The sequence below is a fragment of the Luteimonas abyssi genome, from assembly GCF_001482195.1.
Taxonomy (GTDB): Bacteria; Pseudomonadota; Gammaproteobacteria; order Xanthomonadales; family Xanthomonadaceae; genus Luteimonas; species Luteimonas abyssi.
The window spans coordinates 2849376-2907046 of record NZ_KQ759763.1; the positions used below are offsets into that span (position 1 = coordinate 2849376).

A 57671-nucleotide genomic window follows, 5' to 3' on the forward strand; every position below is an offset into this window, starting at 1 on the left:
GTGGTGGCCGCGGCCACGTCGGCGGTCTGGTACAGGTAGATACCGGCGGCGAGACCGAAGATCGACTGCAGCAGGTACTTCCAGCGCGACTTCAGACCATTGGGATCGCGCTTGACGATCTTGATCCAGTCGTCGTACCAGCCGATCGCACCGAAGGCGATCATCACCGCCAGCACCACCCACACGTACTTGTTGCGCAGGTCGCCCCAGAGCAGCACCGAGGCCAGTACCGTGAGCAGGATCAGCGCCCCGCCCATGGTCGGGGTGCCGGCCTTGGAGAAATGCGTCTGCGGTCCGTCCTGGCGGATCGGCTGCCCGCCCTTGTACTGGGCGAGCCGGCGGATCAGCGCCGGGCCCCACCACAGCGACAGCAGCAGCGCCGTCAGCGCGGCGAGGATGCCGCGGAACGTCAGGTAGTTGAACAGGCCGAAGAAATCCTCGAGCCCTTGCAGCCAGCGCGCCAGCTCAAGCAGCATCCGCGGTGTCCTCCGGTGTAATCAGCAATGCGGACACGACCCGCTCCATCGCGCTCGAGCGCGATCCCTTGATCAGCAGGCTGAGCGACGCGCCCTCGCCTGCGGCTTCCTCCGCACGTACGTCGGCACGCAGCGCTTCTATCAACTCGGCCTGCGCCGGGTGGTGGCGGGCGCCTTCGCCGAATGCGTCGACCATGTCGACGCTCAACGGGCCGACGGCATACAGCCGCTCGATGCCCGCCTGCCGGGCGCGGCGACCGATCTCGGTGTGCAGCGCCCGCGCATCGGCGCCCAGTTCGTTCATGTCGCCCAGCACCAGCCAACGGCGTCCGGCGACGGCGCCGAGGGTGTCGATGGCCGCGACCATGGAACCGGGATTGGCGTTGTAGCTGTCGTCGATGAGCAGCCCACCACCGGGCAGCCGATGACGCGCCTGGCGGCCGGCGACGGCGGCGGTGGTCGCCAGCGCCGCCGCGATGGTCGCCGCATCGGCACCCAGCGCCCATCCGATCGTGGCGGCCGCGAGCGCATTGGAGACGTTGTGGCGGCCGGCCAGGGGCAGGTCCACCTGGACTTCGGCGTCGGGCAAGGCCAGCGTGAACCGCGTGCCCGCGCCATCGGCGTGCAGGCCGTGCGCACGCACATCCGCCGCAGCTTCGATGCCGAAGCGCAGCAGGCGACGCCCGTGCGCGCGTTCGGCGAAGTAAGGCGCGAACGCGTCGTCGGCGTTGATCACCGCGATACCGCCCGGCGGCAGCGCCTCGTAGATCGCGCCCTTGGTTTCGGCGACGCCGAACAGGCTGCCCATGCGCTCCAGGTGCGCGGGCGCCACGTTGTTGACCAGCGCCACCTGCGGCCGGGCGATGGCGGTCAGCCAGGCGATGTCGCCCGGCTTGCCCGCCCCCATCTCGTAGATCGAGAAACGGGCATCGTCCGGGGCGCCGAGCACCGACAGCGGCAGCCCGATCTCGTTGTTGCGGTTGCCGGGGTTGGCGTAGGTCGCGCCCAGCCGCGACAGGATCGCGCGCACCAGTTCCTTGACGCTGGTCTTGCCATTGCTGCCGGTGATACCGACCACTGTCGCCGCGCGCTCGCGCTGCACGGCGCCCGCCCAGGCCGCCAGTGCGGTCTGGGTGTCGGCGACCACGATCTGTGGAATGGCGACATCGGCCGGGCGCGACACCAGCGCGGCGCTCGCGCCCTGTTCGGCGGCAGAGGCGATGTGCTCGTTGCCGTCGAAACGTTCGCCCTTGAGCGCGACGAACAGCGATGTCCGGCCGTCGTCCGCGACGAACGCACGGGTGTCGGTCTCGACCGCGTCGATGCGCGGGTCGTTCGCGGCGTCCGGGTCGGACGCGTGCAGGCGCCCCTGCGTCAGCCGGGCGATCCGCGACAACGGCATCGGCACGATGGACAGGCTCATGCATCCGCTCCCAGCGCGCGCGCGGCGATCACGCTGTCGTCGAACGGGTGGCGGACGCCGTTGACCTCCTGGTAGGGCTCGTGCCCCTTGCCGGCGATCAACACGATGTCGCCGGGACCGGCCTCGCCGATCGCCCGTGCGATGGCCCGCGCACGATCGCGCTCGACCGTCGCCGCCGATGGCGACGACAGGCCGGCGAGGATGTCGGCCACGACCGCATCGCCGTCCTCGCGGCGCGGATTGTCGTCGGTGACGATCACCGCATCGGCGAGGCGCTCGGCGATCGCCGCCATCTGCGGGCGCTTGCCGCGATCGCGCTCGCCACCGCAGCCGAACACGCACACCAGCCGGCCGCGTACGTGGTCCCGCAGGCTCGACAGCGCCTGCTCCAGGGCGTCCGGGGTATGCGCGTAATCGACCACCACCGTCGGCTGGCCGCGGCCACCGAGGCGATTCATCCGGCCGGCCACCGGCTGCAGCCGCGACAACACGTCGGCGATCGTCGCCGGCGCTTCGCCCAGGGCGTGCAGCACTCCGGCCACCAGCAGCAGGTTGTCCACATTGAAGCGACCCAGCAACGGCGAACGCACCGCGTGCACGACATCGCCGAGACGCAGCCTGAAGCCGATGCCGGCGCCGTCCAGGGTCACGCCGTCGGCATGCACCACGGCGGCGGTTTCGCCGCGCGCGCTGACCCCGACCGGACGCGGGCCGTCGAGCGCCGCCAGCAGGCGGCGTCCCTGGGCATCGTCGAGATTGATCACCGCGGCATCCAGCGCCGGCCATGCGAAAAGCCGGGCCTTCGCCGCACCGTAGGCGCCCATGTCGCCGTGGTAGTCCAGATGGTCGCGGGTGAGGTTGGTGAACGCGGCGACCCGGAAATGCACGCCGTCCACGCGGCCCTGATCGAGCGCGTGCGAACTGACCTCCATGGCCACCGCCTGTGCGCCGGCATCGCGCAGATCGGCCAGCAGCGCGTGCAACTGGCTGACCTGCGGCGTGGTGAAGCCGGTCGGCACCACCGCACCGTGCAGGCCGGCACCCAGGGTGCCGATGCTGCCGGCGCGCTGGCCGCGCAGCGTCCAGGCCTGGGCCAGCAACTGCACGGTCGAGGTCTTGCCGTTGGTGCCGGTGACGCCGACGGTGGTCATCGCCTGCGACGGCATGCCATGGAAGCGATCGGCCATGCCGCCGATGCGGCGACGCAGGCCCGGAACCGCGATCGCGCCCGCGGGCACCGCCACGTCGGCCGGTGCCGGCGGTTCGTAGACGATCGCCGACGCACCGGCATCCAGCGCGCGCTGGGCGAAGCGCAGCCCGTGCGTACCGAAGCCCGGGATCGCCAGGAACGCGTCGTCGCGGACCACTTCGCGGCTGTCCTGCACGAGGCCGCCGACGACCAGGTCGCTCGGGACGCCCTCGACATCCGGCAGCAGCTCGGCCAAGGCCATGCGCGTCATCGGCCGGCTCCGGTCAGGGCCACGGGCGCAGCAGAGGATGCGGGCGTGCCAGCGGCCGCCGGGGTCGTCCGCGACGCGGGCGCGGCCGCTGTCGCTGTCGCTGTCGCTGCAGGACGCGCGGGCGCCTGACGGCCCGCGGTCGCACGGCGACGCCGCTCGGCATCGGCCTGTGCGGCCAGCCAGGTCTCGATGTCGTCCGGCGGCACGTCCATCAGGCGCAAGGTGCCTTCCATGGTGCCGCGGAACATCGGCGCGGCGACGTAGCCGCCGCCGTAGGTGGAGGGACCGCGGGTGGTGTCGGGATCGTCGATGACGATGACCATCGCGAAGCGCGGATTGTCCACCGGCACCAGACCGGCGAAGAACGCGACGTAGCGGCGGGCATAGCTGCCGCCGCTGGCCTTGCGCGCGGTGCCGGTCTTGCCGGCGACGTGATAGCCGAGCACCGCGGCGCGGGTGGCGGTGCCGCCCGGCTCGGTGACGGTCTGCATCATCCGCATCACTTCGCCGGCGATCCGCGGGTCGAGCACCTCGCGCGGCGCGTTGTGCTGGCCCTTGACGAAGGTCGGCGAGATCAGCTTGCCGCCGTTGCCCAGCGCCGCGTACGCCGCCGCGATCTGCAGCGGCGTCACCGACATGCTGTAGCCGTAGGACATCGTCTGCTTCATCGTCCCGTCCCAGCTCGACGGCGCGCGCAGGAAGCCCGCGGCCTCGCCGGGGAATCCGCTGCCGGTGCTGCGGCCGAATCCGAAGCGGTGCAGCAGCTGGTAGAACTGGTCGTCGGACAGCATGTGCACGATCTTCGACACGCCGACGTTCGAGCTCTTGGTGATCACGCCGGTGACGTCGAGCGTGCCGTAGTTGCGGAAATCGGTGGTGCGGAAGCGGCCGTTCGGCATCCAGCCCGGACTGGTGTTGATCAACGTCTCGGGACGGATGACGCCGGCTTCCAGGCCGGCAGCCACGGTCAGGGGCTTGATCGTGGAACCGGGTTCGATGAGGTCGGTCACCGCGCGGTTGCGGCGAGCCTCGCGGTCGGTGCCGCCGAGCACGTGCGGGTTGTACGTGGGCAGGTTCGCCATCGCCAGGATCTCGCCGGTGGCGACATCCAGGATCACCGCCGAGCCGGCGCTGGCCTTGTGCTCGATCAACGTATTGCGCAGCTCGCGGTGTACCAGGTACTGGATGCGCCTGTCGATCGACAGGGTCAGGTCCTTGCCCGGCTGCGCCGCACGCACCAGGTCGACGCTTTCGACGATGCGGCCGCGGCGGTCGCGGATCACGCGCTCGGCGCCGGCGTGGCCGCGCAGCCAGTCGTCGTAGGCGAGCTCGATGCCCTCCTGGCCGCGGTCGTCGATGTTGGTGAAGCCCAGCACGTGGGCCAACGCCTCGCCCTGCGGGTAGAAGCGGCGGAACTCGCGCTGACTGAACACCCCGGGCACGCGCAGTGCCAGCACCTTCTCGGCGTTGGCGGGATGGATGCGGCGCTGGCCGGGCAGGTACATGAACTCGCGTTCGGCGCGCTGGGCGACCGCCCGCGCGAGCGCGTCGGCGTCCTGCCCGATCGCTTCGGCCAGTTCGGGGATGCGCTCCGGGTGCTTGGACAGCTCCTGCGGATTCGCCCACAGCGAGGCGACCGGCGTGGAGATCGCCAGCGGTTCGCCGTTGCGGTCGGTGATCATCCCGCGCGAGGTGGCGATGGGCAGTTCGCGCAGGAAGCGCGAGTCCGCCTTCTGCTGGTAGAAGGCGTTGTCGATCAGCTGCAGGTCGACCGCTCGGCCGATCAGGATCAACGCCATCAGGCCGAGCCCGCCGCCGACCAGCATCAGTCGCCCGCGCAGATTGAACTGCGCGCGGCCGCGGGGCCGTTTGGCGTTGCCGCCGGGGATGCGCCCGAACTTCATGGCCGGATCACCACGATGTCGGCGGTCTCGGGCGACTTCATCTCCAGCCGCTGGCGCGCGACTTGGTCGATGCGGTTGCTCTCCGCCCAGGTCGCCTGCTCCAGCTGCAGTCGGCCGAAATCGATGTTCAGCTCGTCGCGCGCGGTCTCCAGCCGGGTCAGCTGGGCGAACAGCTGCCGGTGCTGGTGGCGCGCGTGCACCACTGCGATCGCGGTGATCACGCAAGCCAGCAACACGATCGCCAGCAGGGTGCGGGTGATCATGGCGCGGCCTCCAGCTTCTGCGCCACGCGCAGGACCGCGCTGCGGGCGCGCGGGTTGACCGCGAGCTCGGCGGCATCGGCGCGGATCGCACCGCCGACACCGCGCAACACGGGGACGAACGGCACCGCCTCGGGCAGGCGGCGGTTGCCGGCCGGCGCCTTGGCGTGGCGGGCGATGAACTGCTTGGCGATACGGTCTTCCAGCGAATGGAAGCTGATCACCGCAAGACGGCCGCCCGGGCGCAAGGTGCGCAAGGCGGCATCGAGCCCGGCCTCGAGATCGGCCAGCTCGCGGTTGATGTGGATGCGGATGGCCTGGAAGCTGCGCGTGGCCGGGTGGATGCGATCAGCGCCGCGCGGCATCACCGAAGCGATCAGCTCGGCCAACTGCGCGGTTCGCTGCAGCGGCGCCTCGGCACGGCGGGCGACGATGGCCCGGGCGATGCGGCGGCTGTGCCGCTCCTCGCCATAGGTCCACAACACGTCGGCGATCTCGTCGGCTTCGGCGCGCGCCAGCCACGCGGCCGCGCTTTCGCCGGTGTCGGGATCCATGCGCATGTCGAGCGGGCCGTCCTTGCCGAACGAGAACCCGCGTTCGGCCACGTCGAGCTGCGGCGAGGACACGCCCAGGTCGAGCAGAATCCCGTCGAGACCGTCCCGGGTCGCGTCCCAGTCGGCGAGGGTCGCGAAACTGCCGCGGTGGATCGCCACGCGCGGGTCCGCGCCGAACCGATGTTCGGCCACTGCGATCGCCTCGGGATCCTTGTCCATCAGCAGCAGCCGCCCCTTGTCGCCCAGACGCTCCAGCACCCGCCGCGCATGGCCGCCACGTCCGAACGTGCCGTCCAGGTATGCGCCGCCCTCCGTCACCTGCAGCCCTTCCATGACCTGCTCGACCATGACCGGAAGGTGGCCGGACGACGCGTCCGCGCCACCGGCCGTCACAGCTTCAACTCGAGCATTTGCGCGCTCAGATCCTCGTCGGTCACGACCTGACGGATCTGCGCGTGATGCGCCTGCTCGCTCCAGAGTTCGAATTTGTCGCCCATGCCCAGCAGCACGGCCTTGCGCTCGATGCCGACCGCCGCACGGTGGCTGGGCGGTACGCCGATGCGGGCGCTGCCGTCGAGCTCCACCTGGGCGGCCGAGCCGACCAGGCAGCGCTGCATGCGCCGGTGTGCGGACAACGAGCCGGGCAGCTTGTTGACCGCGTCGCGCACGCGCTCCCATTCGCCTTCGGGGTACAGGAACAGACACCCGGCCTCGAACGGGTTGTAGGTGATCACCAGGCGGTTTCCGCACACACGCGCGACGAGATCCCGATAGGCGGTGGGAATCGCCAGTCGGCCCTTGTCGTCGATAGTGATGGCGGTCTCGCCCTGGAACACTGGTGTCTGCCCGGTATGCCCGTCTGCGGCGGGCTTCGCTGCCATGGAAAACCACAAAATTCCCGGTTTCCCCACGCAGCGCCACCTTAGGACTGGGTCCAGGGGTTGTCAACAAGCGCTCGAACAAATTTTCACTAGTCGCGTCAATGACTTGCAGAGAAGTTCACATACTTGTTCAAGCTTTATCCACAAGCGACTGTTTCGTCTCAAATTTTGAGATCGTTCACTAAATTCAGGGTGTTGGCGGCCATGTGAAGGACGCCCTGCACCGGATGCCTCGGAGCCGCGACGCCCGGCTCCGGTGCGCGACTGCGGCGCAATGTGACGCATCCGGGCGCACGCCAGTGACCGGGCGACGGCCGGCATGGCGGCCCCTGCCGAGGATTCGCAATCCGGCCGAGACGTGGCCCGAGGTGCGCCGAACGTGCCGCCATAGAGGCGGCACCCCATATCGCCTGCCGCACCCGACGCAACGAAATGTCCTTGCTGCGCTCTCGGACAGTCGGATCATTGCCCGCTCGAGACATTCCTTGTCCAGGTGACGGTAATGGCGGCCAATCGAGACAGGGCCCAGGTCGCCGGGCTCGGCAGCAATATGAACGGCCGCTGCGAGGCCAACGCCTTGGCCGGCGCCGATGCCCTACTCCCGAGTGCGACCCTCACCCCACCCCCTCGCTCAGCGCCCCGGCCCTCGCCTTGCGGCTCGGGCGTTCTCCGGCACGCGAGCCGGTGGCTCGCAAACGTGCCGCCTCACCCCGCAGGCGGGAGAGGGGCGAAGGTGCCAGGTAGACGCCGCTCCGTTCGAAGGTGCGGGTCATGAGGGCGGGATCGGGGTGGGTCGGAATCCCCGGCGGGCAGTACCGCGACGGGATGCTCCCTCACCCCAACCCCTCTCCCGCGAGCGGGAGAGGGGCGATGGTGCCGGGCAGGCGTCGCTCCGTTTGGAGGCGCGGGTCACGAGGGCGGGGTCGGGGTCTCGCCTTCGGTTTTTTAGGGGGCGGAGTCGGCCGATAAGCCGGGTTCTGTCGTGGACAGTCATTCCTCTAGGCGCCGTGTCACCACGACGCTCAAGCAACCTACCCGGACCCGACGCGGGCCGCGCCATGAGGTCCCTATTTGGTCTTGCTCCCGGTGGGGTTTGCCGTGCCGGTCCGTTACCGGACTCGCGGTGCGCTCTTACCGCACCATTTCACCCTTGCCTGATCCGACCCCGGAGGGCCGGCCATCGGCGGTATCTTTCTGTTGCACTTTCCGTCGGCTCGCGCCGCCCAGGCGTTACCTGGCACCGTGCCCTGTGGAGCCCGGACTTTCCTCGGCGCCGGACCACCGAAGTGGTACCGACGACGCGACTGTCTGGCCGACTCCGCCGCGCGCATTCTCTCACGCCCCCGGCGGCTGCGCGCGCGAGCGATGTCGACATGGCGCCCCCGGGCGCTGGCGACCGGGTGGTGGCCTCGCACCCGCCACCACGATCGGGCGCGTCCCCCTCCGGGACGCCGGCGTCGCGTCGCACGACCGTGACTGCGGCACCGGTCTCGATGTGGCGCGAGGCGAGCGGCTGGCACGCCGGCCGCTCCCCCTCGCGGATCGCGACCTGATGGGCGGCATTGCTCAGCCGTCCGAGGTGCCGGTTCCGTAGAGGGCCTTGCGTGGCGCACCGGTGATCTCGGCGGCCAGCTTGGCGGCCGCCGATGGCGCCAGGTGCGCCGACAGGAGGCCGTAGACCCGGCGCCCCTCGGCGAGCTGGGCGTCGTCATCGTGGCCCGCACCCTGCACGACCAGCACGAACTCGCCCTTGCGCTGGTTCGGATCGGCCTCGACCTGCGCGTGCAGGTCGACCAGGCTGCCGTCGAGCACGGTTTCGAACAGTTTGGTCAGTTCGCGCGCGAGCACGGCCGGACGCGCGTCGCCGAACGCCGCGCGCAGATCGGCCAAGGTGTCGACGATCCGGTGCGAGGCCTCGTAGAACACGAGCGTGCGCGGCTCCCCGGCCAGCCGGGCCAGCGCGTCCCGGCGCGCGCCGGGCTTGGCCGGCAAGAAACCTTCGAAGGCGAAGCGGTCGCTGGGCAGGCCAGCCACGCTGAGCGCGGTGATCACCGCGCTCGGCCCCGGCACCGGACTCACCCGTACCCCGGCCGCGCGCGCGGCGCGCACCAGCCGGAACCCGGGATCGCTGACCAGCGGAGTGCCCGCATCGCTGACCAGCGCCAGCGAGTCGCCGCCCAGCAGGCGCGCCACGATCCGCTCGGACAGGACATCCTCGTTGTGCTCGTGCAGGGCCAGGGCTGGCGTGCCGATGCCGAAATGCCCCAGCAGCGCCCGGGTATGCCGGGTGTCTTCGGCGCAGATCGCGTCCACGGACCGCAGCACGTCCTGCGCGCGCGGGGAGAGATCGGCCAGATTGCCGATCGGCGTGGCGACGACATGCAGCACCCCCGCCCCGACCGGGCGGGGGCCGGCGGCGCGGGCGGCGGACGAGGCGGACGGCGACGTGGACAATCGTGTCTCCACACAGGGGGGCGGTAGAATCCTAGCCGCTTCTCCGCACCGGACCGGATTTCCATGCGCACTCTGGCACGTCGCTTCTCCTACCCGCCCGCCCGCTCGTTGGCGGCGCTGCTCCTGACCGCCGTGTTCCTCGCCGGTTGCGCCACGGTGAGTGTGGCCCCCACGGGCCCGGCCGCGACGCCGGAGCCCGCCCATCCGGAACTCGCTGCGGCCGCCGATCTGGTGCGCCAGCAGGCGACGCTGACCGGGGTCGAGCGTGCCGACGGCGCACGCGAGATCGAACGCCTGTTGTCGTCCGTGCCCGACCAGACCCTCACCGAATACGCCGCCGCGTTGCCCGAAGGCGACCCGATGTACAGCTATGCCGGCCGCGTGCTGCTCGCGCGCGGGCTGCCGCTGCCGCGCCCGTTCGACCTCGGCGCGCTGTGGGCGGTGCATGCGGGCAACCGTGCGCCCGCCGACCGCGACGGCTACCGCCCGCCGCTGCGCCTGGGCGTACTGCTGCCGCTGTCGGGCAATCTCGCCACCGCCGCCGCCCCGGTGCGCGACGGTCTGCTGGCCGGCTACTACGGCGAACGCCGCGAACGGCCCGAGGTGGTGTTCTACGACACCGCGACCGGCGGCGCCAACACCGCCTACGACCGTGCCGTGTCCGAGGGCGCCGATTACATCCTCGGTCCGCTCGGCCGCGACGAGGTGGCCGGCCTGCTGGCACGCCCCGACCAGTTGCGGGTGCCGGTGCTGGCGCTCAATCGTGCCGGCGACGGCGCCCCGGTCGGCAGTTTCAGCTTCGCGCTGGCGCCCGAGGACGATGGCACTGCCGCGGCCGACTACCTGCTCGAACGCAACGTGCGCCAGGTGCTAGTGCTCAATGGCGGCGACGACAATGCGCGCCGCAGCGTCGATGCCTTCCGTCGCCAGCTCGAGGCCGGCGGCGGCGCGGTCAGCGACATGCTGGTGGTCACCGGCGACACGCCGCCCGACATGACCGACGCCTTCCGCAACGCGATGCTCAAGGAGGACGGCGCGCAGGCGGTGTTCATCGCGCTGCGCGGCCAGCAGGCGCGCGCGATCGCGCCGCAGCTCGTGGCCGCCGGCTACACCACGCGCCCGCGCGTGGGCACCTCGCAGCTGTCGATCGGCGGCGGGCGCGGCGAGCAGGACGCCGCCCTCGACGGCATCGTGTTTCCGTCCGAGCGCTGGACCTCGTCCGGCGTGGCCGGGCTGCCGATGGCGTCCAGCGTCGCGTCGAACCTGCCCACCGCGCGCGGCGGCGCGGCGCGCCTGTTCGCATTCGGCTACGACGCCTGGCTGCTGACCGCCTTCATGGAGCGACTGGTCACCGGCGCCGATGCCGAACTGCGCGGCGCCACCGGCCTGCTGCGCATCGACGGCGAAGGCAACATCGTGCGCACGCCGGCATGGGCGACCTTCAGCGGCGGCCACGTGGTGCCGCTCGGCGGCGGCTGAGGCCACGCCCCATCACCCCGCGCCCGGGAGGCGCGCGCCCGCACAGGATGTGCGGGCAAGCAGGCAAGGACGCCGGACATGACCTCGTTCGTCTCGACCGCCACATGCCGTCGTCGGCGTACGCCCCGCGTCGCACCGACGAGGCCGGCCCTGCCGCCCGGCCGGCAGGCCGGACGCGATGCGCGCGGCGCGACGAATCCACGCCCTCGGCGCGGACCTTCGCCGCCCGCGCGAGGACGCCGGGCGGCCGAAGCCGACGTCACCGCGACGGTGCGCCCGTGAGCCGTCGCCGTGGCGCCGAGATCGAGTCCGCCGCGCAGGCGCTGCTCGAGCGCGAGGGACTGCGTCCGGTGGCGCGCAACGCCGGCTTTCGCGTGGGCGAGCTGGATCTGGTCATGCGCGATCGCGACGGCAGCCTGGTGTTCGTCGAGGTGCGCTACCGCCGCAGCACCGGCTTCGGCGCCGGCGGCGAGTCCATCGACGCCCGGAAACGACGCCGGCTGGTCCGCGCCGCACAGCTGTTCCTGCTCGCCCATCCGGGCTGGGCGCAAGCGCCGTGCCGCTTCGACGTGGTCGAGGCCACCGGCGAGCCGCCTCGGCTGCGCTGGCTACGCGACGCGTTCCGCGCCGACGACTGACGCCGGGCAGGCCGGTCCGGCACCCGATCGCGCCGGGCGCACCGGGCGCATCATCCGCACGCGGCTCTTCGCGCGCGACCCGTGCGAACGTACCGGTGACGCACACCCCGCGACGCCGACATCGCGGTCGCATTCCTGGACGACGTGCGCGACGTCCGCACGGCCGCGGAGGGACACGCTACCCTCTCTTCGTCACCTCTGCCGCGGGCCTCGCCTTGTCCTCCACGCCGAACACCCCTGAGCCCGGCCTGCTGCGCGCGGTCGGTCGCTGGCAGATCCTGGGATTGTCGATCAACGATGTGGTCGGCAGCGGCATCTACCTCCTGCCGGCCGTGGCGTTCGGGTTGCTCGGGCCGTTCTCGGTCTGGGCCATCCTGCTGGCCGGCGGCCTGGTGAGCCTGCTGGTGCTCTGCTATGCGAAGGCGGCCAGCTACTTCGAGCGACAGGGCGGCAGCTATCTCTATGCGCGCGAAGCGTTCGGCCCGTTCGTCGGCTTCCAGGTCGGCTGGACGATCTGGCTGACGCGCATCAGCGTGGCCGCTTCGTTGTCCAACGGCCTGGCCGACGCCGTGGCCCGGTTCTGGCCCGCCGCCCTCGACGGCGCGGGGCGCACCGTGGTCGTGGTCGGCTCGTTGCTGCTGCTGGTCACGATCAACGTGGTCGGCGTGCGCTGGGCGGCGCGTGCGGCCACCGTGTTCGTGATCGGCAAGTTGCTGCCCCTGCTGCTGTTCGTCTTCATCGGCCTGTTCCACGTCGACTGGGGGCTGGCCTTCGGCGGGCCGCCGGCCGGCCTGACCGCGACCGCCGCCACGGACGCGGCGCTGTTGCTGCTGTTCGCCTACGCGGGGTTCGAGAATCTCCCGGCCGCAGCCGGCGAGTACCGCGATCCCAGGCGCAACGTGCCGTTCGCGTTGCTGACGATGATCGCCTGCGTCACGCTGCTTTACGCGGCGGTGCAACTGGTCGCGCAGGGCACGCTGCCCGCGCTGGCCGACGCGGCCACGCCGCTGGCCGACGCGGGCGCGGGATTCGGCGGCGAAGCGCTGGCGCTCGCGCTGACGGTGGGCGCGGCCCTGTCGATCCTGGGCACCAACAACAACACCATGCTGCTCGGTCCACGCTTCGTGCACGCGCTGGCCAGCGACGGCTACGGTCCGTCGGCGCTGGCGCGCATCCATCCGCGCTTCCGCACCCCGGCCGTGGCGGTGATCGTGCAGGGGGCCCTGGCCCTGGCACTCGCGCTGACCGGCTCGTTCGTGCAACTCGCCCTGCTGTCGATGGTGACGCGCCTGCTCGGCTACATCGCCACGGCCGGCAGCGTCCTGGTGCTGCAACGACGCCACGGCGACGCCCCGGGCAGCCTGCGCCTGCCGGGCGGTCCGCTGATTCCGGTGGCGGCGCTGCTGTTGTCGCTGTGGCTGCTGTTGAGCGCGAGCGCCGCCAACCTGGTGGCGGTGGCGGTGGCCCTGGGGGTGGGTGCGCTGGTGTACCGCTTCCCGCGCCGCGACGCGCCCGGCACGCGGACGTAGACTGCGGCGATGGACACGACGCACTTCGACGCCATCGGCCTGGACGACCTGCGCGCTGGCGGCGGCCTCAAATGGGTCGCGTTTCCGGACTGCATCGGCGCGTTCGTGGCGGAGATGGATTTCGGTCTCGCGCCGCCTATCGCCGCCGCGCTGCACGAGACGATCGCCGGCGGCAGAACCGGTTACCTCTCCGCTTCGCTGACCGACGCCATGGCCGAGGCCTGCGCCGGCTGGCATGCCGACCGCTACGGCTGGGCGCCCGCACCCGAGCGCATCCATCCGCTGCCCGACATCCTCACCGGGCTGGAACTCGCGCTGAGGCACCTGCTGCCCGAACGCACACCGGTGGTCGTGCCGTCGCCCAACTACATGCCGTTCGTGCCGTTGCTGCGCCTGCTCGGCCACGAGGTCATCGAAGTGCCGATGCGCGACGCGGAGGGCACCTGGACGTTCGACGAGCCCGCCCTCGATGCCGCCTTCGCGCGCGGTGCGGGCCTGGCGATCCTGTGCAATCCGCACAACCCGCTCGGTCGCGTCTACACCCGTGCGGAGCTGGCGCGTTTCAGCGCGATCGCCGCCCGCCACGGCGCGCGCGTGTTCGCCGACGAGATCCACGGCCCGCTGGTCTACGGCCCGCATCGCCACGTGCCCTACGCCTCGCTCGGGCCGGAAGCGGCCGCCCAGGCGATCACCGCCACTTCGGCGTCCAAGGGCTGGAACCTGCCCGGCCTGAAGTGCGCGCAGCTCATCCTCAGCAACGACGAGGACCAGGCACGCTGGCGCCGCATGGCACCGCTGGCTGGGCACGCCACCGCCACGCCCGGGGTGATCGCCAACACCGTCGCCTACCGCGAAGGCCGCGACTGGCTGGACGCGGTACTGGCGTATCTGGACGGCAACCGCGCGTTGGTGGCCGAGCGCGTGCGCACCGACATGCCCGGCGTCGGCTTCCGCGCGCCGGAAGGCACCTACCTGGCCTGGCTGGATTGCCGCGGACTCGCGCCCGCGGACGCCCCGTCGCCGGCGCGCCGCTTCCGCGCCAGCGGCGTGGCGCTCACCGACGGTGCGGATTGCGGCGCCGGTGGCGAAGGCTTCGTCCGACTCAACTTCGCGATGCCGCGCCCGATCCTGTCCGAAGCGCTGTCACGCATGGCCGACGCCGTACGCCAGGCGGCACCGTAGGCGCAGCACTGCGCGGCCCCGCCTGGGAACAGCGCATCCGTACCCGGCCCGGGCCGCGGCGCCCGAGGCCCGGAGATCGCGCAGTTGCGCGGCCCTCGCATCGCATTCGCGACATCCGCGAACACGTGTTCCCGGTGCGTGCCCAGAGCGTACCCGCTGCAAGCCCGCGGATGCGTTCTCAGGCATGGACCGATCCGGCACGCGCGATCAGAAATGCGCGTAGCCGCGGCGCGGGGGATGCCAGACCTCGCCGGCGCCGGTCCGGCAGACGCTGTCGCGTCCGGCGACGATGCCACCGATGCGGGTGACCGCGACCCCGGCTGCCGCAGCCGCGGCCCGGACAAGGGCCTCGCGCGCGGCCGGCGCGGTGAAACACAGTTCGTAATCGTCGCCGCCGGACGACTGCAGCGCGCGGCGCGCGTCCACGTCGGCGACCGCCGCGTGCAGTGCGGCGGATGCGGGCAGTGCATCGACATCGATCTCGGCGCCCACCCCACTGGCGTCGAGGACATGGCCGAGATCGGCCAGCAGGCCGTCCGACACGTCGATGCAGGCGTGGGCCAGGCCGACCAGTGCCTGCCCGAGCGCGAGCCGCGGCGACGGGCGGTCCATGCGCCCGCGCAGTGCCGCAGGCATCGTCTCGCCGCGCGACCGCAGCGCCAGCGCCGCGGCGGCGTCGCCCAGCGTGCCGCTGACCCAGATCGAGTCGCCGGGGCGTGCCGCATCCCGGCGCAGCGCCCCGCCCGGCGCGACGTGGCCCAGCGCGGTCACGCACACCGACAGCGGACCGCGGGTGGTATCGCCGCCGACCAGCGTCACCCCGTGTTCGGCCGCCAGCGCCAGCAGGCCGTCCACCAGCGCGTCCGCGAGCCCCGCCTCGTCCCGGGGCAGCGACAGCGACAGGGTGCACCACGCCGGCACCGCGCCCATCGCGGCCAGATCGGACAGGTTCACCGCCAGCGCCTTCCAGCCGATGGCCTCGGCCGCGGTGTCTTCCGGGAAATGCACGCCGGTATTGAGCGTGTCCGTGCACACCACCAGCTGACGCCCGTGCGGGACCGCCAGCACCGCGGCATCGTCGCCGATCCCCAGGACCACGTCGGCCCGGCGCGGCGCGCGCGCCCGGATGCGCGCGATCAGATCGAACTCACCGGACATGGCGGACCGCGCCCTCCCCGAAGGTTTCCCACGCTGCCCGCAAGACCGCGCAGGCGCAGACATCGCGGTGAACGGCGACGCCGGAGGCGAGGCCCACGACTCAGCCGCGCGCGGCGCGCACCTCGACCGCACGCCACTCGGCGGCCGCACGATCGAGCACGCCGTTGACGTAGGTATGCCCGTGCTCGGAGCCGAAGCGCTTGACCGTCTTCAGCGCCTCGTCGATCACCACGCGATACGGCACGTCGATGCGGTGCTGGAGTTCGTAGGCGGCGATGCGCAGCATCGCGCGTTCGATCTGGTCGACCTCCTCGATGGTGCGGTCCAGATACGGCTGCAGCGACGCATCGAGTTCGGCGCGGTGGGCGAGCACGCCGCGCACGAGATCCTCGAAGTACTCCAGGTCGGCGACCTCGTGGGCCTGCTCGTGGGCGAACTGCGCGATCACCGTGCGCACCTCGCCACCGCTCACCTGCCAGGCGTAGACCGCCTGCAGCGCGCGACGGCGCGCACGCGTGCGCAGCACCGGATCGACACCCGGACGCGGACCGCGGCTCATGCCAGCTTCTCCACCAGATCGGTCATCTCGATCGCCACCAGCGCACACTCCTCGCCCTTGTTGCCGTGGCTGCCGCCGGCGCGGCGCTCGGCATCCTCGACGTCGTCGACGGCGAGCACGCCGTTGACCACCGACAGGCCGAATTCCAGTTGCACCTGCATGAGCGCCTCGGCGCAGTTGTCGGCGACGTGCTCGTAGTGGCGGGTGTCGCCACGGATGACGCAGCCCAGCGCGACCAGCGCGGCATGCCCACCCTGCGATGCGAGGCGCGCGGCGACCACGGGGATCTCCCAGGCGCCCGGCACACGGATCACGTCCACCGCATCGTCGCCCACGCCGTTGTCGGCGAAGGCCTTGCGCGCACCGGCGACCAGCGTATCGGTGATGCGCGGGTTCCAGCGGCTGGCGATGATCGCGAAGCGCGCGCCGTCGGCGGGGCGCAGATCGCCTTCGAAATGACTCATGACGTTCGTGACTCCGGTGAAGGGGCGCAGTTTAACCCGCGCTGGCGCGGCCGGCCGAAACGACCGCCGTCGGCTCCACGGTGTCGACCACTTCCAGGCCGAACCCGGACAGGCCGACCTGACGACGGGGCGTGCCCAGCACACGCAGCTGCCCGAGTCCGAGGTCGGCCAGGATCTGCGCGCCGGCGCCGTTGCGCCGCCACTGGCCGACGTCCTTGTCCTTGCCGGCGGGCCTCGCCTCGACCTCGGAACACAGCCGCGCCAGCAGCGCGTCGGAGTCGCGCGGTGCGGACAGCACCACCAGGACACCCTCGCCGGCATCGGCGATCGCCTTCAGGGCATCGGTGGTCGCGACGCCGAAATCCTCGCGGCGCCAGCGCAGCAGGTCAGACAGCGGGTTCTCGACGTGCACGCGCACCAGCGTCGGCCGCGCAGCCTCCGGCGTGCCGCGGACCAGGGCGAAATGCAGCTCGTGCGCGATGCGGTCGCGGTAGGTCACCAGGCGGAACGGGCCGGCGTCGGTGTCGATGTCGCGTTCGTCGACGCGTTCGACGGTGTGCTCGGTGGCCAGGCGATAGGCGATGAGGTCGGCGATCGAGCCGATCTTCAATCCATGCTCGCGCGCGAACGTTTCCAACTGCGGGCGACGCGCCATGGTGCCATCGGCGTTGAGCACCTCGACCAGCACACCGGCAGGCTCGAGCCCCGCCAGTTCGGCGAGATCGGCCGTGGCCTCGGTGTGGCCGGCCCGGGTCAGCACACCACCGGCCTGGGCGATGAGCGGAAAGATGTGGCCGGGCCGGCTGAGGTCCGACGGCTTGGCGTCCGGGCGCACCGCGGTGCGGATGGTGTGGGCGCGATCAGCCGCGGAGATGCCGGTGGTCACGCCCTCGGCCGCCTCGATGCTGACGGTGAAGTTGGTCTGGAACTGGGCGGTGTTGGCCTGGACCATCGGCGCCAGCCCCAACTGCTGGCTGCGCGCCGGCGAGATCGACAGGCACACCAGACCGCGGCCGTGGGTGACCATGAAGTTGATGTCGGAGGCCTTGACCAGTTCGGCGGCCATGACCAGGTCGCCTTCGTTCTCGCGATCCTCGTCGTCGACGATGACGACCATGCGGCCGGCGCGGATCTCTTCGAGCAGTTCGGGAATGGAAGCGAAGGACATCGGTCTGGTTCTCTTGGCTGGAGCGGAGCGCGGCCCGACGCGCGGGCGACGCCGATCGAAAGTGTCGCGTGCGGCCCGCAGGGCTGCTGGGGTGCCGACGGTCTCGGCGGCTAGGCGGCAGGAGGCCCGGCGCGGTCGGCGAGCAGGCGCTCGACGTAACGCGCGACCAGGTCGACCTCCAGATTCACCGCATCGCCGACGCCGGTCGCGGCGAACGCGGTGTGGGCGACGGTGTGCGGAATCAGCGCGACCTCGAAGCCGTCCGCGTCCACCGCATTGACGGTGAGGCTGACGCCATCGACGCAGATCGAGCCCTTCTTCGCCACGTAGCGCAGCAATGCCGGCGCCGCCGAGAAGCGCCAGCGTTGCGCGCGCGCGTCCGGCACGATGGCCTCGACGCGGCCCAGGCCGTCCACGTGCCCGCTGACCAGATGCCCGCCGAGCCGGTCGTCGGCGCGCAGCGCGCGCTCCAGGTTGACCGGCGCGCCGTCGGCCAGCGCGCCCAGCGTGGTCAGGGCCAGGGTTTCGGTGGAGGCGTCGGCGTGGAACCGCTCCGCATCGAACGCGATCACGGTCAGGCACACGCCGTTGACCGCGATGCTCTCGCCGAGCTGCGGCGCCTCGAACGGCAGGCTGCCGGTGGCGATCTCCAGCCGCAGATCGCCGTCGCGGGGCATCCGGCCGGCCAGGCGGCCGACGCCGGTGACGATGCCGGTGAACATCAGCCGGCCTCCATCGGAATGACGGACGGTGCGGGCTGGACGGGGCGCGAAGCTGCGGACATGGCGTTTTCCGTTCGACGAAAAACGTCCCGGGCACGACGGGCACGCGGCATACGCCGCGGAAACCGTCTTCTTTCATCCGGACTGTGACCGTCGGCTCCGGCATTCGACCGGATCTGCTGACCTCCCGCGGCAGGCACCGCCGGAGCGCTCGCGGGCTCGTGCCGGAACCGCTGGCACCTACCGCCGGTGGGGAATTTCGCCCCGCCCTGAAGACGTCTTGGTTGTGGGCGCCGCCGGCGGACCGGCGGCGGGGTGACGGCGCGATTCTACCACCGGCGCCCGTCATGGCCGGCCCGCCACTCCAAGGACTCAGCGTCCTGTGGACGGCCCGCGGTACCGGGCTCGGCAACGACCGACCAGACCGGCCGAGGCTCCAGGGTCATCCTCACATCGTCCCCCAGCACGCGCAGATCGCGGATCCGCAAGCGGTAGCGATCGGCCATCGCCTGCAGGCCCAACCCGTCGAACAGGGGTCGCGCAGCCTCGCCCAGCAGGACCGGCGCGAGATAGAGCATGCATTCGTCGACCAGCCCAGCGTTGAGCAGGGCGCCGCACAGCGACGCGCCAGCCTCCACGTGCACGTCGTTGATCTGCAGGTCCGCCAGCACCCCCATCACCGCGTGCAGGTCGAGGCGCCCGTCGCGGAGCGGCACGGCCGCGTGGGCGATCTCGAGGTCGCGCGGGACGCGGGCGTCCGGACCATGCAGGTAGAGCGTGGGCGCATCGCCCTCGCGCACCCGCCCGCGATGGGTGGTCGCCAGCCCGGCATCGAGCACCACCCGCAACGGCGGAACGAAGGCGTCGTCGGTGTCCAGGCGCACGGTCAGGGCCGGATCGTCGGCGAGGACCGTCCCGCTGGCGGTGAGGATGGCGCCGGCGCGGGCCCGCCAGCGATGCACGTCTGCGCGCGACGCCTCGCCGCTGATCCATTTCGAATCGCCGTCTGCCGCGGCGGTGCGTCCGTCCAGGCTCGCGGCGAGCTTCACCCGCACCCACGGACGCCCGCGCTCGACCCGCGACAGGAAGCCGCGGTTCAACGCACGCGCCTCGGCCTCCAGAAGGCCCCACGCCACGTCGATCCCGGCCGCGCGCAGGCGCTCGAACCCGCGTCCGTCGACCTGAGGGAACGGATCGCGCATCGCCGCCACGACCCGGGCCACGCCGGCCGCGACCAGCGCATCGGCGCACGGCGGTGTGCTGCCGGTGTGCGCACAGGGCTCGAGCGTCACGTAGGCCGTGGCGCCGCGCGCCCGCTCGCCGGCGGACTGCAGCGCGAACACCTCGGCATGCGGGCCACCCTTGCGCTGGTGCCAGCCCTCGCCCACCACCTCGTCGCCGCGCGCGATCACGCAGCCGACCATCGGATTGGGCCTGGTGGTGAACGCCGCACGCTCGGCCAGCCGCAGCGCGCGCGCCATCATCGCGTGGTCGGTGGCGGTGAACGTCCCCGCAGCCGCAGCACTCACCGCTTGCGGCCCTTGCCCTTGCCGCCCTTGTCGAACGGCACCACCTCCCCGGACAGCAGGGGCAACTGGCCCTCGCCGGGCAGATCGCGCTCGAGCCGGTCGAGCTCCTCGCGGAAATCGGCCACATCCTCGAAAGCGCGGTAGACCGAGGCGAACCGGACATAGGCGACGTGGTCGAGCTTGCGCAATTCGGCCATCACGAACTCGCCGATGCGGATCGAAGGCAGCTCGCGCTCGCCGCTCATCCGCACCGACTGGACCACCGCGCGCACCGCGGCCTCGATCGCCTCTTCGGACACCGAGCGCTTCTGCAGCGCGCGGTCGAAGCCGAGGCGCAGCTTCTTCGCGTCGAACTGCTCGCGCCGACCATCGGACTTGATGATCGCCGGCAGTTTCAGTTCGATGGTTTCGAGCGTGGAAAAGCGGTCCCCGCAGGCTTCGCACTCACGGCGACGGCGGATCGTCACGCCGTCCTCGGACACGCGCGAATCGATCACGCGGGTGTCGGTGTGTTGGCAGAAGGGGCAATGCATCGGGGATGCGCGACGACGTGTGTGAAGTTACCGCAGTGTACGGCGACGATAGGCCGCGGTCACGGGACCGGCCGGCGCGAGGGATGCCCGGCTTCGGCTGGGTGGGCCGCGCATGCCGGCGACCTCATCCACCCTGTTCACCGGGGCTCGTCATGAGGCGAGCCGGGGCCGGCACGGCCTGCGCGCGACAGCCGCGGCAGACGGCAACGGCCGTGGCGCGCTGCGTCCGGCTGCGCGCGGACGCACGCGCCGGCCGCAGCCTGCCCTCAGCCGTACACCGGATACTTGCGGCACTGCACGGTGACCGCCTCGCGCACGCGCTCGATCACGGCGGCGTCTTCCGGCGCATCGAGCACGTCGCAGATCCAGCCGGCGAGCTCGGCGCAGTCGGCCTCGGTGTAGCCGCGGGTCGTGACCGCCGGGGTGCCGATGCGCAGGCCCGACGTGACGAAAGGCTTCTGCGGGTCGTTGGGCACCGCGTTCTTGTTCACGGTGATGTGCGCCCGGCCCAGGGCCTCCTCGGCCGCCTTGCCGGTGACGCCCTTTCCGATCATGTCGACCAGCATCAGGTGGTTCTCGGTACCGCCGGAGACGATCCGGTAGCCGCGGTCGACGATCACCTTCGCCATCGCCTGCGCGTTCTTCACCACCTGCTGCTGGTAGGTCTTGAACGCCGGCTCCAGCGCTTCCTTGAACGCCACCGCCTTCGCCGCGATGACATGCATCAGCGGACCGCCCTGAATGCCGGGGAAGACGACCGACTGCAGCTTCTTGACGAGGTCGTCGTAGTGCTCGCCTGCACCTTCGCGGCTGGCGACGATGATGCCGCCGCGCGGACCGCGCAAGGTCTTGTGGGTGGTGGAGGTGACCACGTGCGCATGCGGCAGCGGGTTCGGGTAGACGCCCGCGGCGACCAAGCCGGCTACGTGCGCCATGTCGACGAACAGCAGCGCGCCGACCTTGTCGGCGATGGCGCGGAAGCGCGCCCAGTCGACCACCTGCGAGTAGGCCGAGAACCCGGCCACCACCAGCTTCGGCTTGTGTTCGACGGCCAGCCGCTCGACGGCGTCGTAGTCGATCAGGCCCTGGTCGTTCACCCCGTACTGCGCGGCGTCGAACAGTTTGCCCGACGCGTTGACCTTGGCGCCGTGGGTGAGATGGCCGCCGTGGGCCAGACTCATACCGAGGATCTTGTCGCCGGGCTGCAGCAGCGCCAGATACACCGCCTGGTTGGCCTGCGAACCGGAGTGCGGCTGCACATTGCCGTAGTCGGCGCCGTAGAGCTGCTTGAGGCGGTCGATCGCGAGTTGCTCGGCCACATCGACGAATTCGCAGCCGCCGTAGTAGCGCTTGCCGGGATAGCCCTCGGCGTACTTGTTGGTCAGCTGGCTGCCCTGCGCCTCCATGACCCGCGGGCTGGCGTAGTTCTCGGAGGCGATCAGCTCGACGTGGTCCTCCTGGCGCTGCGCTTCCGCGGCGATGGCCTGGGCCAGTTCGGGATCGTAGGTTTCGATACGGGCGTCGCGCGGAAACATCGGCTCTCCAGGAAACGTCAGGGGCAGCTCGCGATTGTAGCGCCCGACCGTCGCCGGCCGCCGCCGGCGGCGTGCCGCCCCGCCCGGCCCGGCCTGAACGGCGCCGCGGCAGGGTCGGACGCCCCGGCCGCGGGCGCTATAATGGGCGCTTCCCGTCATCCCCCCGCAGCGCCGTCCCCGCGACCGGCGCTGCCGTCCGCGCACGGAGACCGCATGTCCTCGCAATACATCTACACCATGAACCGCGTGTCCAAGGTGGTGCCGCCGAAGCGGCAGATCATCAAGGACATTTCGCTGTCGTTCTTCCCCGGCGCCAAGATCGGCCTGCTGGGCCTCAACGGTGCCGGTAAGTCCACGGTGCTCAGGATCATGGCCGGCGTGGACCAGGACTTCGAGGGCGAGGCGCGCCCGCAGCCGGGCATCAAGGTCGGTTACCTGCAGCAGGAGCCGCAGCTCGACCCCGAGCACACCGTGCGCGAGGCCGTCGAGGAAGGCGTAGGCGAAGTGCTGCAGGCGCAGAAGCGGCTGGACGAGGTCTACACGGCCTACGCCGAGGAAGGCGCCGACTTCGACGCCCTGGCCAAGGAGCAGGAGCGCCTGGAGGCGATCCTCGCCGCCGGCGACGCCCACACCCTGGAGAACCAGCTCGAAGTGGCCGCCGACGCGCTGCGCCTGCCGCCGTGGGACGCCAAGATCGGCCCGTTGTCGGGCGGCGAGAAGCGCCGCGTGGCGCTGTGCCGGCTGCTGCTGCAGAAGCCCGACATGCTGTTGCTCGACGAGCCCACCAACCATCTCGACGCCGAATCCGTGGAGTGGCTGGAGCAGTTCCTGGCCCGCTACACCGGCACCGTGGTCGCGGTGACGCATGACCGTTACTTCCTCGACAACGCCGCCGAGTGGATCCTCGAGCTCGACCGCGGCCGCGGCATCCCGTGGAAGGGCAACTACACCGAGTGGCTGGTGCAGAAGGAAGACCGCCTCAAGCAGGAAGACAACCAGGAGAAGGCCCGCCAGAAGGCGATCCAGAAGGAACTGGAGTGGTCGCGGCAGAATGCCAAGGGCGGCCGCTCGAAGGGCAAGGCACGCCTGGCCCGGCTGGAAGAGCTGCAGTCGCAGGACTACCAGAAGCGCAACGAGACCAACGAGATCTTCATCCCGCCGGGCGAGCGCCTGGGCCAGAAGGTCATCGAGTTCAAGAACGTCACCAAGCGCTTCGGCGAGCGGCTGCTGATCGACGATCTCAGCTTCGTGGTGCCGCCGGGCGCCATCGTCGGCATCATCGGCCCCAACGGTGCCGGCAAGTCCACGCTGTTCAAGATGATCACCGGCCGCGAGACGCCGGATTCGGGCCAGATCGACCTCGGCCCGACCGTGCAGCTGGCCTACGTGGACCAGAGCCGCGACAAGCTCGAAGGCAACCACAACGTGTTCCAGGAGATCTCCGGCGGCCTGGACATCCTCAACATCAACGGCACCGAGATCCAGTCGCGCGCCTACATCGGCCGCTTCAACTTCAAGGGTCAGGACCAGCAGAAGATGGTCGGCTCGCTGTCGGGCGGCGAGCGCGGCCGCCTGCATATGGCCAAGACCCTGCTGCAGGGCGGCAACGTGCTGCTGCTCGACGAACCGTCCAACGATCTCGACATCGAGACCCTGCGCGCGCTGGAAGACGCGTTGCTGGAGTTCCCCGGCAACACCTTCGTGATCTCCCACGACCGCTGGTTCCTCGACCGCATCGCCACCCACATCCTCGCCTTCGAGGGCGACAGCCACGTGGAGTTCTTCCAGGGCAACTACCGCGAGTACGAGGAAGACAAGAAGCGCCGCCTGGGCGACGACGCCGGCCCGAAGCGCCTGCGCTTCAAGGCGCTGAAGTAATCCCGAGCGCCTCCGGCACCGCGCCGGAGGCGCCGAGCCGGCCATGGCCCATCGCCTCCACGTCTTCGGCGCCGCAGGCAGCGGCACCACCACCCTCGGTGCCGCGCTGGCCGCGCGGCTTGGTTTGCCGCACGTGGACGTCGACGACGTCTACTGGATGCCCACCGACCCGCCCTACACCGTCAAGGCCACGCCCGACGAGCGCATCGCGGCGATCGAGCGTCGTGTCGTCGACCGCGACGGCTGGGTGCTGACCGGCTCGCTGGTCAGCTGGGGCGGCGTGTTCGTCCCGCGCTTCACCCTGGCGGTGTTCCTGACCCTGGACGACGCCGAACGCATGCGCCGCCTGCACCTGCGCGAACGCGGTCGCTACGGCGACCGGATCGGGCCGGGCGGCGACCTGGTCGAACACCACCGCGCCTTCATGGACTGGGCCGCGCAGTACGAGACCGCCGGCCCCGACATGCGCAGCCGCGCGATGCACGACCGCTGGCGGGCGACGCTGGCCTGTCCGGTACGCGTACTCGATGCCGCCCGGCCGGTCGACGCGCTAGCCGATGCGATACTCGACACCCTGCCCGCCGCCTCGAACGGAGTCCGCGAATGACCATCCAGGCGCCCGACGAACTCGCCGGTCTCCAGCGCGCGGGCGCGCTCGTGGCCGGGATCCTGGCCACCATGCGCGATCACGCCTGCGCCGGCACCGCCCCGCGCGACCTCGACGCGATGGCCTCGGACCTGCTGCGCGAGGCCGGCGCCCGGTCGGCGCCGGCGCTGACCTACGGCTTTCCGGCCGCGACGTGCATCAGCGTCAACCGGGTCGTGGCCCACGGCATTCCCGACGGCACGCCGCTGCGCGACGGCGACCTGGTCAACATCGACGTCTCCGCCGAACTCGACGGGTTCTATGCGGACACCGGCGCCAGCTTCGTCGTCGGCACCGCGAGCGCCGCTCAGCAACGCCTGCTCGACGCCACCCGCGAGGCGCGCGACGCGGCGATCGCGCAGTTGCGCGCGGGCGAGCTGCTCAGCGGCATCGGGCGCACGGTCGAGGCGGTCGCCGCGCGGCGCGGCTTCCGGGTGATCCGCGACCTGCAGAGCCACGGCGTCGGTCGTGCGCTGCACGAGGCTCCCGGCTCGATCCCGGGCTACTACGACCGTCGCGACACCCGCCGCCTGCACGACGGCATGGTCATCACCGTCGAACCGTTCCTGGCGACCCACAGCACCCGCACCGAGACTCTGGACGACGGCTGGTCGCTGGTCTGTCCGAAGGGCGTCGGCGCGCAGTTCGAACACACCGTCGTGGTCACCCACGGCGCGCCGATCATCGTCACCTGAGAATCTCCGCATGCCGCCCACCTTCATGCAGGCGCTGCGCGCGCGCTGGCAATCCGCCGACAGCCTGGTCTGCGTCGGCCTCGATCCGGAGCCGGCGCGGTTTCCCGTCCGCTTCGGGGGCGCGGCCGAGGCGCCGGCAGCGGCTCTCCCCGAGACCGGCATGTCGGCATCGTCCGATGCCGTCTTCGCCTTCTGCCGCGACATCGCCGATGCCACCGCCGAGTACGCCTGCGCATTCAAGCCGCAGATCGCGCACTTCGCCGCCCTCGGCGCGGAAGACGCGCTGGCGCGGCTGATCGAACACCTGCACACCGCGCACCCCGGCGTGCCGGTCATCCTGGACGCCAAGCGCGGCGACATCGGCTCCACCGCCCAACGCTACGTCGGCGAGGCGTTCGACCGCTACCGCGCCGACGCCGTCACGGTGAACCCCTATCTCGGCCGGGACTCGGTGCAACCATTCCTGGATCGCGCCGACCGCGGCGTGGTCATCCTGTGCCGCACCTCGAACCCCGGCGCCGGCGACCTGCAGGATCTCGTCGTGTCCGGTGCGGCCGGCCGCGGCCGGCCGCTGTACCAGCACGTGGCCGAAACCATCGCCCGCGAGTGGAACGGGCACGGCAACTGCGCACTGGTCGTCGGCGCCACCTGGCCGCAGCAACTTGCCGAGGTGCGCGCCATCGTCGGCGACATGCCGCTGCTGGTGCCGGGTGTCGGCGCACAGGGCGGCGACGCCGCCGCCGTGGTGCGCAACGCCCGCAGCGCCGACGGCACCGGCCTGCTGGTGAGCTCATCGCGCGCGATCCTGTACGCCTCGTCCGGCGACGACTACGCCGAGGCCGCCGCGCGCGCCGCACGCGACCTGCGCGACACCCTCAACGCCGCACGCTGACCCGCCGGTTTTCTAGACCGAGCGAAACGCCGGGGGAAGTTCGCACTCGGAGAGCAGGGGCACCCGGCGCTTCGAGGTTCGCGGTCGTTCGAGAAGCAAGCGACGAAGCGATCCGATAGCGGTAGCCCCACTTTCCGCAAGCCGAAGCCCCGCCGGGACCGGTGGCCTTCTCGGCGAAATCAAGGAGGAGGCCGCCGCCGTATGGCGGTGGCCGGGGGACATTCGCACGAGGAGGCTGCCGGTCTCGGCGGGGCCCGGCAGGTCAAGACGAAACAGAGCGAAGCGAGACACACAGCATTTGTCGCGCCGACCAGCCAGCCTCGACGGCGCAAGAGGAACGGCTCACCTTAAACCACCAGAAAACCTCACCGCCCACGCTCGGGAAACAGCACATCGCTGTACCCGAACCGCCTGAAATCCTCGATCCGCATCGGATACAGCACGCCTTCCAGGTGATCGAACTCGTGCTGGATCACCCGTGCGTGGAAGTCCTCCGCCTCGCCCTGCAGCGGTGTGCCTTGCGCATCGAACCCGTGCCAGCGGATGCGCCGCCAGCGCGGCACCCACCCGCGCAGTCCGGGAATCGACAGGCAGCCTTCCCAGCCGTCGGCGCGCTCGTCGCCGACAGGCTCGATCTCCGGATTGACCAGCACCGTCCGGGGCACCGCCGGGGCATCGGGATAGCGCACCGCCTGCTCGAATCCGAACACCATCACCCGCAGCCCCACCCCGATCTGCGGCGCCGCCAGTCCCACGCCGCCGGCGTCGGCCATCGTCTCCCACATGTCGGCCACGAGCGCCCGAAGGTCGGTGTCGAATGCCGCGACCGGCTCGGCACGGCGCACCAGCACCGGATCGCCCATGCGCACGATCGGGCGGATCATGCCGCGCGCTCCGGCTCGGGCACGCCGAACACCTGCCGCAGATAGCGCAGATACCCATCGTCGTCGACCATCGTCTTGCCCGGCGAATCGCTGAGCTTGGCGACGGGCTGGCCATTGCACCGGACCATCTTCAGCACGATCTGCAGCGGCACCGGGCCGAGGTCGTTGGTCAGGTTGGTGCCCACGCCGAACGACATCCGGCAGCGGCCGCGAAAATGTTCGTACAAGTGCATCACCCGTTCGATGTCGAGACCGTCGCTGAAGACGAAGGTCTTGCTGCGCGGATCGATGCGATGCGCCTCCAGATGCGCCAGGATCCGCTCGCCCCACTCCACCGGATCGCCCGAATCGTGGCGCATGCCGTCGAACAGCTTGCAGAAGTAGAGATCGAAATCGCGCAGGAACGCATCCAGGCCGATCACGTCGGTCAACGCCACCCCGAGATCGCCGCGGTACTCCTGCGCCCAGCCGTCGAACGCCGCCGACTGCGAATCGCGCAGCCGCGGCCCCAGCGCCTGAAACGCCTGCAACCACTCGTGCGCCATCGTGCCCTGCGCCACCAGCCCGTAGCGCCGCGCGAGATCGACGTTGCTGGTGCCGACGAACTTCTCGCCGAGGCCCTCGACCAGCATCGGGATCAAGGCCTCGTGCCACGCGCGCGAGTAGCGGCGACGCGTCCCGAAGTCGGTGATGCGGCAGTCCTCGAAGCCCACCGCGTCGTTGATGCGCGCGATCTTGTCGCGCAACCGCCGCGTGCCCTCGTCCACGTCCGGCGCCCCGTGGGTCTCGCGGAAGTAGACCTCGTTGACGATCGCCAGCAACGGCACTTCGAACAGGATCGTGTGCAACCAGGGACCGGCGATGGTCAGCTCGATCTCACCGGGCGCGGTCTCCGATGCACGCAGGTCGATGTACTTGCGGTCGAAGTGGAACAGGCCAAGGAAATCGACGAAATCCGGTTTCACGAAGCGCAGCCCGCGCAGGTAAGCCAGCTCCTCGGCACTCATCCGCAGGCGGCACAGCGCATCGATCTCGTCGGAGATCGCAGCCAGATGCCGGGCGAGATCGACACCCGGCGTACGGCAGCGGAACCGGTACTCGGCCTGCGCGGCCGGATGCTGATGCAGCACCGCCTGCATCATCGTGAACTTGTAGAGATCGGTGTCGAGCAGCGACTGGATCACCGGCATGGGGGCGCCCGGCTGGAAGGGGCCTCCAGCCTAGCGCGTCGGCCGCGCGCAGGCCGTGTCCGGCACCTCCGGCACGCGCGCCCACTGCCAGGTGTCCACGGTCTCGCCGCGCGGCCGGTACTCGATCGCGAGATCCTGCCCGTCGCGGCGGATCTGCAGCGCCAGTACGCCGTCCTGGTCGCCCTGGATCGCATCCTGGCCGACCGGCTGCAGGATCTCGTCGCCGTCGCGCACGCCGGCGCGCTCGGCCGCCGAGCCCGGCACCAGCCCGCGCACGATGCGCACCGGCTCCACCAGCACCTTCGGCTCGAAGCCCAGCTCGTAACGCCGCAGCGGCACCTGCACGCGCCGGAAGCACGGCCCGAACGCATCGGAGACGGGCACCACCACGCGGCCGTCGAGCATCGCGTGGAACGCCGCCACGCCTGCATCGCCCAGCTCCTGCGCGATCAACGCCTCCCAATCCGCCTGCTCCACCGGCAGGCCCTGCTCGCGGCGCTGGCGCAGCGCCAGCATCACGTCGTCGAGCGAACGCGCACCGCCGGACGCCGCACGGATCGCCGCGTCGGTGTTGACGAAGTACACGTAGCCGCGGTCGTAGGGCAGCGTGCGGATCCGGGTGTCCTCCCAGAAGTGCCCGGCGACCTCGCGGTTGGGGGTTTCGGCGAACAGGTTGGTGTAGAAGCGCGCCAGGGTGACGTTGAGATCGCGCAGATAGGCGTCCGGATCGACCATGCCGAAGCGGAACGGCAGCTCGCCCTGATAGAACACCGCCAAACCCTCGTTGAACCAGGCCGCGCCCAGACTCTCGTCCATGCCGCCACCGCGCGCCATCAGCGGCTGGAAGGTGTGGAACATCTCGTGGGCGAGGGTGAAGCGCAGTGCCTCGGGGTCGTTGCCGCGGTCCTCGTCGTAGGTCAGCACGAACGACTGGTGCATGCCGATGCCGCCGCCGGGATTGACCCGGTTGCGGCGCAGGAAGACGCCGTACGGCGTGGGTGCGGCGTCGAAGACCTCCAGGAAACGCGCATACAGTGCCTCGCCCCAGACGCTCATCGCATGGGTGTCGAACGGCGGCGTGCCTTGCCACGCGGAGAAGAACCGGTCGGTCGCTCCCGTCGCGGGGTAACGCTGGATGGCGCCGGCCATGAAGAACGCCCCGTCGACCAGCGCGGCCGGAGCCGTCTCGCCATCGGCCAGCGTGTCGAGACTGCTCAGGCCGACCGCGCCATCCGCGAGTGCGGACAGGTCCCATTCCGCGCGCAGCGCGAAACCGTCGCCCTCAGGGCGCAACAGGAAGGTCGCGCCACCGCCGGACACCGCGCCGCTGTCGCCGCGCAGCTCGATCGGTGGCGCCGCCCCGCGCGCGGCCAGCGCGGTCACAGTCGGCGCCCGGTAGCGCACGCGGATCTCGCCTTCGGGCGGGCGCTCGGCGTGCCAGGCGCGCAGCACCGCGGGGTCCTCGCCGCTGTCTTCGGGCCGCAGCGGCAGCGCGCCGCGGTCGTCGCGCGCATCCAGCGCCTGCAGCCTGTCGGCTACGGTCGGCACGTTGCTCGCCACCAGCGGCATCCGCAGCAGCGGCACCCCGGCCTCCGGTACCACGCCGGTCATCGTCAGCGTCACCTCGACCGCCTCGATCCGGTCGCCGTCGGCCGACGGCACCGGCTGCAGCGTGTAGACCAGCGCCGGCGGCTGCGCGGCCGCCGTCCACGCCAGCAGCGACAGCACGGCGGTGGCGAGGGTGGCGGCGATGGGGCGATACCTGGACATCGAAGTCTCTCCTGTTGCGTCATGCACGATGCGGGTGCGGCGGACCGGACGCGCAGCGGGTGGCGGGCGGCATCGGGCGCGGCTCAGTCGCCGCCGTCGATCGCCAGCTCGCCCTCGATCTCCACCGGAATGTTCCATGGCAGCACGGCCATGCCCACCGCGCTGCGCACGTGGCGTCCGGTCACCGGTCCGAACACCGCGTGGATCAGATCCGAGAAGCCGTTGATCACCTCCGGCTGGCCGTGGAAATCCGGCGCCGAGGCGACCATGCCGAACACCCGGCGCCAGCCGGTGATGCGATCGAGGTCGCCGATCTCGGCCTGCACGCTGGCCAGCATCGACAGCCCGGTCAGCATCGCGGCATGGCGCGCGGCATCCGGCTCGACCTCGGCACCCACCTTGCCGAACGGCCCGACCAGGCGCCCGTCCGGGCCCTGCGGCCCGTGCCCGGCGATCAGTACCCGGGAGCCGACGCGCTGGGCGAAGGCGAACGGCAGCACCACGCCCGGCGGCGCGACCAGCGGCGGCGGCAGTTGCAGGCCGAGTTCGGCCAGCCGTGCGATGACGCGGCTCATCGGCGCACCTCGCGCACAGGCCGCACGGCGTGGACGGACACGTGCCTCAGGACACGACGGATGTTCATGGCGACGGTGCTCCGGTCACGAATGCGCGCACGTCGGCAGCCAACTGCGCGCGGCTGACCACGCCGACGTACGGCATGTGGCCCGAGGGATAGGCCCGCATGGTCACCCGCTCGGGCGGCATGCCCGACAGCGCCACCGTCTGGTCGGCCGCGCCCACCGTGGTGACCAGGTCGTAGCGGCCGGTGGCCACCAGCACGCGTAATTCAGGATTGCGGCGCATCGCCGTGGCCAAGGCCAGCGCGTGGTTGGCCTGCAGCGGGGCCTGCCCCTTCCAGAAACGCGCGTTGACGTGGCGGAACTCGATGGCGTTGTAGGCGCGCGCGGTGTCCACGCCGAGGTGTTCGCGCAGGTGGGTCTGCAGCGTGGCGAGGTACAGCGGCACGTACTGGCCCATCGCCGGATCGTCGGCGACCGGGTCGCCACCCGAGGCCGCCAGCGGCAGGGTGAAGCGTGCGTCGTACGCGCCCACCTGAAGGCCGGCATCGCCCAGCACCTCGCGGCCGAACGCGGTCGCGTCCATGCGCAGGTCGAGCGCCTGCCAGCGCGCGGCGGCGATGCCGGTGAGCGCGGCCAGTTCCTCGGCCACCGCCGCCCGTTCGGCGGCGTCCAGCCGCGAGCCCTGGAACAGCGCCTGCAGATAAGGGCCTTCGGCGAACGCGCGCGCCCGCGCGACGTGCGCCTCCAGCGGCACGTCCTGCGGCACCGCGCGGTGGTACCAGGCGGTGGCCGCGTAGCTGGGCAGGCCGGTCGCCGAGGCCAGCTCGGGCCCGCGCCGGCTGCCGTCCATCGCCTGCCCCAGCAGCATCACTCCGTTGAGGGTGATGCCGTCCATGCGCCCGCTGGCGGTCGGGCCGCCGGCCAGCAGGCGCGCGACCTCGGCCGCGCGCACGGTGCCGTAGCTCTCGCCCATCAGGTAGCGCGGGCTGTGCTCGCGGCCGTGGCGGCGCAGCCAGTCGACGATGAACCGCGAGATCGCGGTGGCGTCCTCGTCCACGCCGAACACCTGCGCCGTGCCGGCCTCGCCCATCACCCGCGCCAGGCCTGTGCCCGGCGGGTCGATGAGCACCACGTCGGCGACGTCGAGGGGCGACTCGGGGTTGTCGACCAGCGCGAACGGCGGCGCCGTCGGCGGCCGGGTCTCGGCATCACCGGCCTGCATGCCGTAGTGGGGCCGCTTCGGGCCGAGGAAGCCCATGTGCAGCCAGACCGAGGCCGAGCCGGGGCCGCCGTTGAAGGCGAAGATCACCGGGCGCTGCGGGTCCGCGCCCTCGGCCAGGTAGGCGATCGACGCCACCGTGGCCACGGTGGCGCCGGCGTCGTCGATCAGCGGCCATTCCTCGACCACGCTGCGGTAGCGCAGCGCACGGCCGCCGAAGCGCCCGCGATGGCGGCGCTCGACAGTGGGCAGCAAGGCAGTCCCCGGCGGCACCACCACGGCGTCGGCGGCGACCGACGGCGCACCGGCGGCGGTCACCGGTGCAGCGGCCGCGGGCGCGACGCCCGCCGCGGCGAGCAGCAGGAACGCGAGGGCCGCGCCCGAGCACGCGGCCGCGCGCCCCGGCGCCCCCGGCCATCCCGCGCGCATGTCCGGTCGCGGCAGGACGCGGCGGCCGGGTGCGTGCACCGCGCGGCGGCGGCGACGGGCGTGCGCCCGGCGCTCATGGCGCGCCGACGAACGTGCGCAGGTCGTCGGCGAACTGCGCCAGGCTCGCCTCGATCGTGTACGGCATGTGCCCGCCCAGGTAGTACACCGAGCGCACCCGGTCCAGCGGCCAGCCCGAATGCGCCACCGCGTAGTCGGAGGCGCCGGTGGTGGTGGCGGTGTCGTGGTGGCCGTGGCCCATGACCACGCGGAAGTCGGGGTTGGCGGCCATCACCTCGCGGATCCATTCCATGTACGGCCAGTCGCCGAACGGCGAGGTGGCGCGTCCCCAGGTCCAGGCGTCGATGCCGCCGATGTCGGCCGAATTGCGGTAGGCGCTGGCGTCCTCGACGCCGAACTGGGTGCGCAGCAGGTCCTCCAGCCCGCGCCGGAACGCCGGGCCGGTGACGCCGGAGGGGTCGGTCGCCGCCGGCGACGGCCGCGCCGGGTCCGGCGGCCCGGCGTAGCGCGCGTCGTACACGCCCAGCACCTGGCCGCGGTCGCGCAGCAGTTCCACCCGGTGTTCGTTCTTGGTGAGCTTGAGGTCCTCTCGCAGCAGAACCTCGGCGTCGACGCCAGTGTAGGCCTGCAACTGCGCGGCGATGCGGCGGCGTTCCGGCTCGGGCAGGAACTGGCCCTGGAACAGCGCGGTCAGGTACTCGGTGCGCGCCCACGTGCGCACCTCGTCCAGCCACGGCTCGAAGGCCAGCCCGCCGGTCTCGGCGCGGCCGTGGTGCCAGGCGATCGCCGCCACCGTCGGCAGCGAGACCACGTAGCTGATGATGTTCTGCTCGCGCTGGGCGTACTCGATGATGTTCAGCGCCTGCCCCAGCAGGAACACGCCATCCACCCGCATCGGGGTGTCGCGCATCTGCATCTGGTGCGCGGCCGCGGCGGCGCGCAGAGTGCCGTAGCTCTCGCCCAGCAGGTACTTGGGCGAAGCCTCGCGCCCGTGCCGCCGCGACCAGGCCTCGATCATCAGCACCAGCTGGCGCGCGTCGGCCTCCACCGAGTGGAAGTGCGTGGTGTCGGTGCCGTCGGCGACGCGGCTGAAGCCGGTGCCTGCCGGGTCGAACAACACGATGTCGGCGACGTCGAGGATGGCGTGCGGGTTGGGTGCGCTCTCGAAGGTGGCCGGATCGGCGTCGAGGTCGTCGGGGAACGCCATGCGCCGCGGGCCGAGCGCGCCGGCGTGCAGGTACAGCGACGCGGAAATCGGTCCGCCGTTGAACGCGAACAGCACCGGCCGCGCGGGGTCGGCATCCGCGCCGGTGGCCGCGTGGCTCATCACCACCAGGTCGGCGCCGGCGTCGCCGTCGCGCACCGGGATCGTCTCGATCCGCGACACGTAGCGCACCGCGGTGCCGTTGAAGGTGCCGGCGTGTTCGAGCTGCGCATCGGCGACCGGCGCGGCGTGCAGGCCGGCGCCGGGCAACCAGGCCGCCAGCGCGAGCAGGCAGATCGAGACGAGGGTCTTCGTCGTACCGATATTCGTATTGACGATCTTCATCGTGCGGACTCCTCCGTGGCCGGGCGCGTCGATTCGGTGCCTGCGCGGCGCGCGGCGAGGGCGTGCTGGATCTCGGCGAAGCGCCAGGCGCTGAGGTCGTAGCGGCCCACCAGCCACCACGCCACCAGCAGCGCCGCCGCGGGTACCGCGGCGAAGCCCCAGCGCAGGCCGGTGACCACCGATTCCGGGTGCTGTTCGGCGCCGGCCTGGTAGCCCAGCAGCACCAGCGCCAGGCTGGCGACGAAGCCGCCCAGCGCCATGCCGGTCTGCTGCACGAAGATCCACGCGCCGTAGATCGTGCCCTCACGGCGCAGGCCGCTGTTGAGCTCGTCGTACTCCACGGTGTCCGGCACCATCGCGTTGGGTAGCAGCTCGGCGGCGGCGTTGAACGCGCCGTGCACGAACATCAGCAGGTACAGCGCCCACACCGCACCCTGCGGCACCAGCCCCGGCGACAGCCAGCACAGGATCAGGCCGATGTAGGCGATCCGGCAGGCCTCGCGCTTGCCGATGCGCGCGCCGATGCGCGCCCACACCGGGGTCAGGAACACGCTGGTCAGCGCCCCCACCGGGTACAGCACACCCATCAGCGCCGGCGACTGCCCGTGCACCACCGTGATGAAGTAGATCAACAGCGCGCTGAAGGCGACGCTGGCCATGTTGCCGAACAGGTACGCCAGCGACAGGATGCCCAGCGGCCGGTTCTGCTTGAGCGTATCCCACTGCTCGCGCAGGCTCATCGTCTGCGGCTGGAAGTCCACCGCCGGTGCGCGCGCCGTGGTGAAGAACGCGACCACGCCGGACACCACGATCAGGCCGCCGAACGTCAGTCCGATCCAGCGGTAGCCCTGCGCCGGCGTCTGCGCCGCTTCCAGGAGCAACGGCGCGCCGGCGATGGCCAGCAGCACCGCGATGCGCGCGGCCATCTCCTTGTAGCCAATCAGCTTCAGGCGTTCGTCGTAGTCGCGGGTCATCTCCGGCGCCATCGCCGAGTACGGCACGTGGTACAGGGTGACGCCGGTGTTGACCACCAGGTAGATCGCCACGAACCACATCGCGGTGACGGTGGGGTCGGCATTGACCGGCAGCGCGAACATCGCCGCGAACGCCGCACCCCACACCAGCGCGCCGATCAGCAGATACGGCCGCCGCCGACCCCAGCGCGAGCGCGTGCGGTCGGAGATCGCCCCCATCAACGGGTCGGTGATCACGTTCCAGATCCGCGGCAACAGCAGCACCAGCCCGGCCAGGCCGGCGGACACGCCGTGGCCTTCGGTCAGGTAGTACATCAGGTAGATGCTGATGATGGCCATGTGCGAGGCCAGCGCGAACTGGCCGAACGACCAGCCGAACTTGGGCACCGCGCCGAGTGTCGAGGATGTCCGCGTCATCGGGTCTGCTCCCGGTAGGCGTGCAGGGACCCCTCCAGCCGATCCAGGCCCTCGGCCACGTCGTCGCCGGCGCGGCCGAAGCCGATCCGGAGATGGCCGGGCCGGCCGAACAGGTGCCCCGGCGCCACCGCCAGCGCCTGGGTCTGCCAGGCGAAGGCGCTGAAGGCGTCGTCGCACCAGCCCTCGGGCAGCCGCGGGAAGGCGATGCAGCCCGATGCGGGGAGCGTTCCGCTCAGCAGGCCGGCCTGCGCCAGCGCGGCCAGCCGCGCCTCGACCCGAGGTCGCGTGTGCACCAGCACCGCGCGCCAGTGCGCATCGAACGGCAGGGTGTCGTCGAACACCCGCGCGGCGATCGCGTGGGTGAGCCGCGACACGCCGTTCTCCAGCCGCCGGTAGGCCTCGGCGATCGGCGCGTGCACCGCGGCGCCGGTCACGATCCAGCCGCACTTGAGCGCATGCAGGCCGTACAGCTTGCTCAGGCTACCGACGCTGACGAACCACGGCGAATCGTGCGCGGCCAGCGTGCGCTCCGGGCTGTCGCCGGTGAAGCCGGCATAGACCTCGTCGAACAGCACCGGCACCCGACGCGCCTCGGCCACCGCCGCCAGCGCACGACGCGCGGCGCGGTCGATCACGAAACCGGTGGGGTTGTTCGGATTCGTCAGCAGCACCAGGCGGGTGTCGGGACCGATCGCGGCGTCGAGCGCGTCGGCGGCGATGGCGCCGGTGTCCGGATCGCGGTCGAGCCAGTCCACCTGCGCGCCCATGCTGCGCGCCACGTCGGCGAGCATCTCGAAGTATGGCCGCTCCACCAGCACCCGCGCGCCCGGCGCGAGCAGCGCGGCGCAGACGATATGCACGCCGGCCGATGCGCCCGCGGTCGCCAGGATGCGCTCGACGCCGATGCGGTAGCGCCGCGCCAGCGCATCGATCACCAGCGGATTGCCGTCGGGGAAGGTGCTGCGGTAGGCGCCGCCGGGTGACAGGTCCAGCGAGCCCACGAGATCGTCGAGCAGCGCGGTCGGTTCTTCGATGGCACTGTCGAACAACTGGTTGCTTCCCGGACGCGCGTGGCAGGCCGCCACCATAGCCCGGACCCACTGCGCGTACGACGCGACCGATGGCACGGTCATGCGCGCGCCTCCGTTCCGTATGATCGAGGCATCCCGTCGACGCCGCCTGGAGCCGTACCGCGATGCCCTCTTCCGCCGACGTGCGTCTGGACCAGCACGACCTGCGCATCCTCGACACACTGCAGCGCCAGGGCGACATCACCATGATGGAGCTGGCCGACGTGGTGCATCTGTCGCACTCGCAGTGCTCGCGCCGGATCAAGCAACTGCGTGCCGCCGGCCTGATCCGCGGCTACGCCGCGATGCTCGAGCCGGTGCGGCTGGGTCTGGGATTGAAGTGCTATGTGCATGTGCGCCTGCGTCACAACGCGGACCCGGCCTCGGCCTTCCGCGAGCTGGTGGAGGGATGCCCCGAGATCCTCGAGTGCGCGATGGTCACCGGCGACGGCGACTTCCTGATCAAGACGGTCACCCGCGACCTCGACCACTTCCGCGAGATCCTCGGCCGCGTGGCCGGCTGCGGCGAGATCTCGGACATGCGCAGCTCGATCGTGGTCGAGGAGCTGAAGGCGACCACCGCGCTGCCGCTGTCGGCGTACCGCGCAGGCTGAATCCCCGTCTCGGTCCATTAGGCCGACGCGACCGGCGTGGTCGGGACGAGCCGTCGTCGTGTGCTGCCTCGACGCGCTCATCGCGCACCGCCGATCAACGCCCGCAGGTCGGCGAAGCTGCGCTCGCGCGCCGGACGATCCGAATGCACCGCATGCCCGGCGGGATACCGCGCGACGACGAAGCGCGGCCCCGGCAGGCCGGCCGCCTCGAACACCCGCACCGGTTCCAGATACACGACGGACAGGTCGTAGTAGCCCACCGCCACCAGCACCTGCAGCCCGTGTACACGGTCCAGCAGCCCGGCCAGCACCGGCGCGGTGGACGCACCGGCCCAGTCGGGCCAGGTCCAGTCCCAGGCACCGTGCGCGGCCAGCGACAGGCGCAGGTAGGGATCCTGGCGTGCATCGTCGCCGGCACCGGCGGGGCGGTAGCCGATCTCGTGCCGCAGGTGGTGCCGCCACGCGGCGTCCAGGTCGTAGTCCAGCGTGTACGGCGAGGTGGATGGATCGTCGTAGGGCGGTTGCCGGGTGCGGGTCAGCGCCAGCGGCGCGTGCAGGCGCGTGTCGGCGGTGCCGACGCGGTCGCCGCGCGCGGCGAGGAGGCCGGTCTGGAACGCGAGTGGTGCAACGCAGCCGTCGGCAGCGGCGACCAGGGCGACAGGCAAACCGATGTCGGCGGCGATCCGGGCATGGTCGTCGGCGTCGAACCGTTCGCGCCCGGCCAGGAATGCCTCGATGTCCGCGGCGATGTCCGCGGGCGGGCGCCCGGCCTGGGCGCCGACACCGTGGTGCGCCGCGGTCTGCGCGTACACGGCGAGTTGCCCGTGGCAGCGCACGCGGGCGCGGTCCGCCTGCCCTGCGGCGTCGGCGCGCGTCGCGTCGCCTGCGCCGGCATCGGCCGCGTTCGCGCGTACCCCGCCGGTGGACGGCGCCACCAGCAACAGGCCGCGCAGGTCCAGGCCGGGCATCGTCTCGACCAGGCGGTGCGCGGCCAGCGGCACGCGGATGCCGGCATAGCTCTGGCCGACCAGCACCACCGGGTCGCCCTCGCGTCCGTGCCGGCGCAGCCATGCGGAGACGAAACGCGCCGCGGCCTCGGCGTCCTGGGTCACGCCCCAGTAGCCGGCACCGGCGCCGTCGCGCAGCACCCGGCTGTGGCCGGTGCCCACCGGATCGACGAACACCAGGTCGGCGATGTCGATCGGGCTGTCGGGGTTGTCGGTGCTGCCGCGGGCATCGGCCCGGTCCGGCGCGGCGCCCGGCGTGCGTGGCGCGAACGTCGCGTGCAACCCGACCGCGGCACTGCCGGGCCCACCGTTCCAGAAGAACACCACCGGCCGCCCGGCAGGTGTCGCACGGGGCGCGGTCGCACCGGCCGCAGTGCCCGCGCCTGCATCGGCATGCACACCTGCTGCGGCAGCGTCCCGAAGGTGCATGGCTGCGCCGATGGCAGGCGCGTTGATGTCGGACGGGCGCGTGGCGGACGGACCGATATCGCGCGCGCCGTCCGCATTGGCGACATCGGGCACGACGAGGTAGCTGGTCGAGAACATGGTCGCGTCGATGCCGTCGCCGGCCGTCATCGGCAGCTCTTCGGCGATCACCGTCACCGCCAGCGGCCGGCCGCCGTCGCCCCCCGGCCACGACCAGACGGTGCGCGCTGCCTCCGGCAGACTCTCGTCCGCCGGCCATCCGGCATGCGCCATCGTGTGGTCGAATACCGAGCCTGCCGATCCGCCCGCCGGCGGCCCGGCCGCGGTCGGCACGGCGCCGGCCGGCGCGCCGGTGATCGCGGCCAGCGCCAGCACCGCCAGCGCACAGGCTGCCGCCACGATCCGTCCGCGCAGGTGCGGCAGCTGTCGGAGACCTGCCGTGGCGCATCCATCGTGTGCCGTCGCCTCTCCCAGTGCGTCCGCCCGCACCGATCCGGCGGGCCACCCGACGGGCCGCACGCGGCTCATCGCAGGCCTCCTGCATCGCGGTAGCGGTCGCGCAGGCGGCTCTGGTAGCTGTCCAGCGGCACGTCGCGGCCGTCTACGAACACGTGGCGCACGTCGCTGGTCGGTTCCAGCGGGCTACCGGTGGCGACCACCAGATGCGCGCGCTTGCCGGGGGCGAGGCTGCCGATCTCGTCGTCCACGCCCCAGATCCGCGCCGGCGCCAGCGTCAGCGCCTCGAGCGCGGCGTCCGGGTCGAGCCCGAACCCGGTCGCCAGGCCCGCCAGGTGCGGCAGGTTGCGCATCTGCGCCAGCCGCGGATAGCCGAAGCGGCGGATCTGCGCCACCCCACCCGACGAGAACGCGAACGCGATGCCGCGCGCGGCCAGCTGCGCGGGCACGCGGTAGTGCGCGTCGTAGCGCTGGGTGTCGCGCGGCAGCAGCTGGATCGGGCCGAGGATCACCGGCACACCGGCGGCGGCGATGGCGTCGAACTGGTCCTCGGCGTCGATGACGTCGGACAGGATCAGGTCCAGCCCGAACTCGCGCGCCAGCGCCAGCGCCAGGCGCACGTCCTGCGAGGCGGTCGCCGAGATCACCACCGGCTGCTCGCCGCGCAGCGCCGGCGCGAGTGCATCGAGCTTCGGATCGGGTTTCGCGCGGGCGCGCGGGTCGTTTAGCCGCGCACGGCCGTCGGCGAGCAACTGCCGCAGTTGCGCGGCCACGCCCATGCGCGTGCCCGGCGCGCCGTCGCCGCCGACCCGCTCGCTCACGTTGAGATGCAGGGCCAGGGGCGAGCGCACCACATGCCCCTGCGCGCCGGCCGCCAGCTGCATCAGCGCGCTCTGGCCGGTCGCCGGCAAGCTGTCGCCGGGCGCGACCACGGCGTGGGTGATGCCGTTCGCGCGCACGACCTCCAGATGCGCCGAATCCGGGTCGAACGCATCGGCCACGCGGCCCTGCGGGAACATCGGCGACGAGGTCTCGAGCACGTCGTGGGCGGCGAACTCCATGTCGCGCTCGGCCAGGCCGAGGCTGGTGTCGGAATCGATCAGGCCGGGATAGACGGTGAGACCCGCGCCGTCGATCCGGCGCGCGCCGGCGGGCACGGCCACCGCGTCCACCGGCCCCAGCGCGGCGATGCGGCCGTCGTCGCCGATGACCAGCGTGCCCGCGGCGATCGCCGGCGAGGCCACCGGCAGGATCCGCGCGCCGACGATCGCGGTGGGCGCGATGGGCACGGTCGACGCAGTAGGTTGGACCGTGGCGACGGACGCGCCGTGGCCGTGGCCGGACGCGGCCGCGACCGGAAGCGCCAGCAGCAGCCCGATCGCCGCCGGGCACGCGCACGCCGCGACCCGCGCACGCAGGCGCGTCCACCGGCTCACGGCGCCACCCCGGCATCGGCGGTGGCGCGGTCGAAGTACCGCTGCCCGTCGATGTAGACCGCGTCCACGCGTGCGGCGGCACCGAAGGGATCGGCGCTCCACAGCACCAGGTCGGCGTCCTTGCCCGGCTCGATCGATCCGATGCGGTCCTCCAGCCCCAGCACCCAGGCGGCGTCGCGGGTGACCATGCGCAGCGCCTGCTCGCGGGTGGCCCCGTAGCGCACCACCTTGGCGGCCTCGTGGTGCATGCGCCGGGTGATGTCGACCGAATCGCTGTGCAGCGCGACGTGCACGCCCTGCTCGAGCAGCATCGGCGCATTCCACGGGATCGCGTCCCAGGCCTCGGCCTTGACCCCGAACCAGTCGCTCCACACCACCGCCGCGATGCCCGCCTGCGCCAGCTGCGGGCCGATCTTGTACGCCTCGGTGGCGTGGTGGAAGGCGCGGATGGTGAAGCCGGCCTCACGCGCGAGCGCGATCAGCGTCTCCATCTCGCCGGCGCGGTAGGCGTGGATGTGGGCGTAGGCGCGGCCGGCCTGCAGTTCGCGCAGGATACGGTCGGCCTCGCTGTCGCGGCGCGGTGCGTCGCTTGCACCCGCACGGACACCGCGTGCATCGACCTGCCCCAACGCGGCGAAACGCTCGCGCAACGCCGCCGCCGAGCCCATGCGCGAGGCCGGCGTGCGGCCGCGCGCGCCGTGGGTGCGGATCGGGTTCTCGCCGATGGCGAACTTCACCGCCATCGGCGCGTCGGCCACCACCATGCCGTCGAGCGGCTCGCCGATGCGGTTCTTGACCACCACGCCCTGGCCGCCGATCAGGTTCGCCGAGCCGGGCAGGATCAGCTGGGTGGTGGTGCCGCCGGCGATCGCCAGCTCGAACTCGCGGTCGCGCGGGTCGATGGTGTCGACGATCCGCACCTCGGGCGTGAACGGCGCGGTGGTCTCGTTGTTGTCGCCGCGGGTGGCCAGGTGCGAGTGCGGGTCGACGATGCCGGGGGTCAGCCAGCGGCCCCGTGCATCGAGCTCCGCCGTGCCCGCGGGCACCGCCAGCGACGGCCCGACCGCGGCGATGCGCCCGTCGCGCACCCACACGTCGGCGGCGTCCAGGGTGCCGGCGTCGCCCGCGGTCATCACCGTGGCCCCGCGCAGCACCAGGTCCTGGGCGGATGCGGATCCGGCCGCGAGCGCGAACAGCAGTCCGCCGACCGCAGCGACGGACAACCACCGCGAGCACCGCTGCCGGTGGACGGAAAAACGCGACACGGACACGTCCGGCACCGGCATCAGCGCACCCGCTCCGCCGGCGCCACGAACGGCCTCACGCCCAGCGCCTCGTAGATCGCCGCCGGCTGGTAGACCTGGCCGGCACGGGACACCAACCGCACCTGGCGGATCGCATTGACGTCCTGCAGCGGGTCGCCCGGCACCAGGAAGAAATCCGCGGCCTGGCCCGGCGCCAGCGTGCCGTACTCGTCGGCGCGGCCCAGGTACTCGGCCATGCCCACGGTGCCGGCGCGCAGCGCGGCGGCGTTGCCCAGCGCACGCGCGTACAGCTCGATCTCGCGGTGCACGGTGAAGCCTGTGCCGTCGTCGGTGCCGGGCAGCAGCGGGATGCCGTTGTCGTGCAGCAGCGCCATCGCCTCGAGCATCCGCTCGACGCCGGCGTGGTAGGCGCGGTCGACCTGCGGGGTCAGGTCGGGCACGTAGGTGCGGTAGCGGAAGCGCCGGTAGCTGACCGGCATGTGGTCGAGGAAGTGCTCGCCGCCCGGCGACACGCCGCTGGTCATCGCGCGGTCGGACGCCGCACCGCCGGCGCGGCTGAGCATCAGCCGCTCCAGGATCACCGCGGTGGTGTCGAGCGCGGTGCCGCGCGCGCGCATCAGCGCCAGCGACGCCGCCACCCGCGGCGAGGCCTGCAGGTCCAGATCGGCCAGGCGTGCCATCGCGGTCAGCCGCAGCGGGGTGCGGGTGTCCTCGCCCTCGTCCAGCACCCAGCCCAGTGCCAGCTGGTTGAAGTGCGCGATTTCGTCGTAGCCGGCCTCGATCATCGCGTCCGGCGTGGTGAACGCCGGCACGTGCCCGGTGACGCCAAGGCCCAGCCGGTGCGCCTCGGTGGCGATGGCGGGAATCCACTCGGGATTCATCGAGTTGTAGATCTTGATCTGCCAGAAGCCGTCGCGGGCGTAGTCGCGCACCGCCTGCAGCGCCTGGTCGAGCGAATCGGCGACCACGCCGTTGCGCGCCGAGTACGGGCTGCGCCCTTCCAGGAAACCGTTGCGCACGATGCGCGGCCCGGCCAGCTCGCCGGCCTCGATGCGCCGCATCAGCTCGGCCAGGCGGCGGTTGTCGTTGCCCATGTCGCGGATCGTGGTCACGCCCGCGGCCAGGTACCACCAGCCGGTCTCGATGGAGGTGTGCGCGTGCATGTCGTGCAGGCCGGGCAGCAGCACGCCACCTTCGCCGGCGTAGACCGCGAGCGCGGCGTCGAGCGGCGCGTCCGCGGCGACCACCTCGGCGATGCGGCCTTCGCGCACGATCACCGTGGACGGCGCCGACAGCGCGCCCGCGCGCGGGTCCAGCACGCGCACGTCACTTACCGCGAAGCCGTCGGCGTGGCGCGTCGACAGCCGCTGCTGCAGTTCGACGTTGCGCGCGGTCTCGGCGTCCTCGACCGCCGCGCGCAGCGCGGCGGCGGTGTCCTCCTCGCCTTCGCGCACCGCGGTGCCGGAACTGCCGAGCACGGCGAACACCGCATCGTCGCGGTCCAGCACCAGGTATTCCGGCGCCAGGTCGAGCCCGACGATCCTGACCAGCGACAGCCCGTCGCCGATGCCGGCGAGTGCGCCGACGACCTCCCGCCGCAGCTGGCCGCCGGGCACGGTGTCGATGCGTTGCTCCGGCTGCGTGCGCAGCAGCCGCTCGTAGACGATCAGCGCCCACGGGCTGGCGTCGTTGACCACGTACAGCGGCGGCGCGGCGGCGGCCACCTCGCCGCCGTCGGCCTGGCTGTGCCAGCGCGCGGTGCCGTCGGCCCAGTCGTAGCGTTCCTCGACCGGCCCGCCCATCAGCGAGGTGCCGTCGATCACCCACTGCAGCGGCACGCCGGCGTCTGACAGCCGCAGCGTCTCGCGGTGCTTGGGGCCGCGGCCGTTGTTGTCGACGTGGAAATCGATGCGGACGGTGTCGCCCTCGGCCTCGCCGCGCAGATGGCCGACGGTCTCGCCGTTGGCGACCATGGTGTAGCGCGCGGAGACGGGTGCGGCGGTGGTGACACCGCCATCTCCAGCGCCACCGTCGCCGGCCCCTCGGTCGGACGAACAGGCGGCCAGCAGCGCCAGCAGCAGCCCGGCACCCAGCGCGCGCGCCAGGCCCGCCGCGTGCGGCATCCGCGACGGGTGCGCGGCGGGTGCGCGGTGCAATGCAGTCGAACAGGACATCGGCATCTCCGTGAAGCGGGTCCGGGCGCCCGCGCGGCGGACGGCGCGGACGACGGCGATCCGCGGGCGCGCCGGGGCGGCCCGCGGTCGGCGGGACGGTCAGAAGCGGTAGTTCAGGCCGGCGAAGTAGTAGCGGCCGATCACGTCGGACAGGTCGTTGTAGGCGCCCGAGCCCACCGCGATGTTGATCGGCGGCTCGCGGTCGAACACGTTGTTGACGATGAAGCGGAAGGTGAGCCGGTCGGTGAAGGCGTACTGCACCGAGGCGTCGTGCTTGATGGTGCTGGGCACGCCGAGGATGTCGCGGGTCTCCACGGTGTAGCTGTGGTCGTAGACGATGCCGTCGTACCACTGGGTGTTCCAGTTGACCGTCAGCGGGCCGCGCTCCCAGCGTGCGTTGAAGCGCGCCTGGTACTCCGGCGTCGGCCCGACCAGCGAGCTCGACAGCAGGCCGGTGCCGACCGCGTCGTACTCGTCGAAGCCCAGCCCGGACACCGACACCAGCAGCTTGCGCATCTTCATCACGTTCAGCCCCAGGTCCAGGGTGCCGAAGCGCGCGCCGATCGGCAGGCGGTAGTTGGCGGCGAAACTGGTGGCGCCGAAGTCGACGTAACCGGCGTTGGTGTAGCCGACCTGCATCGATCCCTGCACGATCTGGCCGTCCGGGCCGCGCTGGAAGTTGCCGCAATAGGGATTGGGCAGCGGCTGGTCGTAGCAGGCCTGCATGGTGGACGCCGCGTCGAAGTAGGAGATCGCGTCCTTGATCTTCATGTCGACGTAGTCGACCACCAGCGACAGCCCCGGCACCGCGCTGGGCTCGTAGACGACGCCGGCGGTCCAGGATTCGGCCAGTTCGTTGTTCAGATCGGGATTGCCGCCGGTGTACATCTCGGTGGGCACGTTGGTGATCAGCGAGTTCAGCGGCGCGTTCGGATCCAGGCCCAGCGCGGCGAGTTCGCTGCGACAGTTGGACGCGCGCAGGGCGGCGTTGGCGCCGGTGTTGATGTAGCGCGCGTCGCACGGGTCCACGCCGGTGCCGGTGAGCATCGAGCGCGGCAGGAACAGTTCGTACAGGCTGGGCGCGCGGAAGGTCTTGTTCCAGGTGCCGCGCAGGGTGACGTCGTCGAAGAAGGTCAGCCGCATGCCGGCCGACATCGCCTCGTTGTCGCCGGCCAGCGAGTTGTCCACGGTGCGGTAGGACGCGTCGAACTCCAGCGCGGTGATCGGGCCCAGCTCGACGCCGCCGCCGAACACCGGCACCAGCACCTCGCCATAGAACTCGTTGGTGTCGTACTCGCCGCGCATCGCGCTGACCGGCGCGCTGCGGCCGAGGCCGCGCGCGGAGGTCTCGTAGGGGCGGTAGTCGGAGAACTCCTTGCGGTACTCCCAGCCGGCGACCACGTTCAGCGGGCCGGCGGGCAGTTCGAACAGTTCGCCGCCGATGTTGGCCTGGTAGTTGTTCTGGCGGGTCTCGTAGCTGGCGCCGAACACGCCGGTCACGTAGTCGCGCGCGGCCTGGCTGGCCTGGCCGATGCCGAACAGGTTGAGCGGCGCGCAGCCGGTACCCGGGTCGGTCAGGGCGACGCGGCAGACGATGTTGCCGCTGTCGTCGCGCACCGCGTCGACCGCCTCGAGCCAGTTCTGCTGCAGGATGCCGAAGCTGTTGAAGCTGCCCTCGTTGCGGCCGAAGTTGGCGGCGGCGTTCCAGTGGAAGTAGCGCCCGGCCGCCTCGAAGTTGCCGTCGAGCGCGAGCACGCCGCGCTGGGTCTTGCTCTGGCTGCCCACGCCCGAGCCCGGCAGGATGTCGGTGTGGAAGCGCGACAGCCAGAAGCTGCTCACGCCGTTGGCGGTGAGCAGGTCGCGCGCCTGGTCGCCCAGGAACGGGTTGTCGGTGGAAAAGCGCAGCGCGCCGTTGGGCTGGGTGGTCAGCAGAGCCGAGTTGTAGGCGCCCTGGTTGATCGGTTCGAACGCGCTCATCTCCGCACCCATCACCTCGGCGCTCAGGCGCAAGCGGTCGGTGAGGTCGTAGTGGCCGAGCGCGGTGAGCACGTGGCGTTCGACCGGGGTGCGGACCGCGGTGAATTCGGAGATCTTCAGGCCGTCGCCGCCGAAGGCGTAGGCGGGCTGGATGTAGTCGCCGACGTCGTAGGGCACCAGCTGGCCGGCGCCATCGAAGCGCACCGGGCCGCCGCCGATGTTGAGCCGGAACTGCGCCAGCGGGGCCGGCGCGATGTAGAGCGTGCCGCCTTCCGGATGCTCGGACATGCGGTGGTCCTCGCGGCCGATCGAGGCCGGGATGCCGTCGCTGTCGGAGGTGTTGGCGGGGTTGGGGGCGAAGGTGAAGCCGCGCGAGGTCCAGCGGCGGTCGGTCGCCACCAGCGCGCCGGATTTCGACCAGTCGAGGTTCATGACCACGCTGCCGCGGCCGTCGGCGAATTCGGTGCCGCCGGTCAGGCTGAAGGCGTGGCGTTCGTAGTCGCCGCGCTCGGAGAGGCCGGTCTGGGCGTCGAGCTCCATGCCCTCGAAGCGGGTCTTGAGGATGATGTTGACCACGCCGGCCACCGCGTCCGAGCCGTACACCGCCGAGCCGGTGGCCTGCACCACTTCGATGCGGTCGATCAGGCTGGCGGGGATGTTGTTGAGGTCGACCTGGTTGCCGCCCTGCCCGCCGCCCGCGGCGTTGGAGCCGACGAAGCGCCGTCCGTTGACCAGGGTGAGGGTGCGCTCGGAGCCTAGGTTGAACAGGTTGATGAACTGCTTGCCCGTCTGCGACCCCTCTTGGTCGCCGGCATCGGTCAGCGAGCCGATGACCTGCGGCAGCTGGTTCACCGCTTCCGCCGCGTTGGTGAAGCCCCGCTCCAGGAACACTTCGCCGTCGATCACGCCGATGGGCTGCGCGGTGTCGGTGTTGGTGCTCTGCCGCTGGATGCGCGAGCCGGTGACCTGCACGGTATCGAGAGTATGCGCCGCGTCGGCCGCCGGGGCGTCCTGCGCCAGGGCCGGCAGTGCCATCGACACCGCGCCGAGTGCGAGGACCATGCGGATCGATCGGGACAAGCGGGCGACGGCCGGAACGTGCGGAACGGGCGTGGCGGTGGCGGGCATTGCGGGTACTCCTGGCTTGAAAAATGAGGCAAGCGGGGGATGTACCTGCATGGTATTGAGCGTCACGAGCCAATTGGTTGCAAAAATACAGCACCAAGCGGGTCTTCATGACACTTTTTTTGCATCGATGCCGCGGCCTCGACAATTTCTTCACGCGACACCCGATTCAGGTCCGCGCGGGCGCTGCCCGCGCCCGGCGTCAGCGCATCGCCTGGCGCACGACCGCGAGCGGGAAGCGCAGCCAGATCGCCAGCCACACGCCCAACCGCTGGGCAGGGCTGCGCCGCGGCGCCTCGAAGCGGCGGAAGTACCGCCACAGGCCGCGGTGCTTGTGCCATTCCACGAACACCGGCCGCGTGCGGCTCGACACGCCGCGCACGTGCACCACGCGAACGTCGTTGGCGACCAGCACCGTGGCGCCGGCCTCGCGCGCGCGGCGGCACAGGTCGAGGTCTTCGGCATGCAGCCGGTAGCCGGTGTCGAAACCCCCGATACCGGCGAACAGCGTCCGCGGCATCAACATCAGCGCGCCGGATACCGCGTCCACCGCCTGCATCGGCGAGCGGTCATCGACGGGCACGTCCAGCCGGCGTGCCGCGGACGAGCCGAGCATCGCGGCGAAATCGGGATCGCGGCGACGAGCGGCGCCGTCGCGCAGGCCGGACTCGTCCACCAGGTCCGCGCCGAGCAGCACCGGTCCGCCCGCCTCGACGGCACGCGCGCACAACCGGGCCAGTGCATCGGGCTCGGGCAAGCAGTCCGGATTGACGAACGCCAGCCACGGCGCATCGCTGTCCGCCGCGCCCTGGTTGCAGGCGACCGCGAAGCCCGGGTTGTCGGGATTGCCGATGAACCGCACCCGCGGGTCCAGGCTGGCGTGACGCTGCACGATCGTCAGGGTCGCATCGACCGAGCCGTTGTCGACCACGCGGATCTGCACCACGCCCTCGGCCGCGCGCAGCCGGGTCAGGCATTCGTCGATCGTCGAGGCGCTGCGATAGGTGACCACCACCGCGGCGATGCCGTCGGCGGGGGCGGTGTCGGGGTGGCTCATGCGTCGCGTCGTCCGTGGTCGGCTCGGGGCGGGTCGTCGTCGGCGCCGGCATCGTACGCGAGTGGGGGCGAAGTCAGGCCGGTCGCTGCCGAATCCGGAGCCCTGCCGGACGCTGCCGGCGGCGGTTGCGCGCCGGGATCGTGCGGCGGATCCGGGCGTGCGCGATCCCCAGGGGCCTCGATGCCGCCCTGCTGCGCGTGCTTGTCGTGGGGGATGGCCTCTGCATCGCTGCCTGCGATGTCGGGGTTCGCAATGACATCGTCGTCTGCAGGGGCGGCATCCGCGCTCACCTCGTCATGTACACGGTGGGCTGCGGCCCTCACCCCACCGCCTGCGCTGCAGGCGGTCCCCCTCTCTCCCGTTTCACGGGAGAGGGGCGTCGGGGAGCGGCCTTCGGCCGCCGTTTCTTTTTCGAACAACTCGTGCTGCGCCGGCGGATGCTCGAGCGTGTCGTAGGCAGCCTGCAGCGCCTGGCGGCTCGCATGCAGCGGATCGCGCATCAGGAAACCGGCCAGGCGCGCATGCCAGTCCGGCCAGCGCGCGGCCAGCGCCGGCATGTCGCCCTCGGCCGGGCCACCCTCGCCGCCGCGGGCGACGAACGCCCGTTCGCACAGCACGTTGCGCCAGCCCAGGCCGGACAGGCGCAACGACAGGTCGATCAACGCCGCGTACCAGGACGCATAGCTGGATGCGTCCAGGCCGCCCGCCCGCTTGCGCGCGCTGCCGCGCAACAGGACCGCATGTCCCACCGCCGCGGGCAGTTCGGGATACAGCGGCGGCAGGCTCCGGCAGGCGGCGCCGAGGCGCGGCAGGTCGTCCGGGATCGGCGAAATCTCGCCGATCCGCGGCCACGCCGCGGATTCGCCCGCGTTGCACCAAGGGGTGGCGGTGGCGATGGACGCGTCGCGTTCGAAGCACGCCGTCAACTGGGCGAGCCAGCCGGCAGCCGGGACCGTATCCGGTGCCAGCACAGCCACATCGGCATCGCCGCAGGCGGCGAGCGCCTCGTCCAGATGCGCGACCTCGCCGATGCCGCGCTGGCGTCGGCTGTAGTCGGCGCGCAACGGCGTGGACGCCAGCCAGCGCTCGACGATCGCCAGGCCCCGTGGCCCGGCGCAGGCATCGTCGGCCAGCCAGACCTGCGTGCCGGCCGGGCTGCCGGCATCGAGCGCGGCCAGGCAGGCGTCGAGCGCGTCGTCGTCGGCGCCCAGCGGCAGCAGCACGATGGGCGGGCCGCTCATCCGTCGCCTGCCTTACTCGATCCCGCCGGCAGGCGGCAACGCCTGTTCCGCCGCGCGCGCCTCGGCCTCACGCGCCTCCTGCTGCCGCAGCGGTTCCAGCGCCTGGAAGCGGCGGCTGTACTCGTCGGTCAGGCGCCGCGCCTCGCCGGCGTCGCGCACGATGGTCGGGGTAAGCAGGATGATGACTTCGCTGCGGCTGTTCGTATTACGTTGCTGGCCGAACAGCGCACCCAGAACGGGAATTCGGCTCAGGCCGGGAAAGCCGGTCGAACCCGTGGATGTCCGATCGTCGATCAGGCCCGCGAGCATCACGGTTTCGCCGGCCTGCACGGCGGCTTCGGTCTTGAGCCGGCGCGTCTCGATGCGGACATTGCCGTTCTCGTCGGCCTCGCCGAGCGGCGAACTGACCTCCTGGACGATGTCGAGGAAGACCATGCCATCGCGTGTGACGCGCGGACGCACGCCGAGAATGATGCCGGTGTCGATGTACTGGACCTGGCTGATCGTGTTGTTGGCGTTGCCGAAATTCGGATTGATGCTGACCGACGAGATCGGGATCCGGCTGCCGACGTTGAAGGTGGCCTCGGCGTTGTTGCGTACGAACACCGAGGGCGTTTGCAGCAGACGCACGTCGGTCACCTCGTCGAGCGCGCTGATGATCGCCGCCGCGTCGTTCTTGAACAACGCCCAGCGCACGCCGCGGTTCGCGCCGGAGCCGATGATGTTGCCGCCGAACGTGCTCCAGTTGCGGGGCAGACTCGGATTGACGTTGAGATCCAGGCTCGGCAGCCCGAACTCGCCCTGCCCGCCGTTCTCGATGAACCAGTTCACGCCGTAGCGCAGCTCGCCGGTCAACGCGACCTCGACCACCTGCGCCTCGATGTGCACCTGCATCGGCATCACGTCCAGGCGCTCGACCACTTCGCGGATCGACCGCCACGCCGACGCCGTCGCGCGCACCAGCAGGGTGTTGGTCTCGTCCACCGCCGACACGCCCACCTGCGCGCCGTCGACCTCGAGGGTCACGCTGGTGTTGCCCGGCTGCTCCTGGTTGAGCGACATCTGGCCCTGGAAGCCGCCACCACCGCCCATGCCCGAACTGCCACCGACGCCGCTCCCGCCCATGCCACCGCCGTCGAAACCGCCGTCGCGCCCCGACCGCATCCCGTCGCGCCCGCCCAGACTGGACGAGCCGATCTGCATGCCGCTGGTACCGGGCATCAACGAAGCGCTGCCGGCGCCGCCGCGGCGTCCGCTGCCGGCGCCGAACACCTGCGCCAGGCGCTCGGCCAGTTCACCGGCCTTGATGTACTTCAATTCGTAGGAGAACAGCCGCGATTCGCCACCTGCGCTGTCGATGCGCTCGAGCCAGCGCTGGATCTCGCTGAGATACGCCGGCTGCGAGGTGATGACCATGATCGCGTTGGCGCCGTCGAGCGGCAGGAACCGGAACATGCCCGCCACCGGCGAGCCGCTCTCGTCGCCGAACACCTTTTCCAGATCGCCGACGACCTGGCTGGCGCGTCCGGACTCGATCGGGAACACGCCCACCGACATGCCGGCCAGCCAGTCCACGTCGAAGATCTCGATCGTGCGCAGGTAGTTCTCGAGCTCGGACCGGCTGCCGGCGACGGTGATGACGTTGCGGCCGTTGTCGACGTTGACGATCGCGTTCGGGCGCGCGTACGGCTCCAGGATCTTCTCCATCTCGGTGGCCGAGATGAAACGCAGTTGCACGGTCCGCGCCTCGAATCCGCGGGCGGACGCCGCGTCGCCGGTGCGCGGCGCCACCGCACCGGTGGCCATGGCGCTGTCGGCGGCGACGATGTTGTAGCGCCCGTCGGCGTAGATCATCCGCGCGTTGTTCCAGCCGAGCACCATCTCCAGCAGGCTCAGCGCCTGCGAGGCGCCGACCGGACGCGGCGTGGCCAGCGTCACCGTGCCCTGCACCTCGGGCGCGATCACGTAGTTCTGGCCGAGCATGTCGCCCAGCACCGCCTTGACCACCGCATGCACCGACTCGCCCTCGAAGTTGAAGGTGGCCTCGCCGGTGGTGCCGGACAGATCGGGCGGCGCGGACGCGGCGACGCGGCGGTTGATCGTCTGCTCGTTGCCGAGCCGGATCTGCGCCCGGGGGCCGTCGTCGTCGGCATCCAGCGGTTCGGCATCGACCATGCCGCGGGCGATCACGGGCTGGCCGTCGCGGCGGATATCGGCCACGGGTGCCGAGGCGCAGGCCACCAGCAGGGTGGCGAGCATGGCCAGGGTCGCGGCGCGAAGGAACGGTCCGGTGGGTCGCATCATCGGGGGCACTCTACGGGTTCTGCTGCTGCGTCGCCTGCTCCGCGCGCAGGCGTGCGCGGCGGGCCTCGATGCGACGGCGGATGGCTTCGGCCTGGCTGGCCGGGGTGGGATCGGTACCGGGCTCGCCTTCGACGGCCGGCGAATCGGTCTGCGGGGACGCGCCGTTCTGGGCGACCGGCGCATCGGGTGCGGCTGCGCGGCGCGCCGCTTCCTGCGCCTGGGCCTGCGCTTGCGCCTGGCCGACCGACGGCCTGGGCGGCGGCAACGGCAAGGCCGGTCCGCCATCGGACGGCGGAGGCGGCGCCATCGGCGTCGGCGCCTGGCCGCCCTGGCCATCGAACACCCGCAACGCCAGCGTCTGCTCGCCATCGGGCCCGGCGAACACCGCGCTGCGCGGGGCCACCGAACGCAGCGACCAGTTGCCGAAACCGCGCGGCGCCTCGCCCACGCGCACGCGCAAGGCATCGCCGCCGTCGCGCGGCTGCACGATCGCCATTTCGAACGACGGGGTGATCAGCACGCTGGTCAGCACCATGTCGAAATCGGGCGCGGCACCTTCGCTCTCGGTGCCTTCCAGGCTGAACGGGTGCGGCCGGCGGTCCTCGGCGAAGAGCGGACGATCGCCGATCGCCGCGTACTGCGGCAGCGGGCCGAGGCGCGCGTCGGCCGGATCCGCCGCCTGGGGCAACGCCTGCAGCAGGGTCGGATCGTCGTCGAGCGGGGTCACCCGTCCGCCCAATCCAGCCAGTCCGAGCACCCACACCAGGAGCGCCCACAGCGCCACCGCCGCGATCGCCGCGGTGCCTGCGCGCACGCTTTCAAGGCGCATCGACACGCCCTCCCGGCTGCAGATAGCCGAACAGGTCGAAGCTGACGTCCAGGCCGACGCCCTGCCCCGGCGCATCGGCATTCGTCAGGTGACGCTGCGACAGCACGTTGAGGTTGTCCACGAACAGCCGCGGCGCACCGCTTTCCAGCGCATGCAGGACCGCCGCGAGCTGGGGCGCCCCGCAGCGGATGCGGACCTGGACCACCACCCGGGTGAAGCGCGCCTCCTGCCGCGGCAACGTGACCGGTGACCGGTTGACGATGGCGCACGCCCGATTGCCGGGACTGGCCTCGCTGACGGTGGTCTCCAGACGCTGAACCAGCGCGGCCGTCGCCAGCTCGGGGCTGCGTTCGGGGAGAAAGCCGGGCGTGCGCGCGTAACGGTCGGCGACGTCCTCCAGACGCTCGCGGATCTGTGGCGCCTGCTGCAGCGCGGTGCGTGCGCGCAATTCGCGCTGCTGCAGGGTGTCGATGCGGGCGTCGGCCTCACGCATCGGCCGTGTCCACCACGGATGGATCAGGACCAGATAGGCCAGCCCCAGCACGCCGGCCAGGATGCCCAGCGCCAGCCAGCGGTCGCGCGGCCGCACATCAGCCGTCCGCATCGGCCGCCTCCGTCGTCGCGGGCGCGGCATCGGCGGCCGGCGCCACCACCAGTTCGGCGCTCAGGGTGAACCGGTCGCGCCGGCTGCGTGGGTCGGGCATCAGTGCGCCGGTCAATGCCGGCGCGCGCCACAGGGGCGAGCCCTCCAACTGGCCGACGAGCGCCGAGGCCTCGCTGCTCAGGCCGATCAGCAGCAGGCGGTCGTTCTCGATCGACAGCCGTTCCAGATACGTGCTGTCGGGCAGCCGCTGGCTCAGCTCGTCGAGGATCTCCACCATGCTCGGCCGGCCCGCGCGCTGGGATTCCAGATAGCGCATCCCGTCGAGGGTGCCGACGAGCTGGTCGCGCTGCAGCGCGGCCTCGCGCGCCTGGGCGATGACCGGTTGCGAGTCGGCCTCGAACCGGTCCGCGGCGGCGCGGCGGTTCTCCAGCATCTGCCACATTCCCGCCGCCAGCGCGCACACCGCGATCACCGCGGCGAGCGCATTCGCGCGCCGCCAGGGGTCGCGCCGGGATTGCCGGCGCGCGGGCGGCAACAGGTCGACCCCCAGGGTGCCGCCGTCGCCGTCGTCCAGATCCACGCCGGCCAGCGTCTGCGCGGCCGGCCCCAGCGCATTCAGTGCGGCGTCGAGCACCTGTCGCGGCACCACCACCAGTTCGGCGTCGAGATGGCCGTCGCCGGACGGGCCCAGCGCACGCGCGTCGAAGGCCACCGCATCCGCGGCGAACGGTGTCTGCCGGTCGATCTCGAACGCGACCACGTCGCGCAGGCGGTCGGCGGCGGCAGCGGGCAGGCGCATCGGCCGTCGCAGCCCGGCCGACGCCGGCAGCACCAGCCAGCGCGGCAATTCCGCCAGTTGCGGCCCCAGTGCGCGCGACAGTCCGTCGACATCGTCGGCCAGGGCCTGCCCGGGCAGTTCGGCCAACGGCCGGATCCGGTCCGGGCGCTCCAGCGACAGCGCCACGTCGCTCCCGAGCGACCGCACCAGCAGCCGCTGCGGCAGCAGGCCGAGGCGCTCGCGCAGACGCAGCGGCAACGTGCTGGCCAGGGCGGCCGTCCACCAGCGCCACGCCGCGATCAGGCGCGGACGCAGCAGCGCAGACGCACCGCCGAACCGGCGCCCGGCAGGGCGCGTCGGCGCGATGTCGTCGGCGGCAGCCATCACCAGCAGCAGATCATGAGCGAAGGGTCCCCAGCACGAACCGGCATCCGTTGCCGATTCCGTCGCGCAGGAGTGTATGCGCAAGTGTCGTGTCGTCGCGATCCGGGGGCGCGCAAAAGTGCGAACCCGATCCACACGGAAGCATTACGGCTCGGATGCGGAAACTCCTTCTCTCCATGACAGCGGGGTATAGGCCGTGCCGGGCGCCCCCCCGCCCACGCGTACGACCGCCTGCAGCACGGCTTCGCGTCCATCGCTCATCCGTGCCCGGCTCTCGATACTATACGTACCCGTCCCGCTTCCCAGCGCGGCCGCGGGGTCGGGCATGCCCGGCAGGGGCTGCCGTTGCTCCAGCACCGGGGCGGGATCGATGCCCATCGCCTCGAGCACCGGCGCCGCCGCGAACCGCGGGTCGGGCGACGGCTGGCCGGTGTAGACCGTCACGTACGGCGCCACGGCGGCGTACAGCGCCGGCGTCATGCCGAGGATCTGCTGCAACTCGCCGATGGTTTCGAACGGCGCGTCCTTGGCGCCGTAGGGCAGTCCCGCTGCGGCGTACTGCGGGTCTTCCGCGCCACCGGCCGGTTGCACCAGATCGTCGGCATCGCGCCAGTCCAGCACTGCGCCGGCCAGGCGCTCGGCATCCGCAGGCGCCGCACCGGCCGTGCGGAACAGCGCCGCCAGCAGCGGCGGCTGCGCCGCGTTCAGATCCACCTTGCCCGACTCGTCGACGATGCGCAGGGTCAGCTCGGACCCGGCGAACCGCCAGGCGTAGTCGCGACCATCCGGCGACCAGCGTCGCTCGGGGAAGGGATCCTGCACCCGCGCGACCGCGACTTCCAGGCCCGCACGCGCCAGTTCCGCACCGACCGCACCGCGCGCGAGCACCCCGCCCTGCAGTTGCTCCAGGCGCGCAGTGAGCGCGAAGCCGCCGACCAGTGCGGCCAGCAACGCGATCACCCACAGCACCAGCAACAGTGCAGCGCCCCGCGCCTCGCGCGTCGGACTCACGGCACCACCTCGCCGGCCATGTTCATGCGCCCGCTTCCCTGCGGCAGCGCCACCAGCACCGGCGGCCAGGGCGCGCCCTGGCGGGGCTGGACCTCGATGCGCACCTGCAGCGGCAGCTCGTCGCCGCCCTCCCAGCGCTCAAGCCAGCCGGTCGGCGCACCGGTGGCGTCGATGCCTCGATAGCTGAAATGCACTGCGGCGAGCGCCGAGGCCAGCGGCTCCGGAGGACGCGCCTGCGACTCCTCGAACACCGTGCCGCCGACCACGCTGGAGAAGGAGACCGCCAGGACCACGTCGCGACCATCGCGCAGGATCTGCAGATCGTGCAGCGCCGGCCCGCCCCGACCGAGGTAGGCGGGCAGCTCGGCCACGAAGCGCATCCGCTCCGGCTCGCCCACGAACCGCTGCGGGACGCCGGTGCGCGTATCGGTCTCGAATGCGATCGGCAGCGCCCCCTGCAGGCGCCCGCGCAGGAAGCCCGATGCCATCCGCACGCGCTCGCTGTCGCGCGCCAGGGCCTCGGCACGCTCCACCGTCGCGGTCGCCGAGCGCAGGGTGGCGAACCCGAGCGCCAACCCCATCGCCAGCAGCACCGTCGCCAGCAGAATCTCGATCAGGGTGAAACCGCGCTGCCGCGACCCGGCAACGCTCGCGCCGACGCGCGTACCCCGCCTCACAACCCACCGCCGTTCGCCGCATCCGGCTGCACCAGCCGCAACGAACGCAGCATCATTTGCTCGCGCGGCCCGCCCTCGCCCCACTGCACCGTGAGCTGGAGCGCCATCAGCCGCGGCGCGAACGGATCCTCCACCCCGCTCGGCGGCACATCCGGATCGACCCACGGCGTCACCTCCAGCGACCAGCGATAACGCCCGTCGCCGAAGTCGCCCGCGTCCTGCCCCGGCCGCAGCACCTCCCCCACGCCGACGTCGGCCAGCAACGATTGCGCGTACAGCGCCGCGCGACCGCTATCGGCGGCCCAGCGGACCTGCCGCGCACCACCCGACAACGTACCGAGCAGCAGGGTCAGCGCCAGCGCCAGCACCGCGAACGCCACCAGTACCTCCAGCAGGGTGTATCCGCGCTGCCGCGAACCCGCAGCTCTTCCACCAGCAGGCCGGTCGCCGCATTCCCGCTCATGTGCCTTCCCTGCGCCGATGAGGCCGTCGCCAATCCATTTCCCGCGACACCCGCGTCCGGTCTCACCGCCCCCCCGCCTCACGGGCCCACCTCACCGCGATGCACCCGCACCTCACCGGTCAACCACGCGACATCGACATGCCAGCGTGCGCTGCCGCTCACCAGCGCCACCCGCCCACCGGTCGATGCGCCGTCGGGGAAGAACACGATCGCGCCCTCGCCGGGCCGCGGCTGCACCTCACGCGCGCCGGTGAACACGACCTCGATCCGTTCGGGCAGACGCCCGCTACGGTCCGCACCGGCCCGCCAGGTGCGCGCGTCGGGGTCGATCTCGAAGGACTGCGGACGGCCGCTGGCGATCGCCAGCGCGCGCGCATGCCGCAGGTTGCCGGCCACATCCTGCACCGCCGAGCGCACTTCGAGCCGGCCGAAGCCGTTTCCCAGCACGCCGGCGGCCAGAGCACCGGCAAGGGCCACCAGCGCCACCGCCACCATCACCTCGATCAGCGAAAAGCCCCGGGGCCGCACGAGCCCGCCCATGCCCCCCGCCGGGCGACGGCCGGCGACGGCCATCCGCGATCGCGACCGGGTGTGCGCACGCCGATCCGGATCCGGCCGGGCAGGCACGGACACGGGGCTCGCGCCGCACGCGCCATGGTCGCCGGCGATCACGCGACGGGATGCGCCTCCGGCCCGCCACACGGGCATCGCCATGCCGGCATCACTCGACGCGGATATCCGCGTTGACGCTGTCGCCGCCGGGTTCGCGGTCGGCACCGTAGCTGATCACGTCGAACGGGCGACCTTCGCCCGGCACGCGGTATTCGAACGGCGTTCCCCAGGGGTCGTTGAGTTCGGAATCGCGCGCGTACGGGCCGAGCCAGCCCGGCGCGTCGCCCGGTTGCACGACCAGATCGCCGAGCGCGTTCGGCAGGCGTCCGGTGTCCATGCGGAAGTTCTCGACCTTTTCCGCGAGCGTCTGCACCTGCGCACGCGCCAGATTGACGCGCGCGCGATCGCCGCCACCGAGGATCCGCGTGGCCGCGAAGGCGACGATGCCGCCGATGAGCACCACCACCAGGATGATCTCGATCAGGCTGAAGCCGCGCTGCCGCGAATTAGAAACTCCTACACCAGTGAGGCCGTCGCCACGGCTGACGCCAACGAATCGCCCGCGAAACCCGCTCTGGATCCCACCGGAGCCACGCTGCCGCGAACCATGAGTGTTCGCACCCGTGAGGCCGTCGCCACGGCCGACGCCAGCGATGTCCCCGCGACACCCGCTCTGGATTTCACTGAAGCCGCGTCCCCGCGAACCAGCAGCAGGTCCCGCATCACCCAGCCGCACCAGGGCCCCAGCCCCACCCGCCCGCCGAACAAACCTTGGATGATTCATACATTCAACCTATGACGTTGGTGAGATCGTAGATCGGAATCAGGACCGCGAGAATGACCACCATCACGATGAGCGCCAATCCCATCGTGATCACCGGCACCAGCGCCGCCAGCATGCGATCCAGCGCCTGCGCCGTATCCTGCTCGAACGTGTCGGCGGTCTTGAGCAGCATCGCATCCAGTGCGCCCGACTCCTCGCCGACCTGGATCATCTGCAGCGCCAGCCGCGGGAAGCGCTTGTTGCGCGCGAGCGCACCGGAGAGCCCCGCGCCGCCCTTGACCTCTTCGGCCGCGGCCTCGACATCGGCCGCCAGCGCCCGGTTGCCCA

Annotated in this window: 47 protein-coding genes, 1 other RNA gene, 3 pseudogenes and 1 riboswitch (2 of these 52 cut by a window edge); of the genes and pseudogenes, 9 read left to right on the forward strand and 42 right to left on the reverse strand. The window is 71.7% G+C overall.

The genetic code is table 11. The features are described from left to right. The 9 genes from mraY to rsmI all read right to left on the reverse strand — a co-directional run. A protein-coding gene (gene mraY, locus RG19_RS12345) for a phospho-N-acetylmuramoyl-pentapeptide-transferase (protein ID WP_058835528.1) crosses the window boundary here: on the reverse strand, positions 1-476 show its start. The gene continues 610 nt to the left of window position 1, outside the view; the window shows 476 of its 1086 coding nt (coding positions 1-476); its start codon is at positions 474-476; its stop codon lies beyond the left edge, outside the window. Continuing rightward, entirely contained in the window at positions 466-1899 is a 1434-nt protein-coding gene (locus RG19_RS12350) for a UDP-N-acetylmuramoyl-tripeptide--D-alanyl-D-alanine ligase (RefSeq protein WP_058835529.1), read from the reverse strand. The genes mraY and RG19_RS12350 overlap by 11 nt, the downstream gene beginning before the upstream one ends. After that, entirely contained in the window at positions 1896-3350 is a 1455-nt protein-coding gene (locus tag RG19_RS12355; RefSeq protein ID WP_425599729.1) for a UDP-N-acetylmuramoyl-L-alanyl-D-glutamate--2,6-diaminopimelate ligase, read from the reverse strand. The genes RG19_RS12350 and RG19_RS12355 overlap by 4 nt, the downstream gene beginning before the upstream one ends. Before the next feature lie 5 nt (positions 3351-3355). Beyond that, the gene (locus RG19_RS12360; RefSeq protein WP_058835531.1) at positions 3356-5263 is read right to left on the reverse strand and encodes a penicillin-binding transpeptidase domain-containing protein; all 1908 of its coding nucleotides are present in this window, start codon (positions 5261-5263) and stop codon (positions 3356-3358) included. Then, the gene (gene ftsL, locus RG19_RS12365) at positions 5260-5526 is read right to left on the reverse strand and encodes a cell division protein FtsL (protein WP_058835532.1); all 267 of its coding nucleotides are present in this window, start codon (positions 5524-5526) and stop codon (positions 5260-5262) included. Before ftsL ends, RG19_RS12360 begins: the two co-directional genes overlap by 4 nt. Then, positions 5523-6470: a 16S rRNA (cytosine(1402)-N(4))-methyltransferase RsmH gene (gene rsmH / locus RG19_RS12370; protein WP_058835533.1), complete on the reverse strand. Its 948-nt coding sequence runs from the start codon at positions 6468-6470 to the stop codon at positions 5523-5525. Before rsmH ends, ftsL begins: the two co-directional genes overlap by 4 nt. After that, a complete protein-coding gene (mraZ, locus tag RG19_RS12375; protein WP_202905334.1) occupies positions 6467-6958 on the reverse strand; it encodes a division/cell wall cluster transcriptional repressor MraZ in 492 nt (163 codons plus the stop codon). The genes rsmH and mraZ overlap by 4 nt, the downstream gene beginning before the upstream one ends. Positions 6959-7908: 950 nt before the next feature. Further along, positions 7909-8278, reverse strand: an RNA gene (gene rnpB / locus RG19_RS17010) — RNase P RNA component class A. A gap of 246 nt (positions 8279-8524) precedes the next feature. After that, the gene (gene rsmI, locus RG19_RS12380; protein WP_058836592.1) at positions 8525-9346 is read right to left on the reverse strand and encodes a 16S rRNA (cytidine(1402)-2'-O)-methyltransferase; all 822 of its coding nucleotides are present in this window, start codon (positions 9344-9346) and stop codon (positions 8525-8527) included. A 129-nt stretch (positions 9347-9475) separates the two neighbouring features. Between rsmI and RG19_RS12385 the strand changes: the two genes are divergently transcribed. From RG19_RS12385 to RG19_RS12400, 4 genes are all read left to right on the forward strand, one after another. Continuing rightward, entirely contained in the window at positions 9476-10891 is a 1416-nt protein-coding gene (locus RG19_RS12385) for a penicillin-binding protein activator (protein ID WP_082672653.1), read from the forward strand. 278 nt (positions 10892-11169) lie between these two features. Beyond that, a complete protein-coding gene (locus tag RG19_RS17280; RefSeq protein ID WP_238376633.1) occupies positions 11170-11529 on the forward strand; it encodes a YraN family protein in 360 nt (119 codons plus the stop codon). A gap of 215 nt (positions 11530-11744) precedes the next feature. Then, positions 11745-13058, forward strand: a complete 1314-nt coding sequence (locus tag RG19_RS12395; protein WP_058835535.1) for an APC family permease — start codon at positions 11745-11747, stop codon at positions 13056-13058. Between the two features lie 9 nt (positions 13059-13067). Continuing rightward, on the forward strand, positions 13068-14240 hold the full coding sequence (locus RG19_RS12400; RefSeq protein ID WP_058835536.1) for a MalY/PatB family protein: 1173 nt from the start codon (positions 13068-13070) through the stop codon (positions 14238-14240). A gap of 207 nt (positions 14241-14447) precedes the next feature. Here RG19_RS12400 and thiL read toward each other — a convergent pair whose 3' ends face one another. The 8 genes from thiL to glyA all read right to left on the reverse strand — a co-directional run bounded on the left by thiL (position 14448) and on the right by glyA (position 21908). Beyond that, positions 14448-15398 carry a thiamine-phosphate kinase gene (gene thiL / locus RG19_RS12405; protein ID WP_058835537.1) on the reverse strand — a complete coding sequence of 317 codons (951 nt, stop codon included), beginning with the start codon at positions 15396-15398 and terminating at the stop codon, positions 14448-14450. A 100-nt stretch (positions 15399-15498) separates the two neighbouring features. Then, a complete protein-coding gene (nusB, locus tag RG19_RS12410; RefSeq protein WP_058835538.1) occupies positions 15499-15957 on the reverse strand; it encodes a transcription antitermination factor NusB in 459 nt (152 codons plus the stop codon). Continuing rightward, positions 15954-16421, reverse strand: a complete 468-nt coding sequence (ribH, locus tag RG19_RS12415; RefSeq protein WP_058835539.1) for a 6,7-dimethyl-8-ribityllumazine synthase — start codon at positions 16419-16421, stop codon at positions 15954-15956. The genes nusB and ribH overlap by 4 nt, the downstream gene beginning before the upstream one ends. Positions 16422-16452: 31 nt before the next feature. Next, positions 16453-17589 (reverse strand): 3,4-dihydroxy-2-butanone-4-phosphate synthase, encoded by a 1137-nt coding sequence (gene ribB / locus RG19_RS12420; protein WP_058835540.1) that lies wholly within the window; start codon positions 17587-17589, stop codon positions 16453-16455. 110 nt (positions 17590-17699) lie between these two features. Beyond that, positions 17700-18311 (reverse strand): riboflavin synthase, encoded by a 612-nt coding sequence (locus tag RG19_RS12425; protein WP_058835541.1) that lies wholly within the window; start codon positions 18309-18311, stop codon positions 17700-17702. A 123-nt stretch (positions 18312-18434) separates the two neighbouring features. Continuing rightward, a riboswitch (FMN riboswitch) is annotated at positions 18435-18592 on the reverse strand. A 48-nt stretch (positions 18593-18640) separates the two neighbouring features. Continuing rightward, positions 18641-19795: a bifunctional diaminohydroxyphosphoribosylaminopyrimidine deaminase/5-amino-6-(5-phosphoribosylamino)uracil reductase RibD gene (gene ribD / locus RG19_RS12430; RefSeq protein ID WP_082672826.1), complete on the reverse strand. Its 1155-nt coding sequence runs from the start codon at positions 19793-19795 to the stop codon at positions 18641-18643. A 41-nt stretch (positions 19796-19836) separates the two neighbouring features. Next, positions 19837-20373 (reverse strand): transcriptional regulator NrdR, encoded by a 537-nt coding sequence (gene nrdR, locus RG19_RS12435; protein ID WP_058835542.1) that lies wholly within the window; start codon positions 20371-20373, stop codon positions 19837-19839. Positions 20374-20639: 266 nt separating this feature from the next. Further along, complete coding sequence (glyA, locus tag RG19_RS12440; RefSeq protein WP_058835543.1) at positions 20640-21908, reverse strand: serine hydroxymethyltransferase; 1269 nt, start codon at positions 21906-21908, stop codon at positions 20640-20642. Between the two features lie 213 nt (positions 21909-22121). On the opposite strand from glyA, the gene ettA reads away from it, so the two are divergent. The 4 genes from ettA to pyrF are packed head-to-tail and all read left to right on the forward strand — an operon-like array spanning position 22122 to position 26019. Next, positions 22122-23786 carry an energy-dependent translational throttle protein EttA gene (ettA, locus tag RG19_RS12445; protein ID WP_058835544.1) on the forward strand — a complete coding sequence of 555 codons (1665 nt, stop codon included), beginning with the start codon at positions 22122-22124 and terminating at the stop codon, positions 23784-23786. 43 nt (positions 23787-23829) lie between these two features. Further along, positions 23830-24393 carry a P-loop NTPase family protein gene (locus RG19_RS12450; RefSeq protein ID WP_058835545.1) on the forward strand — a complete coding sequence of 188 codons (564 nt, stop codon included), beginning with the start codon at positions 23830-23832 and terminating at the stop codon, positions 24391-24393. Further along, positions 24390-25127, forward strand: coding sequence for a type I methionyl aminopeptidase (gene map, locus RG19_RS12455; protein ID WP_058835546.1), 738 nt, complete (start codon positions 24390-24392; stop codon positions 25125-25127). Before RG19_RS12450 ends, map begins: the two co-directional genes overlap by 4 nt. 10 nt (positions 25128-25137) lie before the next feature. After that, positions 25138-26019, forward strand: a complete 882-nt coding sequence (pyrF, locus tag RG19_RS12460; protein WP_058835547.1) for an orotidine-5'-phosphate decarboxylase — start codon at positions 25138-25140, stop codon at positions 26017-26019. 365 nt (positions 26020-26384) lie between these two features. Here pyrF and def read toward each other — a convergent pair whose 3' ends face one another. From def to RG19_RS12500, 8 genes are all read right to left on the reverse strand, one after another. Next, positions 26385-26903, reverse strand: a complete 519-nt coding sequence (gene def, locus RG19_RS12465) for a peptide deformylase (protein WP_058835548.1) — start codon at positions 26901-26903, stop codon at positions 26385-26387. Continuing rightward, positions 26900-28093 (reverse strand): nicotinate phosphoribosyltransferase, encoded by a 1194-nt coding sequence (pncB, locus tag RG19_RS12470; protein WP_058835549.1) that lies wholly within the window; start codon positions 28091-28093, stop codon positions 26900-26902. Before pncB ends, def begins: the two co-directional genes overlap by 4 nt. 30 nt (positions 28094-28123) lie before the next feature. Continuing rightward, positions 28124-29863 (reverse strand): M61 metallopeptidase family protein, encoded by a 1740-nt coding sequence (locus tag RG19_RS12475; RefSeq protein ID WP_238376634.1) that lies wholly within the window; start codon positions 29861-29863, stop codon positions 28124-28126. Positions 29864-29946: 83 nt separating this feature from the next. After that, positions 29947-30438, reverse strand: coding sequence for a RidA family protein (locus RG19_RS12480; protein ID WP_058835550.1), 492 nt, complete (start codon positions 30436-30438; stop codon positions 29947-29949). A 64-nt stretch (positions 30439-30502) separates the two neighbouring features. After that, positions 30503-32092, reverse strand: coding sequence for a S10 family peptidase (locus RG19_RS12485; protein WP_157515253.1), 1590 nt, complete (start codon positions 32090-32092; stop codon positions 30503-30505). A 73-nt stretch (positions 32093-32165) separates the two neighbouring features. Beyond that, the gene (locus RG19_RS12490) at positions 32166-33659 is read right to left on the reverse strand and encodes a S10 family peptidase (RefSeq protein ID WP_058835551.1); all 1494 of its coding nucleotides are present in this window, start codon (positions 33657-33659) and stop codon (positions 32166-32168) included. Further along, the gene (locus RG19_RS12495) at positions 33656-35050 is read right to left on the reverse strand and encodes an MFS transporter (protein WP_082672655.1); all 1395 of its coding nucleotides are present in this window, start codon (positions 35048-35050) and stop codon (positions 33656-33658) included. The genes RG19_RS12490 and RG19_RS12495 overlap by 4 nt, the downstream gene beginning before the upstream one ends. Beyond that, on the reverse strand, positions 35047-36183 hold the full coding sequence (locus RG19_RS12500; RefSeq protein ID WP_082672656.1) for a pyridoxal phosphate-dependent aminotransferase: 1137 nt from the start codon (positions 36181-36183) through the stop codon (positions 35047-35049). Before RG19_RS12500 ends, RG19_RS12495 begins: the two co-directional genes overlap by 4 nt. 62 nt (positions 36184-36245) lie before the next feature. Between RG19_RS12500 and RG19_RS12505 the strand changes: the two genes are divergently transcribed. Next, on the forward strand, positions 36246-36734 hold the full coding sequence (locus RG19_RS12505; protein WP_058835554.1) for an Lrp/AsnC family transcriptional regulator: 489 nt from the start codon (positions 36246-36248) through the stop codon (positions 36732-36734). 77 nt (positions 36735-36811) lie between these two features. Here the strand turns inward: RG19_RS12505 and RG19_RS12510 are convergent, their stop codons facing one another. The 17 genes and pseudogenes from RG19_RS12510 to xpsF all read right to left on the reverse strand — a co-directional run. Then, on the reverse strand, positions 36812-38566 hold the full coding sequence (locus tag RG19_RS12510; RefSeq protein WP_162267074.1) for a S10 family serine carboxypeptidase-like protein: 1755 nt from the start codon (positions 38564-38566) through the stop codon (positions 36812-36814). A 125-nt stretch (positions 38567-38691) separates the two neighbouring features. Next, entirely contained in the window at positions 38692-40059 is a 1368-nt protein-coding gene (locus RG19_RS12515; RefSeq protein ID WP_058835556.1) for an amidohydrolase family protein, read from the reverse strand. Further along, positions 40056-41282 carry an amidohydrolase family protein gene (locus RG19_RS12520; RefSeq protein ID WP_157515254.1) on the reverse strand — a complete coding sequence of 409 codons (1227 nt, stop codon included), beginning with the start codon at positions 41280-41282 and terminating at the stop codon, positions 40056-40058. Before RG19_RS12520 ends, RG19_RS12515 begins: the two co-directional genes overlap by 4 nt. A gap of 62 nt (positions 41283-41344) precedes the next feature. After that, on the reverse strand, positions 41345-43498 hold the full coding sequence (locus RG19_RS12525) for an amidohydrolase family protein (protein WP_157515255.1): 2154 nt from the start codon (positions 43496-43498) through the stop codon (positions 41345-41347). Positions 43499-43597: 99 nt separating this feature from the next. Continuing rightward, on the reverse strand, positions 43598-46537 hold the full coding sequence (locus RG19_RS12530; RefSeq protein ID WP_058835559.1) for a TonB-dependent receptor domain-containing protein: 2940 nt from the start codon (positions 46535-46537) through the stop codon (positions 43598-43600). Between the two features lie 265 nt (positions 46538-46802). Continuing rightward, complete coding sequence (locus RG19_RS12535) at positions 46803-47657, reverse strand: glycosyltransferase family 2 protein (protein ID WP_058835560.1); 855 nt, start codon at positions 47655-47657, stop codon at positions 46803-46805. 410 nt (positions 47658-48067) lie between these two features. Further along, positions 48068-48898 (reverse strand): annotated as a pseudogene (locus RG19_RS12540) (glycosyltransferase family 2 protein); the annotation flags it as partial. 12 nt (positions 48899-48910) lie between these two features. After that, on the reverse strand, positions 48911-51202 hold the full coding sequence (gene gspD / locus RG19_RS12545) for a type II secretion system secretin GspD (RefSeq protein ID WP_238376635.1): 2292 nt from the start codon (positions 51200-51202) through the stop codon (positions 48911-48913). A 10-nt stretch (positions 51203-51212) separates the two neighbouring features. Then, complete coding sequence (locus RG19_RS12550) at positions 51213-52031, reverse strand: hypothetical protein (RefSeq protein ID WP_058835561.1); 819 nt, start codon at positions 52029-52031, stop codon at positions 51213-51215. Beyond that, complete coding sequence (gene gspM, locus RG19_RS12555; RefSeq protein WP_058835562.1) at positions 52021-52635, reverse strand: type II secretion system protein GspM; 615 nt, start codon at positions 52633-52635, stop codon at positions 52021-52023. Before gspM ends, RG19_RS12550 begins: the two co-directional genes overlap by 11 nt. Next, the gene (locus RG19_RS12560; RefSeq protein ID WP_082672659.1) at positions 52622-53797 is read right to left on the reverse strand and encodes a PilN domain-containing protein; all 1176 of its coding nucleotides are present in this window, start codon (positions 53795-53797) and stop codon (positions 52622-52624) included. The genes gspM and RG19_RS12560 overlap by 14 nt, the downstream gene beginning before the upstream one ends. Before the next feature lie 144 nt (positions 53798-53941). Further along, positions 53942-54808, reverse strand: a complete 867-nt coding sequence (locus tag RG19_RS12565) for a type II secretion system minor pseudopilin (protein ID WP_058835563.1) — start codon at positions 54806-54808, stop codon at positions 53942-53944. Beyond that, positions 54805-55485, reverse strand: coding sequence for a prepilin-type N-terminal cleavage/methylation domain-containing protein (locus RG19_RS12570; RefSeq protein ID WP_058835564.1), 681 nt, complete (start codon positions 55483-55485; stop codon positions 54805-54807). The genes RG19_RS12565 and RG19_RS12570 overlap by 4 nt, the downstream gene beginning before the upstream one ends. After that, positions 55482-55898 (reverse strand): annotated as a pseudogene (gene xpsI, locus RG19_RS12575) (type II secretion system protein XpsI); the annotation flags it as partial. The gene RG19_RS12570 and the pseudogene xpsI, both read right to left, overlap by 4 nt. Positions 55899-56026: 128 nt before the next feature. Further along, positions 56027-56488: a type II secretion system protein XpsH gene (gene xpsH, locus RG19_RS12580; protein ID WP_425599702.1), complete on the reverse strand. Its 462-nt coding sequence runs from the start codon at positions 56486-56488 to the stop codon at positions 56027-56029. 181 nt (positions 56489-56669) lie between these two features. Beyond that, positions 56670-57071 (reverse strand): annotated as a pseudogene (gspG, locus tag RG19_RS18285) (type II secretion system major pseudopilin GspG); the annotation flags it as partial. 277 nt (positions 57072-57348) lie between these two features. Next, on the reverse strand, positions 57349-57671 hold the end of the coding sequence (gene xpsF, locus RG19_RS12590) for a type II secretion system protein XpsF (RefSeq protein ID WP_058835565.1). Its footprint extends 895 nt past the window's final position; the window shows 323 of its 1218 coding nt (coding positions 896-1218); its start codon lies off the right edge, out of view; it ends in the stop codon at positions 57349-57351.

What these genes read in the sequence shown, in the direction of transcription:
- pncB (WP_058835549.1), bottom strand. Translation starts at nt 28,093, where the DNA reads ATGCCGGTGATCCAGTCGCTGCTCGACACCGATCTCTACAAGTTCACG.
- RG19_RS12350 (WP_058835529.1), bottom strand. Translation starts at nt 1,899, where the DNA reads ATGAGCCTGTCCATCGTGCCGATGCCGTTGTCGCGGATCGCCCGGCTG.
- RG19_RS12495 (WP_082672655.1), bottom strand. Translation starts at nt 35,050, where the DNA reads ATGACGCGGACATCCTCGACACTCGGCGCGGTGCCCAAGTTCGGCTGG.
- RG19_RS12425 (WP_058835541.1), bottom strand. Translation starts at nt 18,311, where the DNA reads ATGTTCACCGGCATCGTCACCGGCGTCGGCCGCCTGGCCGGCCGGATG.
- RG19_RS12505 (WP_058835554.1), top strand. Translation starts at nt 36,246, where the DNA reads ATGCCCTCTTCCGCCGACGTGCGTCTGGACCAGCACGACCTGCGCATC.
- RG19_RS12485 (WP_157515253.1), bottom strand. Translation starts at nt 32,092, where the DNA reads ATGCGCGCGGGATGGCCGGGGGCGCCGGGGCGCGCGGCCGCGTGCTCG.
- ribD (WP_082672826.1), bottom strand. Translation starts at nt 19,795, where the DNA reads ATGATGGCGCGCGCGCTGCGGCTGGCCGAGCGTGCGGCGTTCACCACC.
- gspD (WP_238376635.1), bottom strand. Translation starts at nt 51,202, where the DNA reads ATGATGCGACCCACCGGACCGTTCCTTCGCGCCGCGACCCTGGCCATG.
- thiL (WP_058835537.1), bottom strand. Translation starts at nt 15,398, where the DNA reads ATGTCCGGTGAGTTCGATCTGATCGCGCGCATCCGGGCGCGCGCGCCG.
- RG19_RS12560 (WP_082672659.1), bottom strand. Translation starts at nt 53,797, where the DNA reads ATGGCTGCCGCCGACGACATCGCGCCGACGCGCCCTGCCGGGCGCCGG.
- RG19_RS12360 (WP_058835531.1), bottom strand. Translation starts at nt 5,263, where the DNA reads ATGAAGTTCGGGCGCATCCCCGGCGGCAACGCCAAACGGCCCCGCGGC.
- RG19_RS12480 (WP_058835550.1), bottom strand. Translation starts at nt 30,438, where the DNA reads ATGAGCCGCGTCATCGCACGGCTGGCCGAACTCGGCCTGCAACTGCCG.
- RG19_RS12500 (WP_082672656.1), bottom strand. Translation starts at nt 36,183, where the DNA reads ATGACCGTGCCATCGGTCGCGTCGTACGCGCAGTGGGTCCGGGCTATG.
- RG19_RS12490 (WP_058835551.1), bottom strand. Translation starts at nt 33,659, where the DNA reads ATGAAGATCGTCAATACGAATATCGGTACGACGAAGACCCTCGTCTCG.
- nrdR (WP_058835542.1), bottom strand. Translation starts at nt 20,373, where the DNA reads ATGCATTGCCCCTTCTGCCAACACACCGACACCCGCGTGATCGATTCG.
- RG19_RS12535 (WP_058835560.1), bottom strand. Translation starts at nt 47,657, where the DNA reads ATGAGCCACCCCGACACCGCCCCCGCCGACGGCATCGCCGCGGTGGTG.
- RG19_RS12385 (WP_082672653.1), top strand. Translation starts at nt 9,476, where the DNA reads ATGCGCACTCTGGCACGTCGCTTCTCCTACCCGCCCGCCCGCTCGTTG.
- RG19_RS12530 (WP_058835559.1), bottom strand. Translation starts at nt 46,537, where the DNA reads ATGGTCCTCGCACTCGGCGCGGTGTCGATGGCACTGCCGGCCCTGGCG.
- glyA (WP_058835543.1), bottom strand. Translation starts at nt 21,908, where the DNA reads ATGTTTCCGCGCGACGCCCGTATCGAAACCTACGATCCCGAACTGGCC.
- mraZ (WP_202905334.1), bottom strand. Translation starts at nt 6,958, where the DNA reads ATGGCAGCGAAGCCCGCCGCAGACGGGCATACCGGGCAGACACCAGTG.
- xpsH (WP_425599702.1), bottom strand. Translation starts at nt 56,488, where the DNA reads ATGGGCGGGCTCGTGCGGCCCCGGGGCTTTTCGCTGATCGAGGTGATG.
- def (WP_058835548.1), bottom strand. Translation starts at nt 26,903, where the DNA reads ATGATCCGCCCGATCGTGCGCATGGGCGATCCGGTGCTGGTGCGCCGT.
- RG19_RS12475 (WP_238376634.1), bottom strand. Translation starts at nt 29,863, where the DNA reads ATGTCCAGGTATCGCCCCATCGCCGCCACCCTCGCCACCGCCGTGCTG.
- pyrF (WP_058835547.1), top strand. Translation starts at nt 25,138, where the DNA reads ATGCCGCCCACCTTCATGCAGGCGCTGCGCGCGCGCTGGCAATCCGCC.
- RG19_RS12355 (WP_425599729.1), bottom strand. Translation starts at nt 3,350, where the DNA reads ATGGCCTTGGCCGAGCTGCTGCCGGATGTCGAGGGCGTCCCGAGCGAC.
- nusB (WP_058835538.1), bottom strand. Translation starts at nt 15,957, where the DNA reads ATGAGCCGCGGTCCGCGTCCGGGTGTCGATCCGGTGCTGCGCACGCGT.
- map (WP_058835546.1), top strand. Translation starts at nt 24,390, where the DNA reads ATGACCATCCAGGCGCCCGACGAACTCGCCGGTCTCCAGCGCGCGGGC.
- RG19_RS12400 (WP_058835536.1), top strand. Translation starts at nt 13,068, where the DNA reads ATGGACACGACGCACTTCGACGCCATCGGCCTGGACGACCTGCGCGCT.
- RG19_RS12450 (WP_058835545.1), top strand. Translation starts at nt 23,830, where the DNA reads ATGGCCCATCGCCTCCACGTCTTCGGCGCCGCAGGCAGCGGCACCACC.
- RG19_RS12525 (WP_157515255.1), bottom strand. Translation starts at nt 43,498, where the DNA reads ATGTCCTGTTCGACTGCATTGCACCGCGCACCCGCCGCGCACCCGTCG.
- ettA (WP_058835544.1), top strand. Translation starts at nt 22,122, where the DNA reads ATGTCCTCGCAATACATCTACACCATGAACCGCGTGTCCAAGGTGGTG.
- gspM (WP_058835562.1), bottom strand. Translation starts at nt 52,635, where the DNA reads ATGCGGACGGCTGATGTGCGGCCGCGCGACCGCTGGCTGGCGCTGGGC.
- ftsL (WP_058835532.1), bottom strand. Translation starts at nt 5,526, where the DNA reads ATGATCACCCGCACCCTGCTGGCGATCGTGTTGCTGGCTTGCGTGATC.
- ribB (WP_058835540.1), bottom strand. Translation starts at nt 17,589, where the DNA reads ATGTCCTTCGCTTCCATTCCCGAACTGCTCGAAGAGATCCGCGCCGGC.
- ribH (WP_058835539.1), bottom strand. Translation starts at nt 16,421, where the DNA reads ATGAGTCATTTCGAAGGCGATCTGCGCCCCGCCGACGGCGCGCGCTTC.
- RG19_RS12550 (WP_058835561.1), bottom strand. Translation starts at nt 52,031, where the DNA reads ATGCGCCTTGAAAGCGTGCGCGCAGGCACCGCGGCGATCGCGGCGGTG.